This window comes from Orbus sasakiae (assembly GCF_039542345.1).
Taxonomy (GTDB): domain Bacteria; phylum Pseudomonadota; class Gammaproteobacteria; order Enterobacterales; family Orbaceae; genus Orbus; species Orbus sasakiae.
In genome coordinates this window covers 1-51,062 of record NZ_BAABHY010000002.1, presented here as the reverse complement: position 1 = coordinate 51,062, position 51,062 = coordinate 1, and the positions used below count along the sequence as shown (strand labels likewise).

General features: G+C 36.1%; 42 protein-coding genes, 5 tRNA genes and 1 pseudogene. 40 read left to right on the top strand and 8 right to left on the bottom strand.

Annotated elements, in window-relative coordinates:
• The first annotated feature begins 349 nt into the window (after positions 1 to 349).
• The 18 genes from rppH to ABEA36_RS08520 all read left to right on the top strand — a co-directional run bounded on the left by rppH (position 350) and on the right by ABEA36_RS08520 (position 21,194).
• On the top strand, positions 350 to 952 hold the full coding sequence (gene rppH, locus ABEA36_RS08605) for an RNA pyrophosphohydrolase (protein WP_345491103.1): 603 nt from the start codon (positions 350 to 352) through the stop codon (positions 950 to 952).
• A complete protein-coding gene (lgt, locus tag ABEA36_RS08600; RefSeq protein WP_345491101.1) occupies positions 949 to 1,836 on the top strand; it encodes a prolipoprotein diacylglyceryl transferase in 888 nt (295 codons plus the stop codon). Before rppH ends, lgt begins: the two co-directional genes overlap by 4 nt.
• Positions 1,837 to 1,858: 22 nt before the next feature.
• Positions 1,859 to 2,653: a thymidylate synthase gene (gene thyA / locus ABEA36_RS08595; protein WP_345491099.1), complete on the top strand. Its 795-nt coding sequence runs from the start codon at positions 1,859 to 1,861 to the stop codon at positions 2,651 to 2,653.
• Positions 2,654 to 2,724: 71 nt separating this feature from the next.
• On the top strand, positions 2,725 to 3,825 hold the full coding sequence (rlmM, locus tag ABEA36_RS08590; protein WP_345491097.1) for a 23S rRNA (cytidine(2498)-2'-O)-methyltransferase RlmM: 1,101 nt from the start codon (positions 2,725 to 2,727) through the stop codon (positions 3,823 to 3,825).
• A 126-nt stretch (positions 3,826 to 3,951) separates the two neighbouring features.
• Positions 3,952 to 5,952 carry a penicillin-binding protein activator gene (locus tag ABEA36_RS08585; protein ID WP_345491095.1) on the top strand — a complete coding sequence of 667 codons (2,001 nt, stop codon included), beginning with the start codon at positions 3,952 to 3,954 and terminating at the stop codon, positions 5,950 to 5,952.
• On the top strand, positions 5,952 to 6,305 hold the full coding sequence (locus tag ABEA36_RS08580) for a YraN family protein (RefSeq protein ID WP_345491093.1): 354 nt from the start codon (positions 5,952 to 5,954) through the stop codon (positions 6,303 to 6,305). Before ABEA36_RS08585 ends, ABEA36_RS08580 begins: the two co-directional genes overlap by 1 nt.
• Positions 6,306 to 6,343: 38 nt before the next feature.
• Entirely contained in the window at positions 6,344 to 6,940 is a 597-nt protein-coding gene (locus ABEA36_RS08575) for a D-sedoheptulose-7-phosphate isomerase (RefSeq protein ID WP_345491091.1), read from the top strand.
• Between the two features lie 42 nt (positions 6,941 to 6,982).
• Positions 6,983 to 7,558, top strand: a complete 576-nt coding sequence (gene dolP / locus ABEA36_RS08570; RefSeq protein ID WP_345491089.1) for a division/outer membrane stress-associated lipid-binding lipoprotein — start codon at positions 6,983 to 6,985, stop codon at positions 7,556 to 7,558.
• Between the two features lie 240 nt (positions 7,559 to 7,798).
• Entirely contained in the window at positions 7,799 to 8,320 is a 522-nt protein-coding gene (gene yceD / locus ABEA36_RS08565) for a 23S rRNA accumulation protein YceD (RefSeq protein WP_345491087.1), read from the top strand.
• Between the two features lie 15 nt (positions 8,321 to 8,335).
• Positions 8,336 to 8,503: a 50S ribosomal protein L32 gene (gene rpmF / locus ABEA36_RS08560; RefSeq protein ID WP_345491085.1), complete on the top strand. Its 168-nt coding sequence runs from the start codon at positions 8,336 to 8,338 to the stop codon at positions 8,501 to 8,503.
• Positions 8,504 to 8,526: 23 nt separating this feature from the next.
• Entirely contained in the window at positions 8,527 to 9,549 is a 1,023-nt protein-coding gene (plsX, locus tag ABEA36_RS08555; RefSeq protein WP_345491082.1) for a phosphate acyltransferase PlsX, read from the top strand.
• The gene (locus ABEA36_RS08550; RefSeq protein ID WP_345491080.1) at positions 9,549 to 10,502 is read left to right on the top strand and encodes a beta-ketoacyl-ACP synthase III; all 954 of its coding nucleotides are present in this window, start codon (positions 9,549 to 9,551) and stop codon (positions 10,500 to 10,502) included. Before plsX ends, ABEA36_RS08550 begins: the two co-directional genes overlap by 1 nt.
• Positions 10,503 to 10,549: 47 nt before the next feature.
• On the top strand, positions 10,550 to 11,485 hold the full coding sequence (gene fabD, locus ABEA36_RS08545; RefSeq protein ID WP_345491078.1) for an ACP S-malonyltransferase: 936 nt from the start codon (positions 10,550 to 10,552) through the stop codon (positions 11,483 to 11,485).
• A 14-nt stretch (positions 11,486 to 11,499) separates the two neighbouring features.
• Positions 11,500 to 12,234 carry a 3-oxoacyl-ACP reductase FabG gene (gene fabG / locus ABEA36_RS08540; RefSeq protein WP_345491076.1) on the top strand — a complete coding sequence of 245 codons (735 nt, stop codon included), beginning with the start codon at positions 11,500 to 11,502 and terminating at the stop codon, positions 12,232 to 12,234.
• Positions 12,235 to 12,384: 150 nt separating this feature from the next.
• Positions 12,385 to 12,618 carry an acyl carrier protein gene (gene acpP / locus ABEA36_RS08535; RefSeq protein WP_025316503.1) on the top strand — a complete coding sequence of 78 codons (234 nt, stop codon included), beginning with the start codon at positions 12,385 to 12,387 and terminating at the stop codon, positions 12,616 to 12,618.
• Positions 12,619 to 12,743: 125 nt separating this feature from the next.
• A complete protein-coding gene (fabF, locus tag ABEA36_RS08530) occupies positions 12,744 to 13,988 on the top strand; it encodes a beta-ketoacyl-ACP synthase II (RefSeq protein WP_345491025.1) in 1,245 nt (414 codons plus the stop codon).
• Between the two features lie 210 nt (positions 13,989 to 14,198).
• Positions 14,199 to 15,860: a ShlB/FhaC/HecB family hemolysin secretion/activation protein gene (locus ABEA36_RS08525; protein ID WP_345491023.1), complete on the top strand. Its 1,662-nt coding sequence runs from the start codon at positions 14,199 to 14,201 to the stop codon at positions 15,858 to 15,860.
• Between the two features lie 27 nt (positions 15,861 to 15,887).
• On the top strand, positions 15,888 to 21,194 hold the full coding sequence (locus tag ABEA36_RS08520; RefSeq protein ID WP_345491021.1) for a two-partner secretion domain-containing protein: 5,307 nt from the start codon (positions 15,888 to 15,890) through the stop codon (positions 21,192 to 21,194).
• Positions 21,195 to 21,554: 360 nt separating this feature from the next.
• Here the strand turns inward: ABEA36_RS08520 and ABEA36_RS08515 are convergent, their stop codons facing one another.
• Positions 21,555 to 21,662, bottom strand: a complete 108-nt coding sequence (locus ABEA36_RS08515) for a SymE family type I addiction module toxin (RefSeq protein WP_345491019.1) — start codon at positions 21,660 to 21,662, stop codon at positions 21,555 to 21,557.
• Positions 21,663 to 21,903: 241 nt separating this feature from the next.
• Positions 21,904 to 22,207: pseudogene (locus ABEA36_RS08510) on the bottom strand (helix-turn-helix domain-containing protein); the annotation flags it as partial.
• 341 nt (positions 22,208 to 22,548) lie between these two features.
• On the opposite strand from ABEA36_RS08510, the gene ABEA36_RS08505 reads away from it, so the two are divergent.
• Positions 22,549 to 22,743, top strand: a complete 195-nt coding sequence (locus ABEA36_RS08505) for a hypothetical protein (RefSeq protein WP_425571899.1) — start codon at positions 22,549 to 22,551, stop codon at positions 22,741 to 22,743.
• A 243-nt stretch (positions 22,744 to 22,986) separates the two neighbouring features.
• Here the strand turns inward: ABEA36_RS08505 and ABEA36_RS08500 are convergent, their stop codons facing one another.
• Positions 22,987 to 23,904 carry a siderophore ABC transporter substrate-binding protein gene (locus ABEA36_RS08500; RefSeq protein WP_345491016.1) on the bottom strand — a complete coding sequence of 306 codons (918 nt, stop codon included), beginning with the start codon at positions 23,902 to 23,904 and terminating at the stop codon, positions 22,987 to 22,989.
• A gap of 166 nt (positions 23,905 to 24,070) precedes the next feature.
• Here ABEA36_RS08500 and ABEA36_RS08495 point away from each other — a divergent pair, with 166 nt between their 5' ends.
• From ABEA36_RS08495 to ABEA36_RS08400, 20 genes are all read left to right on the top strand, one after another.
• The gene (locus tag ABEA36_RS08495; protein WP_345491014.1) at positions 24,071 to 26,044 is read left to right on the top strand and encodes a TonB-dependent receptor domain-containing protein; all 1,974 of its coding nucleotides are present in this window, start codon (positions 24,071 to 24,073) and stop codon (positions 26,042 to 26,044) included.
• Positions 26,045 to 26,271: 227 nt separating this feature from the next.
• On the top strand, positions 26,272 to 27,138 hold the full coding sequence (locus ABEA36_RS13315; RefSeq protein WP_345491012.1) for a TonB-dependent receptor plug domain-containing protein: 867 nt from the start codon (positions 26,272 to 26,274) through the stop codon (positions 27,136 to 27,138).
• On the top strand, positions 27,116 to 28,477 hold the full coding sequence (locus ABEA36_RS13310) for a TonB-dependent receptor domain-containing protein (RefSeq protein ID WP_345491010.1): 1,362 nt from the start codon (positions 27,116 to 27,118) through the stop codon (positions 28,475 to 28,477). The genes ABEA36_RS13315 and ABEA36_RS13310 overlap by 23 nt, the downstream gene beginning before the upstream one ends.
• 199 nt (positions 28,478 to 28,676) lie before the next feature.
• Positions 28,677 to 31,991, top strand: a complete 3,315-nt coding sequence (gene recC / locus ABEA36_RS08480) for an exodeoxyribonuclease V subunit gamma (protein WP_345491008.1) — start codon at positions 28,677 to 28,679, stop codon at positions 31,989 to 31,991.
• Positions 31,981 to 32,763, top strand: coding sequence for a TatD family hydrolase (locus tag ABEA36_RS08475; protein ID WP_345491006.1), 783 nt, complete (start codon positions 31,981 to 31,983; stop codon positions 32,761 to 32,763). Before recC ends, ABEA36_RS08475 begins: the two co-directional genes overlap by 11 nt.
• A gap of 137 nt (positions 32,764 to 32,900) precedes the next feature.
• On the top strand, positions 32,901 to 33,866 hold the full coding sequence (gene panS / locus ABEA36_RS08470) for a ketopantoate/pantoate/pantothenate transporter PanS (protein ID WP_345491004.1): 966 nt from the start codon (positions 32,901 to 32,903) through the stop codon (positions 33,864 to 33,866).
• A 165-nt stretch (positions 33,867 to 34,031) separates the two neighbouring features.
• Complete coding sequence (locus tag ABEA36_RS08465; protein WP_345491002.1) at positions 34,032 to 35,435, top strand: DHA2 family efflux MFS transporter permease subunit; 1,404 nt, start codon at positions 34,032 to 34,034, stop codon at positions 35,433 to 35,435.
• A 29-nt stretch (positions 35,436 to 35,464) separates the two neighbouring features.
• Complete coding sequence (locus tag ABEA36_RS08460; RefSeq protein ID WP_345491000.1) at positions 35,465 to 36,094, top strand: MBL fold metallo-hydrolase; 630 nt, start codon at positions 35,465 to 35,467, stop codon at positions 36,092 to 36,094.
• A 55-nt stretch (positions 36,095 to 36,149) separates the two neighbouring features.
• Positions 36,150 to 36,225: transfer RNA gene (locus tag ABEA36_RS08455), tRNA-Asn, on the top strand.
• A gap of 217 nt (positions 36,226 to 36,442) precedes the next feature.
• Positions 36,443 to 37,486 carry a recombinase RecA gene (gene recA, locus ABEA36_RS08450; RefSeq protein WP_345490998.1) on the top strand — a complete coding sequence of 348 codons (1,044 nt, stop codon included), beginning with the start codon at positions 36,443 to 36,445 and terminating at the stop codon, positions 37,484 to 37,486.
• The gene (locus ABEA36_RS08445) at positions 37,452 to 37,967 is read left to right on the top strand and encodes a regulatory protein RecX (protein WP_345490996.1); all 516 of its coding nucleotides are present in this window, start codon (positions 37,452 to 37,454) and stop codon (positions 37,965 to 37,967) included. Before recA ends, ABEA36_RS08445 begins: the two co-directional genes overlap by 35 nt.
• Before the next feature lie 288 nt (positions 37,968 to 38,255).
• Positions 38,256 to 40,889 (top strand): alanine--tRNA ligase, encoded by a 2,634-nt coding sequence (gene alaS / locus ABEA36_RS08440; RefSeq protein WP_345490994.1) that lies wholly within the window; start codon positions 38,256 to 38,258, stop codon positions 40,887 to 40,889.
• A 28-nt stretch (positions 40,890 to 40,917) separates the two neighbouring features.
• Positions 40,918 to 41,124 carry a carbon storage regulator CsrA gene (gene csrA, locus ABEA36_RS08435; RefSeq protein ID WP_345490992.1) on the top strand — a complete coding sequence of 69 codons (207 nt, stop codon included), beginning with the start codon at positions 40,918 to 40,920 and terminating at the stop codon, positions 41,122 to 41,124.
• Positions 41,125 to 41,229: 105 nt separating this feature from the next.
• Positions 41,230 to 41,322 (top strand) — tRNA-Ser (locus tag ABEA36_RS08430).
• A 15-nt stretch (positions 41,323 to 41,337) separates the two neighbouring features.
• A tRNA-Arg gene (locus tag ABEA36_RS08425) sits at positions 41,338 to 41,414 on the top strand.
• A 15-nt stretch (positions 41,415 to 41,429) separates the two neighbouring features.
• A tRNA-Arg gene (locus ABEA36_RS08420) sits at positions 41,430 to 41,506 on the top strand.
• Positions 41,507 to 41,522: 16 nt separating this feature from the next.
• Positions 41,523 to 41,599, top strand: a tRNA-Arg gene (locus ABEA36_RS08415).
• A gap of 120 nt (positions 41,600 to 41,719) precedes the next feature.
• A complete protein-coding gene (locus ABEA36_RS08410; protein ID WP_345490990.1) occupies positions 41,720 to 42,886 on the top strand; it encodes a polysaccharide export protein in 1,167 nt (388 codons plus the stop codon).
• A 17-nt stretch (positions 42,887 to 42,903) separates the two neighbouring features.
• The gene (locus tag ABEA36_RS08405; protein ID WP_345490988.1) at positions 42,904 to 43,335 is read left to right on the top strand and encodes an arsenate reductase/protein-tyrosine-phosphatase family protein; all 432 of its coding nucleotides are present in this window, start codon (positions 42,904 to 42,906) and stop codon (positions 43,333 to 43,335) included.
• 21 nt (positions 43,336 to 43,356) lie between these two features.
• Positions 43,357 to 45,507 carry a polysaccharide biosynthesis tyrosine autokinase gene (locus tag ABEA36_RS08400; protein WP_345490986.1) on the top strand — a complete coding sequence of 717 codons (2,151 nt, stop codon included), beginning with the start codon at positions 43,357 to 43,359 and terminating at the stop codon, positions 45,505 to 45,507.
• 50 nt (positions 45,508 to 45,557) lie between these two features.
• Here ABEA36_RS08400 and gorA read toward each other — a convergent pair whose 3' ends face one another.
• The 4 genes from gorA to metK form a co-directional block, all read right to left on the bottom strand.
• Positions 45,558 to 46,913, bottom strand: coding sequence for a glutathione-disulfide reductase (gorA, locus tag ABEA36_RS08395; RefSeq protein WP_345490984.1), 1,356 nt, complete (start codon positions 46,911 to 46,913; stop codon positions 45,558 to 45,560).
• A gap of 134 nt (positions 46,914 to 47,047) precedes the next feature.
• Entirely contained in the window at positions 47,048 to 47,890 is an 843-nt protein-coding gene (locus ABEA36_RS08390) for a 23S rRNA (adenine(2030)-N(6))-methyltransferase RlmJ (RefSeq protein WP_345490982.1), read from the bottom strand.
• 142 nt (positions 47,891 to 48,032) lie between these two features.
• Complete coding sequence (locus ABEA36_RS08385) at positions 48,033 to 48,539, bottom strand: SprT family zinc-dependent metalloprotease (RefSeq protein WP_345490980.1); 507 nt, start codon at positions 48,537 to 48,539, stop codon at positions 48,033 to 48,035.
• 50 nt (positions 48,540 to 48,589) lie between these two features.
• Positions 48,590 to 49,744 carry a methionine adenosyltransferase gene (metK, locus tag ABEA36_RS08380; RefSeq protein ID WP_345490977.1) on the bottom strand — a complete coding sequence of 385 codons (1,155 nt, stop codon included), beginning with the start codon at positions 49,742 to 49,744 and terminating at the stop codon, positions 48,590 to 48,592.
• Positions 49,745 to 50,005: 261 nt separating this feature from the next.
• On the opposite strand from metK, the gene murI reads away from it, so the two are divergent.
• The gene (murI, locus tag ABEA36_RS08375) at positions 50,006 to 50,815 is read left to right on the top strand and encodes a glutamate racemase (RefSeq protein WP_345490975.1); all 810 of its coding nucleotides are present in this window, start codon (positions 50,006 to 50,008) and stop codon (positions 50,813 to 50,815) included.
• A gap of 49 nt (positions 50,816 to 50,864) precedes the next feature.
• Here the strand turns inward: murI and ABEA36_RS08370 are convergent.
• Positions 50,865 to 51,062 (bottom strand): hypothetical protein (locus ABEA36_RS08370; protein ID WP_345490973.1); only part of this gene is annotated, 198 nt, incomplete at its 5' end.

The window sequence follows — 51,062 nt, the reverse complement described above, 5'->3', positions numbered from 1 at the left end:
GGAGCCGATGGTAGTGTGGGGGTCTCCCCATGTGAGAGTAGGTCACCGCCAGACTATATATTATAAAGAAGCCTGCTGATGCAGGCTTTTTGCTTTTTAGCGGTTTAGATTTTACGATTGCAGTTAGCATCTCACCGAGTTGACCAAATTGAACCCCTATCATACGATAGGGGTTTTTTATTATCTTAACTATACGAAAGAGTTTATTTGATAATATACAAATAGTTGGATATAAATTTAATTTTTTTATTTTCTAATTAATTGCATTTTTCTTTATCAATTTGTTTACCTTGCTAAGGTTATATGTAACAATCTTAGCTAAGTAAAAGTTTATTTTTTGAGGTAGTCAGTGATCGATAACGATGGCTACCGTCCAAATGTAGGAATTATTATTTGCAATCGGCATGGCCAGGTATTGTGGGCTCGTCGTTTTGGGCAAAATTCTTGGCAGTTTCCTCAGGGCGGAATTAATAATAACGAAACAGCTGAACAGGCGATGTTTCGAGAGTTAAATGAAGAAGTAGGATTATCACCAAAAGACGTTAAAATACTTTCAGTGACTAACGGGTGGCTACGTTATAAATTGCCAAAACGCATGGTTCGCTGGGAAAATGAACCTGTTTGTATTGGACAGAAACAAAAATGGTTTTTGTTAGAACTGATTTCAGATGTTTCTGCTATTAACTTATCATTGACACAAACACCAGAGTTTGATGATTGGAAGTGGGTCAGTTATTGGTATCCAATACGACAAGTGATTACTTTTAAACGCGATGTATATCGCAAAGCAATGAAAGAATTTTCATCTTTGGTATTCTCTTTGCAAAATATAAACGATATATCATCAGTTTCACATGATGACATTAGCCAACCTAAGAGTAGGCAAGAACGGAAAAAACGCTTTAGTTTTTTTGCTCATAAACGTAAAAATAAGCAACGTGTAAAAAAATGAAACAATATCTTAATTTCCCTGACTTTGATCCCATATTATTTTCAATCGGCCCGATATCATTACACTGGTATGGGGCGATGTATTTATTTGGTGTAATCGGCGCCTTTTTATTGGCTAATTGGCGAATTAAACAGCCTAATAGTGGTTGGACTAAATCTCAAGTTGAAAATTTACTCTTTTGGGGATTTGTTGGTTTATTTCTTGGGGGGCGACTTGGTTACACCTTTTTCTATAATTTTCCTGTTTTTTTATCTGATCCATTTGTCTTATTTAGAGTTTGGGAAGGGGGAATGTCCTTTCACGGTGGTCTTATTGGTGCAATAGTCGTAATTGCCATTTTTGCCATTAAAACACATAAATTATTTTTTCAAGTCGCTGATTTTGTCGCGCCGTTAATTCCTATTGGGCTTATGTTTGGCCGTTTAGGTAATTTTATTAATGGTGAATTATGGGGACGCGTTACCGATTCATCGATTGGAATGCGTTTTCCAAGTGCTGAAATGGCTGATCTCGCTTATGTTAAAGCTAATCCACAATGGATCGAGCTATTTAATCAAGGAAATGGCTTATTACCACGGCATCCATCACAACTTTATGAGATGGTGTTTGAAGGCATAGTCTTATTTATCATATTGAATGTGTTTGTGCGTAAACACAGACCAATTGGTAGTGTATCTGGATTATTCTTGTTAGGTTATGGCCTATTTAGATTTATTATTGAGTATTTTAGACAACCAGATGAGCAACTTGGATTGTTTTTTAATAGCATTAGTATGGGGCAAATATTATGCCTTCCGATGATTATTTTTGGTGCAGTTTTTGTTTATTACGCTTATAAGTTACCAGGTGGTTTAAAAATTAGAATTGGCTCCAATTATTATTGAAACGTGTTTATAGGATTATCAAATGAAACAATATTTAGCGCTTATGCAAAAAATTTTAGATGAAGGTACCCAAAAATCTGATCGTACAGGTACTGGTACATTGTCTATTTTTGGTCATCAGATGCGTTTTAACTTACAAGAAGGCTTTCCTTTAGTTACGACTAAAAAGTGTCACTTAAGATCAATCATTCATGAGTTGCTTTGGTTTTTAAAAGGCGATACAAATATTGCTTATTTAAAAGATAATAAAGTCACTATTTGGGATGAATGGGCTGATGAAAATGGCGATCTTGGTCCAGTTTATGGTAAACAATGGCGTTCATGGGGAGCGACAGATGGTCGTCAGATTGATCAAATTTCTCAATTAATAGAACAAATCAAAACAACGCCTGACTCTCGACGTATGATTGTTTCAGCGTGGAATGTGGGTGAGCTTGATAAAATGGCTTTAGCACCGTGCCATGCCTTTTTCCAATTTTATGTTGCAGATAACAAACTTTCATGCCAACTCTATCAACGGTCTTGCGATGTGTTTTTAGGGTTACCATTTAATATAGCAAGTTATTCATTACTCGTTCATATGATTGCACAGCAATGTGATTTAGAAGTGGGTGATTTTGTATGGACCGGTGGTGATACACATCTTTATTCTAATCATATGGAACAGACACATTTACAACTTAGTCGACAGCCAAGGACATTACCTAAATTGATCATAAAACGTAAACCACCAACAATTTTTGATTACGTTTTTGAAGATTTTGAGATTGAAGGTTATGATCCTTATCCGGCTATAAAAGCCCCTGTAGCAATCTAACTCTGTTCTTTAAGTATATAGGTTTATCCTATATACTTAATCCCATTAAAATAATCACAGCAACATAACAAATGCAAACACTTAATCGTATAATCTTATATTGCCGCTCCGGTTTTGAAAAAGAGTGCGCTGCGGAGATCACAGATAAAGCTGCGGCACTATCTATTTTTGGTTTTGCCAAAGTAAAAGAGCAAAGCAGTTTTATTGAATTCGAATGCTATCAGCCTGGTGAAGCAGAGAAGCTGATCACATCACTGGATTTTAAAACATTGATATTTGCAAGGCAAATGTTTATTACAGGGCCTCTATTAACTCATTTACCACAAGAAAATCGAATTTCGCCAATTATTGAGGCTATCGATGGCTGTATTTCAAAAGCAGGTTCACTACGAGTAGAAGTTGCAGATACAAATGAAGGTAAAGAACTGGCGAATTTTTGCCGTAAATTTACAGTGCCACTAAGGCAAGCGCTTAGAGAAAAACGTATTTTATTAAAAGTGGAGAATCCACTTAAACCCGTTATTCATCTTTTATTTATTAATAGCACATCTTGTTTTGTTGGGTATTCCTATAGCAACAATAATTCACCTTTTTATATGGGAATACCGCGTTTAAAATTTCCATCTGATGCGCCGAGCCGCTCAACTTTAAAGCTGGAAGAAGCATTTCATATTTTTATTCCCTATGAAGAATGGGATGAAAGATTAAAAGGTGGCCTGAATGCGGTTGATCTTGGTGCGTGCCCTGGTGGTTGGACTTATCAATTAGTCAAACGAAGTATGATGGTTTATGCCGTTGATAATGGTTTGATGGATCCGCGATTAATGGACAGCGGACAAGTTAAACATTTTCAAGAAGACGGTTTCAAATTTCAGCCTAAAAAGAATAATATCTACTGGTTAGTGTGTGATATGGTCGAAAAACCGGCTAAGGTTACACAGTTAGTGAGTCAGTGGCTAACCAATGGTTGGTGTCGAGAAGCAATATTTAATTTAAAATTGCCGATGAAACGTCGTTACGAAGAAGTTAAACAGAATATCGCAATGCTTGAGGATGAATTACACGCAAATCAAATTAATGTCCAAATCCAAGCTAAGCAGCTGTACCACGATCGAGAAGAAGTCACGGTTCATGTACAACGTATTTGGGGACACGCCAATATAGATAGATAACTGAACCTATTGTAGATTGTTGTTTTACATATTTAATATAGTACTAAGCACTAATTCAACCTTGTCTGATAAGTGACTTAAGCTATAATCATTATAAAAATAGACTATTATGGATGAATTTATATTATGGCTAAATTAAACGCTTTATGTCGTTTTTCCTGTTCTTGGTATGCTTTTTTTAAAATAGCAATTATTTCGCTGCTTGTAGGGCTTTTGATTGGCTGTCCTGCTAATGTATCAAAGCAGCTCGATTTTGATGAGGCAAAAAGTTCACAATATTATTTATCTCAATATACCGCCGCTTCAGGTAACCAAAAAATTGATTGGCAACTTTTGGCAATTCGTTCTTTGATTATTGAAGGCAATACACAGCAAGCTCGTCAATTGATCAATCAGTTACCCTCTGATCTGAATAAAACACAGCAGAAAGAATCATTGCTGTTACAAGGTGAGTTAGCGGTCAAAAATAAACTCAATTTTGATATTAATCAGTTAACGTTTGCAGATCTTACTGAAGGTCAGAAAATTCGTTATTACACGATTAAAATTGGTCTGGATGGTCAAAAAGGTGATGTTAATAGCCAAATTCGTGATTATATTGAACTCGAAAAATATGGTACTACAGAACAACGCCATCAGGCCATTAATGATACGTGGAATTTCCTTAGCACGTTAGATGATAGTTCGATAAGCAGTGTATTGGTTTATGCAAATGAATCTGTACTGCAAGGGTGGATTGATTTGGCCTATTCGTACCATAATAATTCTAATGTTTATGCAATTGAAGACGGCGATGATGCAGAGGCTATAGCAAAAAAAGAAGAATCGAGTCTTAATTTAATTAAAAATGCAGTAAAAGAGTGGCAAATGCAATATTCTACTCATCCTGCCGCGCTATATTTACCGAGAAATATTTACGGTGAAAAGTATCGTTTGCCAGATGATGCGAGTCAAAAGACCATCGCACTTTTGCTCCCCTTAAGTGGCCCATCAAAAGTATTTGGTGATGCAATTCGACTCGGTTATTCCGATGCTGCTCGATTTTATTCACAAGAATTACAGCAAAATCTTTATGTATATGATACGAATAGTAATTCTTTAGACGTATTAGTAAAACAAGCACAACAACAAGGTGCAGAGCTGATTGTTGGGCCTTTGTTAAAACAAGATGTATTAACCATAATGAAACTTGCTCCTTCAATGCCTGTATTAGCACTTAATAAGATTGATAGCACCGATTTTACAGGAAATTACCCTGAACAGATCTGTTTCTTTGCTTTATCACCAGAAAACGAAGCCATGGATGCTGCCAATCATATCTATAGCCAACGTAAAAAAATACCATTACTTATTGTGCCTAAAAGTGATTTAGGTGATCGTATTGTAAATAGCTTTGCTGCGCAATGGCGTTCAATTGACCCTGCGTCTAATGGTGTATATGTACAATATTTTGATTCTGAAAATGCACTAAGTACCAAGATGAATTCAGGAATTGGTATCGAATTAGAAGGTTCTCTTATCGCCGATTCCAAATTTAGTAGTAATGAATCCACATCATCAAATCATTTTTTAACCGATTTTTCAGCATCCGATTCGATGATGACAGCACAATCTGATACCGAAACGCCTCAATTTGATTCGATTTATATTTATGCCTCTCACAGTGAATTAACATTAATAAAGTCGATGCTTGAAATGGCTTCGAATAAAGTTGAAGTAGATGAAAATGGTCAAGAGGTCGTTGATAAAAAAGGTAACAAGGTTGCGATTAAAAAAATCATTCCAGCCCTTTATTCCAGTTCACGAAGTCATATTGCAGATACGACGCAAGATTTTCGTTATGATATGGATCGTATGCAATTTAGTGATATTCCATTAATTGTTAATCAAAATCAGCTTGTCGAAGAATTACCAAGCTATATTAAAAATGATTACTCTTTAGTTCGCTTATATGCAATGGGTGTTGATGCTTGGCGCTTGGCTAATCGTTTTAGTCAACTAAAACCATACCAAATCGATGTGCTAGATGGGATGACGGGTCAATTATCTGTCGCTCAGCAATGTGAAGTTACTCGAACGTTTACATGGTTACAATATCGAAATGGTGAAGATACAGTAGTGCAATAATGCTTAATAAACAGCAATTAGGTCGACACTATGAAAAACAAGCTTGCCTTTTTCTACAAGCAAACGGATTAAGGCTGATTGCTCAGAATCATTCCTCACGACTTGGTGAGCTTGATTTAATCATGCAAGATGACCAGTGCTTAGTGTTTATCGAAGTACGTTATCGTCAAAATGTACTTTATGGTGATGCGATATCAAGCATTACGAAGAATAAGCAAGAGAAAGTGATAAAAGCGGCCTATAATTGGATGCAGCAGCAAAATATTGATATCGAGAAAGTCGAGTTCAGATTTGATGTGTTCGCCATTACAGGTCAAGATCAGTTGTGGTTAAAAAATGCATTTAGCGCTTAAAATATAATAGATATTGTCACCATTGATTAGGGATTAAAATGCAAAGTGCAATAAAAAATTATTTTACGGAAAGTATTCAAACTCAAATAGTTATGACAGAGGCTCTCAGTGAACCTATTGAGCAAGCAGCAAGTATTATTATAAATGCATTGCTAAATGACAATAAAATATTGACATGCGGTAACAGTATTTCAGCAGCAAATGCGCAAAACTTTACTGCACAATTAGTTAGTGGGATTGATATTGAAAGACCCAATCTTCCTGCTATAGCATTAGTCGCTGATAATATTTTAATAAGTTCAATTGCCAACCATTATAATCAGTTTAACGATATATACGCAAAACAGATCCAAGCGATAGGTAAACAAGGCGATATATTGATTGTTTTATCACCAACAGGCAATGAGAAATCAATTATTCGAGCTGTTCAAGAGTCTGTTATTAAAGATATGACAATTATATCGTTAACAGGTGGTGATGGTGGTGATGTAGTCGGATTACTTGGGCAAAATGACATTGAAATTCGGATACCCTCCTACAAAGAACGAACGATATGTGAAATGCAGTTGATGGTTTTAAACTGTCTTTGTCAATTAATTGAAAATACTCTTTTTATTCATAAAGAAGCTCATTAATATAACGAAAGCGAATAAAAACTTAAAATAGGGGATGATTTGATGAAAAAATTTGCTGTTATTGCGATGTTAATATCGAGTACGCTCATGTTACAAGGTTGTGTAGCCGCTGTTGTTGGCCTCGGTGCAGGCACCGCTAAAGTTGCGACAGATCCACGTACAACAGGGACTCAAGTTGATGACACCACACTTGACTCAAAAGTTGGTATGAAGATTAAAGATGAACGTGACTTTTTTAGTGGCTCACGTATTGTTCCATCGGCTTATGATGGTAATGTTTTGTTACTTGGCCAAGCAAAATCACAAGTGGTTATTAATCGAGCAGTGGAATTAGCGCAAAGTGTTGAAGGTGTTAAAAAAGTCTATAATCAAGTCCGTATCGGGGATATGGTCAGTGCTGGAACGATGGCGACAGATACTTGGATAACAACTAAAGTAAAATCATCATTAATTGCAAATAAAGAGACCAAAGCACGTGATATCAAAGTTATTACAGAAGATGGTGAAGTCTTCCTCATTGGTATTGTTTCTCGTGAAGAAGGTCGTTTAGCATCAGAGATTGCCAGTAAAGTATCTGGTGTTAAATTAGTTACAACAATTTTTACATACAGCGATTAATATTTTTAAGCATAAAAAAACAAGTTTTACTGGCTATATTTCATTGATTGCTGCTTTGCTCTCTATTTAAAGACTAGGCCGTATAGTAACGAATCGTTATTTATTGATGCACTAGTTTTATATAGTGAGTTAAAAAGCGCCAATCAAATATGATGGTAATATAATTTGACTTGATTGAAATAGAATAAATAGTAATATTTCATTGACGAAAATAGGATTTAACGGTAAGATGCGCGCCTTATGCAAAATAGATTGCCTTTAACCATTGACCCGATTAAAGCGGCACAAAAACGATTGGATTATACGGGAGCGTATCCCGCCAAAAATGCAAATCGCTTAACCGAGTCAGTAGAAAACGTAAATAGTGATATTAAATGTGCTTTGTCATTTGGTATTGATGAACAACGCCTTTGTGTTATCTCGATTGATGCCGAAGTGTCTGTTACATTAATGTGCCAACGTTGTCAGCAGCCTTTTGATATGGTTATTCACGTTAAAAATAAGTTTAGCCCTGTCAAGAGCGATGCTCAGGCAGAGGCATTACCGGAGCATTATGAGCCAGCTTTAGTTAATGAGTTTGGTGAAGTGGATATGCTTGCATTAATTGAGGATGAACTCATTCTCAGTCTACCAATTGCCCCGGTACATGATAGTCAGCACTGTGAAGTGTCGGAAGCAAATTTTGTGTTTGGTGAGATTCCGCTTGAGGATGAAAAACCAAATCCATTTGCTATTTTAGCCAGTTTGAAAAATAAGCCTTAAGAGAGGAGTTAGTCCATGGCCGTTCAACAGAATCGAAAAACTCGAGCAAAACGTGGTATGCGTCGTGCTCATGATGCATTAACTGTCGCAAATATTTCAGTTGATGAATCAGGAAAAACCCATTTACGTCATCATGTAACCGAAGATGGTTATTATCGCGGTCGTAAGGTTATTAATAAGTAATTTATTAATATCTAGGTGATATTTTGGACAATCTAACCGTTGCGTTAGATGCTATGAGCGGGGACTTTGGTCCTCGCGTTGTTGTTCCTGCTGCTTTGCAAGCATTAAATTGTCATCCTGAACTTCATCTTATTTTAGTTGGTGAACCAACTGAAATAATCCCCTTATTACCTAAAAAATACCAGCGCTTAACTATTGTCGAGTCAACTTCTGTTATTGCCAACGATATGAAACCTTCTATTGCTATAAGGCATAGTCAAGGTTCGTCAATGCGTATTGCATTGGAATTAGTTAAACAGCATCGGGCATTAGCATGCGTCAGTGCTGGTAATACGGGTGCATTAATGGGATTATCTAAGTTATTACTTCACTCAATTGAAGGTATTGAACGCCCGGCATTAGTAGCGGTGTTACCCGCACTTAATAATCGTAATACAGTGGTATTGGATTTAGGTGCTAATGCCGAATGTAATAGCGATATGCTAGTGCAATTTGCATTAATGGGCGTAATTCTAGCCCGTTCAACGCTAAATATTGATAATCCAAGGGTGGCATTACTTAATATCGGCGAGGAAGATATTAAAGGTCTTGATCGTATTCGCGCTGCAGCGAGTATTTTAAAATCAGACAAAAACATTAATTTTATTGGTTACTTAGAAGGTAATGAATTATTGACGGGTAAAACAGATGTTTTAGTTTGTGATGGTTTTGTCGGTAATGTTACTCTAAAAACAGTGGAAGGTTTGATTAAGATTTTTTTATCATCAACACAGTTAATGACAAAACGTAATTCATTAATTATGAAGCTAGCCGGTCATTGGTTGCAAAAAAAGATGACAAAAAATTTTGGTCATTTGGATCCCAACCATTATAATGGGGCATGTTTGCTTGGATTACAACGTATTGTAATTAAAAGTCATGGTAGCGCCAACCAAAAATCATTTTTGGCTGCTATCGAGCAAGCAATACTCGCGATTAAGAATAATATACCTGAAAGAATTGCAACAAGCCTTTCTTCGGCGTTAGCTAAGAGTGAAAATAATTGATGTATACAAAAATTTTAGGCACAGGAAGTTACCTTCCTAAACAAATCAGAACCAATGCTGATCTTGAAAAAATGGTTGATACGAGCGATGAATGGATAACCACTCGTACTGGCATCAAAGAAAGGCACATTGCTGCAGCCGATGAAACAGTCACATCAATGGCTTACCAAGCAGCGATTCAAGCGATTGATATGGCTATGGTTGATAAAAATGAAATTGGTTTAATCATCGTTGCAACTGCAACTTCAGCTAATGCTTTTCCAAGTAGTGCAACAGAATTACAAGCAAAATTAGATTTGCCTGATTTAATTGCATTTGATGTATCAGCGGCATGTTCGGGGTTTATTTATGCACTTGATATTGCTGATAAGTATATTAAAACTGGCGCAGTTAAATATGCGCTAGTTATTGGCGCTGACATGCTAACCCGCGGATTAGATCCGAATGATCGTGGTACTGTTGTCATTTTTGGTGACGGCGCGGGCGCTGTTTTAATTGGCGCATCAGAAGAAAAAGGTATCATAGCAACCCGTCTACATGCAGATGGTCGTTATGGTGAATTATTAAAGTATCCTTATGTCGATCGTCGTGAACTTGATAATCCCGTGTATATGACGATGCAAGGGAATGACGTATTTAAAATTGCTGTACGTGAATTATCTAATTTAGTTGATGAAATGTTAACTGATAACGGTATTGATAAAACTGAACTAGATTGGTTAGTACCACATCAAGCTAATTTGCGCATTATTTCTGCGACGGCGAAACGTTTAGATATGGATATGAGTAAAGTGATAGTGACCTTGGATAAACAAGGTAACACGTCAGCAGCATCAGTGCCTTGTGCTTTAGATATCGGTGTTCGTGATGGGCGTATCAAACGCGGGCAACTATTATTGTTAGAAGCGTTTGGCGGTGGTTTTGTTTGGGGATCAATTTTAGTTCGATTCTAAAATAAGTAAACGTTTATTGATAACAAATAAAAATAAAAGGTATGCTAATGACTAAGTTCGCAATGGTATTCCCTGGTCAGGGTTCACAAACAGTAGGAATGCTCAAAGAATTGAGTGAGCAAAACGCAATTGTTAAAGAAACATTTGCACAAGCTTCTTCAGTGTTAGGTTACGATCTTTGGCAGGTTGTGCAAGATGGTCCTGCAGAAGAGTTAAATAAAACGTGGATTACTCAACCTGCATTATTAGCTGCATCCGTCGCAATTTTCCGCGTTTGGGGGGCTCAAGATGGTGCTAAACCTGAGTTTATGGCAGGTCATAGTCTTGGTGAATATTCAGCCTTAGTTTGTGCAGGTGTCATTGATTTTCAAGATGCCATAAAATTGGTTGAATTACGGGGTAAATTAATGCAAGAAGCTGTTCCTGCGGGGACCGGCGCAATGTATGCAATTATTGGGTTGGATAATGATGCCATCGCTAAAGCCTGTGAACAAGCAGCTCAAGGGCAAGTTGTCTCGCCAGTTAATTTTAATTCACCCGGACAAGTTGTGATTGCGGGTAATAAAGATGCAGTTGAAAGAGCTGGTGTGTTATGTAAAGAAGCTGGTGCAAAACGCGCATTACCTTTGGCGGTAAGTGTTCCATCACATTGTGCTTTAATGAAACCTGCGGCAGACAAATTAGCGGAAGCACTCGATAAACTCACATTTAATCAACCGCTTTATCCGGTGATTAATAATGTAAATGTTACAATTGAAAATAATGCGCAAGCGATTAAACAAGCCTTGGTTGCACAACTATATAGCCCTGTACGCTGGACTGAAACCGTTGAGTATATGGCGAATAATGATACGACGGTATTAATTGAAGTCGGTCCAGGTAAAGTATTAACGGGATTAACTAAACGCATTGTCGATTCACTTTCAGGTATTGCGGTTAATGATACTAATTCATTGTTAACTGGTTTAGAAAGTGTTAAATAATTAAAGGAGTTCATATGAATTTATCAGGAAAAATTGCCTTAGTAACAGGCGCTAGCCGTGGCATTGGTCGAGCGATTGCTGAAAAATTGGTTGCTAATGGTGCTACTGTTATTGGTACTGCTACGACCGAAAATGGTGCACAAGCCATTAGCCAGTACTTAGGTTCACATGGTAAAGGTTTTGCCTTAAATGTGACTGATGAAAAATCTATTGAATCTGTAATTGAATCGGTTAAGGCGCAATACGGTGATATTGATATTTTAGTTAACAATGCCGGCATTACACGTGATAATTTATTAATGCGTATGAAAGATGATGAATGGCAAGATATTATTGATACAAACTTAACATCAGTGTTCCGTTTATCAAAAGCATTAATGCGCACCATGATGAAAAAACGTTATGGGCGTATTGTTACAATTGGTTCAGTGGTTGGGACAATGGGAAATGCGGGTCAGACAAATTACGCGACAGCAAAAGCTGGCCTAATTGGTTTTAGTAAATCATTAGCGCGTGAAGTTGCTTCTCGTGGTATCACTGTTAATGTTGTTGCACCTGGTTTCATTGATACGGATATGACAAAAGCACTGACTGATGAGCAGCGTAAAGCGATTTCATCTCAAGTCCCAGCAAATCGTTTAGGTGATCCGAAAGATATTGCAAATGCTGTTGCATTCTTGGTATCAGACGATGCTGCCTATATAACGGGTGAAACTTTACATGTCAATGGTGGCATGTATATGGTTTAATCTGTTAAAATAGTATAGAATAAGCGTAATTTTTGGAAGAACGAACAAAAAGTAATCAGTTGAGTTGAAAAATTTGGTTGCAACTTTTTCAACATTTTATAAACTTACAATCACCGCCGCTTTTGGCGATATTTATAGGAAAAAAAGAGTATGAGCACTATTGAAGAGCGAGTTAAGAAAATTATTGTTGAGCAACTAGGCGTTAAAGAAGACGAAGTTAAAAACGAATCTTCTTTTGTTGAAGATCTAGGTGCTGACTCTCTTGATACAGTTGAATTAGTTATGGCTTTAGAAGAAGAATTCGATACTGAGATTCCTGATGAAGAAGCTGAAAAAATCACAACTGTTCAATCAGCAATTGATTATATTACTGCAAATCAATAAGGTTTGGCAGAATTTGAAAAAAACAGGCGATCCGTTGATCGCCTCGTTTTTGTTTAAATATCACTATCGCTTGATTATGAATAATAAGCGTAATTCTTATTTTAATCCTTTTCAGGAGGAACAACGTGTCTAAACGCAGAGTTGTTGTTACTGGAATGGGGCTAATATCTCCCGTTGGTAATACCGTAGAATCTACTTGGCAAGCCTTATTAGCAGGGCAAAGCGGTGTAGAATTTATCGAACATTTTGATACAACCCCTTTCGCAACACGCTTCGCCGCTATGGTAAAAGACTTTAATGGTGAAGACTATAATATTACCCGCAAAGATGCTCGTAAAATGGATTATTTTATCCAATATGGTATTGCCGCTGGTGTTCAAGCTATGCAAGATGCAGGAATTGAGATCACAGAACAAAATGCACCTCGAATTGGTTGTGCAATAGGTTCAGGCATTGGTGGACTTGGTTTAATTGAAGAAAATCATAGCGCTTTAATGAATGGTGGACCACGCAAAATTAGCCCATTTTTTGTGCCATCAACGATTGTAAATATGATCGCAGGTCATTTATCAATTATCTATGGCTTACGCGGACCTAGCATTACAATTGCAACTGCGTGTTCATCGGGTGTTCACAATATAGGTCATGCTGCACGAATGATTGCTTACGGTGATGCTGATGCGATGCTTGCTGGTGGTGGTGAAAAAGCCAGTACACCATTAGGAATTGGTGGTTTTGGTGCTGCAAGGGCTCTATCGACAAATAATGATAATCCCAAAGCGGCTAGCCGACCATGGGATAAAGATCGTGACGGGTTTGTGCTCGGTGATGGCGCAGGCATTATGTTCTTGGAAGAATATGAGCATGCCAAAAAACGTGGTGCTAAGATCTATGCAGAAGTCGTTGGTTTTGGGATGAGTGGTGACGCTTATCATATGACATCCCCACCAGAAGATGGCAGTGGTGCTGCTCTTGCTATGGAATGTGCGATTCGTGATGCAGGGATTACACCTGAGCAAGTCGGTTACATTAATGCACACGGAACATCAACGCCTGCTGGTGATAAAGCTGAAACTCAAGCCGTAAAATCAATTTTTAAAGAAAACAGTAATAAAGTGATGGTCAGCTCAACGAAGTCAATGATTGGACATTTACTTGGTGCAGCTGGTGCGGTTGAGTCAATCTTTACTGTACTTGCCTTACGTGATCAAGCGATTCCCCCAACAATTAATCTAGATAATCCAGATGAAGGTTGTGATCTTGATTATGTTCCACATACTGCCCGTCAAGTCAAAAATATGGAATATGCTTTGTGTAATTCATTTGGCTTTGGTGGTACAAACGGTTCCGTTTTATTTAAAAAAATATAACTTACTGTATTGCTCTATATTCCGCTGATTCCAGCGGAATATCTTATCCCCTGAAATAGACTTCTCTTGTTACAATCTAACTTACGCATTTCACTTAGTTTATTTTTTGTGTTTACAATTAATTAACACTTGATTGATATTATTTTTACATTTATTATTTAATTGAAAATGATAATCGTTATCATATTTATTAAAAGTGTAAATGATAAAATGAAATTGTATACTGTATTAGTGATAAGTTTAATATTAAGCACAAAAGCTTGGTGTGGATTGAATCCAGCTGAGCAAAGCATAGTTCAAGAACAACAAAAACTTATTTTAGAAGATGCACAAAAACAACGTGAGTCTTTACAAAAATCATTTAATATTCATCCTGAAATATTGGATATGCCAGTAGAACAATCCAATTTATGCTTTCCAATCAATGAAATAAGATTTAAAGATGCGAACCACCTTTCACTTAAGATTAAGCAGAATTTGACGTATGAATATCTCAATAATTGCCTTACGATAGAGCAAATACAATTTTTAGTGAAATCAATTACTAATTACTATATTGGAGAAGGCTTTATCACGACTAGGGCCTATTTAGAAGAACAAGATATCTCCAGCGGAATATTAGTTATTTCTGTTATCGAAGGAAAAATTGAAGCGATATCTTTAGATGGATTATCACCGACTATTTTAAATATGGTTTTTCCAAATATGAAAAATAGTGTTTTAAATCTTCGTGATATTGAGCAAGGTCTTGAACAATTAAATCGTTTACGTTCACAAAAAATAAGTATTAATATTTTACCATCAGAAATTGCTGGTTATTCTCTTGTTGAACTTAAAAGCAATAAAGTCAGAATTTTGCCTATTTTTTTAGAAACAGGTATCAATAATAGTGGACAAAAATCTACAGGTATAGGGCAAAATACCCTAAGTATAACGGTCGAAAATCCATTGCAGATTGCTGATATTTGGTCAATATCAGCTAGCATAAACAATGATTTCCGTAATCAGCATACCAGTCGTAATCTATCTACCCAGCTATCAATTCCTTTAGGTTATTGGACGATAGATTATTTATATTCAGGTAATTATTTTTACTATGATATACCACTTGTTTTTGATAAATGGCGCTATAAAGGAAAGAGTGATCAACATCGTTTAATGCTCAATAAAGTCGTATATCGTGATAACCAAACAAAATTTTCATTTACCACACATTATTCACATAAAACCGTTAATAATACATTTGCTAACGAAAAATTGATAATTAGTAGTCCGACGTTAAATACTATTACTTTAGGACTAAACTATAGTACGGTATTGAAAAATGGCTATTTCACATTTAATCCAACGGTAGTTCAAGGATTGCATCTTTTTGATAGCACAACAGATAAACTTAAGATCAATGGTTCGCCTAAAAGTCAGTTTACTAAATTAACGGTCAGTAGTAGTTACTACAAACCGTTAAGTTCTTCCTCGCATTATCTCACCTCTTTATATGCTCAATGGTCAAAGCAAAATCTTTATTCAACAGAAAGAATATCAATCGGTGGAGAATATTCTGTCCGGGGATTTAAAGAATCCTCATTAACCGGGAATCAAGGTTTTTATTGGCGTAATGAACTAACTTATCAAGCGTCAGTTAATTCATTTATTCGATCTATATCTCTAACGGGAGCCATTGATAGCGGATGGATTAAACATAAAAATAATCAAATTGATGGCGGTAATATGACAGGAATCGCCTTTGGAATAAGTTTATCTGATAATAATTATTACAACGCTTCGTTGAGCATTGGAAAGCCTTTGTTTTATCCAGCAATGATAAATCCCGATCACTGGGTTAGTTATTTTCAATTATCACTGAATTTTTAGTGAGATATGAATAAAAAGGAAAACAATATGAATATCGAAAAGAAAGTTAATAGGTGCATTGGTTATGGTCTGGTAGCCTTAACCCTGATGCATCCTTTTCAACCGCTAATGGCTGCTGCAATTACTGTTAAAAACAATGATACTCAAATACATAATACAAGTAATGTTCCTATTATTAATATTGCAAAACCGAACCAAGCTGGGATTTCACACAATCAGTTTGTTGATTTTAATGTTACAGAAAAAGGTGCTGTACTTAATAATTCAACCAAAGCCGGCCAGTCTCAATTGGCGGGACAAATAAGTGCTAATAGTAACTTAAATGGTACTCATGCAAAATTAATTATTAATGAAGTTGTTGGTAATGGTCGTTCAGAGCTAAAAGGTAAAACCGAAATATTTGGGCAGCAAGGAGATATACTTATTGCCAACCCTAATGGCATTACATGTGATGGTTGTGGATTTATTAACACAAAGGGTATTACTTTAACGACAGGAACACCGACGTTCGATAAAAATGGTGCAATTGAAGCTTTAACAACAACCCAAGGGATGATTGTTATCGGTCCTAAAGGAATGGATGTCTCCAATGTTGATTATACTGATATTATTAGCCGTACTGTAGAACTCAATGGTCAAGTTAATGCACAAAATTTAAATGTGATACAAGGTAGCAATAAGATTGATTATGCTACCGGGAGTGTAACTACTGCTAATGTGCAAGGTATTAAACCGGTTGTATCGATTGATACAAAGGCGCTAGGTGGTATGTATGCGAATAAAATTCATTTAGTTTCGACAGAAAATGGTGTCGGAGTAAATTTAAATAATATTGTATCGACCAAGAATAACATTATTCTTGCAGCCGATGGTAAAATCCAGCTTGGAAACGTTACCGCAAAAACAAATTTAAATATTAAAGCCACGACACTGGATATCACAAATAACAAAAAGGTTACTAGTGGTGGCAACATAACAATTAATGCAGATACAGTTAAAAATACTCAAAGTCAGATTATATCTAACAAAGATATGAGGATTTATGCGGATAATATTATTAATACTAATGCCGTTATTGAGGCTAATGATAATCTTTGGATTCAAAAAGATGTTAACGATACGCGTAGTCATTCATTAAAAAATATTTCTGGTACCATAAAAACAAATAACGGTGATTTACTGATTCGAGCGGATAGTGTTGAGAATATCTCATCAGCTCTTTTCACTTTAAAATCAGTAGAACCTGATTCAACCCAATTTAATTCGATTGTTGAGCTGGGGGGGTGGTTTGATGACAATGAAAACGTATGGGTATCCATCGAGTCGCATGCTAAACTTGAGGGATTCTTACAAAAAAAATGGTTTGATGAAATAGACTTAAAAAGAAGTAACTATATTAATATTGCACGAAATATCATTAGTTACTCCTCGCCTTCTATAAGTGAAATTAGTTCTGGTCGCAATCTGTATATTAATAGTAATACATTGGATAACGTTTATGGTCATTTAATATCAGATAATGATATGTTTTTAACTGGTGGTAAATTATCCCTTCAACATGGTTTATCCGGTGAGGAAAATGTCTATTTAAGTTATTTGTCACCAAATGGAGTAAGGTATTTACCATATAAATATCTATACCAAAAAGTAAATCGAGGCTCTAATGATTGGTATTATTTTGAGACAATCTATCGAAATATTAACTTTAAAAAAAATAATGAAGAATTAGTTTTTAATTCAAAACAAGATGTAATATCACCGATTGTAGCTAAGGGAAATCTCATTGCTGATTATAAAAATGATATTATCTTTTCTTCAAAAGATATAGATAAGTATCATCATATAACTAACAGTGCACAGAGAGAGCCAATCATCTCTGCTGGAAAAGATATTGTTTTAAATGCAAAAAATATCAAAGGTTATGGTGTTATACAATCGACTGGCTCTACATCATTTTTAGCTAGTGACACCATAGATCTCGAAAATAATCATTTTATCAGTCAGCAAGATCTTTCTTTGATTGCTGTTAATGATATTAAGGTTAGCCAATCTCATTTTTCAGCAGATAATGTGACAATTCTCAGCCGTGTTGGAAACTTAAAAGCAATTACATCTGATAAAAAACATTATTTAGACTCGACTGGTGAGCAAATATTTGGTACATGGAATATAAAAAATAAATTAGATATTGACGTGGGTAAATCAATTACATTATCAGATCAAATTATTAGTGTGGGAAAAAACATCAGTTTAAATGCTGGAGAATCTCTTACCATATTTAATTCAAATGCACTACTTGATCAGGCCATTTATCCTACACAAAAAAAATCTATTATTACGGATGAAGACAATCAGAATGTTTTTTTTAATAATGTCTTTAACAAAACTAGCAATATTAATATAGCTGGTAGTGCGACAATTCGTTCGGGTAATAATGTCAATATTGATGGGGTCAAACTTAAAACGGGTCAAGAAGTAAATATCATAGCTGGGAATGACATAATTTTAGCTCCGCGGATATTAGATGCTGATCTAAGAAAATTTTTTTTCCCGGCAGAAAAAGAACCTGAGCTTAGTAGTGTAATCGATTCCGTTGGTAACGTTATGATTACAGCGGGCCGTGATATTTATTCAAAAGCAGCAACGATCGAGAGTGGAAAAAATATCGATCTGATTGCTGGTCGTGATTTTTTATTGCCGGCTGTTACTTATACTATCTCTAAACCAAACAAACTAGATATTCAACATGTCGTTACAGATATTAAAGCGGGAAAAAAACTCACGGTAGCTGTAAATGGTGATTTAATTGCTAATGGGGCGAGCTTTGATGCTGGAGAGGATATGTATTTAAGTGCTCATGGTAAGATGGAGTTTAATTCAGTCGTTAATAGTAATGAGACTCAACTAGGTAATACAAAAACAGCGAGTACAACACAACAAAATGTCGTGTTAAGTAGTGGCGGTAATTTAAATATTTTATCAGATAGTAGTATTTTATTACAAGCAACTGATTTAGATGCAGATAAATCTATTACTGCAGCGGCTAAGGGGGGATTTTTATTTGCCCAAGCGATGCAAGAGACTAGTTTTTATGAATCTAAAAACACAAAGCGCAAATGGTATGGTAAAAAGAAAACGACGATAAAAACCTCTCATAATGTGGTAAATAAAGTTGTTGATTTTACGGCTAACGATAATATTACCTTAACCAGTGCTGGTGATAGCACTTATCAAGCGAGCCAAATTAAAGCAGGGAAAGATATCAAGCTTGCAAGTACGAATGGCAAGGTTATTTTTGAAGGTGTTAAAGATACTGAATTTAATCAAAAGATTGTATTATCAAAAGGTTTCTTTATTAAATACAGTGATCAAGGTTATGAAAAAGAAACCTGGAAACTACCTGTCATTCAAGCCGGAGGGGCGTTTACAGTTGACGCAGCAAAAGGTATATCTGCTGATATTGTGGCTCAAAAGAGTCAATCATTACAAAACGCACTAACATTACTCAGTAATAGTGACGGTACGAAATGGTTAAAAGACTTAGATAAAAAAGGTGATGTTGAGTGGAGTAAAGTTCAAGATGCATATAGTAGCTGGGATTACGAAACGCAATCACTCAATCCAGTTGTTGCCGCAGTAATTGCAATCGCTGTTGCAATCGCCACATCAGGTGTTGGTTTAGCGGCAGGGGGAACAGTAGCGACGTCTGTTGGCGCGACAGGTATGGCCGAAACGGTTGTCATTAATAGCGTGGCAGCGGGAATATCTTCATTAAGTTCAAAAGCAGCCGTTAGCTTGGTTGAAAATAAAGGTAATGTATCTAAAACATTACATGATTTAGCCAGTAAAGACTCAGTAAAATCGATTGCGACATCAATGATTATTGGTGGTGCAATGGCTGGATTTGATGACGCGTTTAATTTGACCCAAAATGCGAATCCTAACGCCAATATTAGTGCCCTTACCGGTTCAGAAAAACTTACATTGATTTCAAATGGGGATTGGGGGAAAGTTGCACAAAGTGTTGTCGGGCATTCGGTAATTGATGCTGGAATAAATACTGCAATTAGTGGCGGTAGCTTTAAAGATCGTTTTTCTACGGCATTACTCAGTAATGTTGGTAATCAACTTAATGCTGAAGCCGCAAATTTTATTGGTCATAGTGGTTATTTTAATAGTCAAGCAAGCAAACTGATTCCTCATGCTGTCACTTCAGCCATCGCGGCTGAAATTGGTGGAGGAAGTGGTAAAGGGGCTGCTGCTGGTGCATTTGCAGCAGAACTTGCAGCAATGGTACTTGGATCTAACTTTGAAAGTAACAGTTCTAGTTATAATGATTATTATCAAAAAATGCTAAAATTGGGTCGATTGACGGGAGCGGTAGCTGGTGCAATCATTGCTCGTTCCCCAGAAGGCGTTTATAGCGGTGCTAATGCTGGATATTTAGTCATTGAGAATAACTATTTGAGTGGTGATGAAATGTTATCCCTTGATAAAGAATTTGCCGCATGTAAAGCCTCTGGTGGTAATTGTGATAAAGTCATACAAAAGTACATCGATATTAGCAATGAAAATAGTAAAATGATTCAAGAAAATTGTGCGAATGGAGGTGTGGTTTGCGTTACTTATGAAGAATTAGTCCAAGCTAACTTCGATTTTTCAAAAGGACCTGCTGATGGGCAATTTTATTTTGGTGAGATAATGACGGATGAACATGCTAAAGCCTTAGCTCAAATTCTAAATGGGGCGGATTTAAAATTCCTACAAGATAATATATCAACAACAGATCGCACAATTGCTATTGTCACTGATCCTACCTCATGGCCATTTATGGTATTTGCAGGAAGAAATATATTAATAAATAGTTTTACAAAATCAAAGGAAACATTAATTGCTGCTGGTGTGTCTAGTGGATTTAATGCTGCTATTCAATATGGAACAACTGGAGAGGTTAGGTTATCTGATGTAATTGGTTCAGGAGTTGTAGGCTCAATTACAGCAGGAAAAGGTTACAATCCAACAGTAACATGGAATGCTATTGGTGGCTATTATACTGCGGAATTAAAAGGCGAAGATCCATTTATGGGGGCTATATTAAGTAAAACAGGAAGCGGTATTGGCTATGCATCAGGTAGCATAATCAAAATACCTTTTACTAAGGTTTTCAACTCAGCATCTCAAAAATATGAGATGCGCCCAACTGGTGTTTGGACTATAACCAAACCAGTTCCTGAACATAATTTGCCTCCTATTATAGGGAATATTTTTGATTCAGGTAGCGGGGAGGTTAGTGAGAAGATCTTAGGTGATAAAATAAACGATAAGCAAAAATAAATATGAAAGTAATTAAGCATATATTAGTACTAATCAAGGTATTTTTACTTCTTGAGTTTGCTGTAGTATCAGGCATGACTGTGATATGGGGATTTTTTTCATTATTAGCTTGGATTAAATATTGGAAAATTGACTTAGACTTTTTATTCCGATTATTAAAAGGAGTTACATTAGGTTGTATTTTTGCAAGTCTAGTATTTTGGTTTGCTTATTATTTATGGCCTAGATTTAAAAATAGAAATACATTTTAATGAATATTATGACGAAGCCATAATAAAAAATCCCAGCCTAAAAACTGGGATTTTTTATATCAGTGCTCTCTATCACAGAACTGGACTAATTGTTTTTTCATTATTCGATTTACTTCGCAATTTCTACAATCAATTTCCCTTTTTTAGCTGTGAGCGTCACTGGTTGGCTGGTGGTAAAGCTGACTTGCTCAAGCCAATTGCCTTTAAGATGCAGCACAGGGGGGGGCTGTAGTGGGTACGAGCCTGTGCGGCTTTGGGTTCATGGCGAACGCTGATGTAGCCAACAGTGTAATGACGTTGTGACGTCTCTCGCTGGGGTTTACCGGTGGTTTTAGTTTTAGCTGTTTTTGCCGTAGAATGGGTGTTAGTCATGATAATTAATCCTTAGTTGCTAGTTGTTGTGATTAGCAGGCTTGTTGTGGTCGCACACAACTAGTCTGCGTTTAGTTTACTTATTATTACTTATCAACAGGCAGCAATGCCGATTCTACCCGATTTTTAACAATCACCGCATTAATTAATTTAATGACAGTCTCTTGCTCTTCTTGTGGACAGTTGGTTAATGCCTTAAATTGTTCAAATAACCGCGTATTACTCATTGTTGAATGTTCGTCATAAGCGCCCCTATTAATAAATAATCAATGGATGTAGTAAAGAGTTCGGCAAGCAATATCAGTTTATCCGCAGGCGGAATATGCATACCTACTCATACTTGTTGTACTGTGAAAGCTGTAATCCCAGTTTAGATGCTACTTCTTTTTGGATTAGTGCCAGTAGTAACCTCTAACCTAATTCCTAAAGGCAACTCAACAGGAGCAACGTGAAGTGTCATTTTAGATAAAGGCACTCAAATTGAACTTGCGCCAGGCAGTAATTCAATTGGTAATATTAACGCGGGTAAAACTAGAACAGTGATCTTTGAACAAGGTTCAACACCAAATGCTAATGAGATGAGAGCTGGTAGTGGCTTTTTAAACTTAGGTTATGATGTTGTTGGCATAAAATAAGTCAATCAAAATAAAGTTAAGACCCAAGATCTCTATGTAGATGGGATTGGTAAAGTTGACGTTTATACTCCTAATGTTAGAGGAGTTAATAAAATTTTGGCAGTAATAGAGAAGAAAAACCAACAAACAACCTCTGTACTTACTCAAGCTGATTTATCTAAAAATCAAATGACAGAAATAGCTAATAGTGCTTGGGGAATAAATAGTGGAAACAATATAAACACTCTATTCTTACAAGATTCTAAAGGTCAAATTACTCGTTATGCTCGGCCTACTAGAGGCGCTAAATAAATGTCTTAAATGTTCATGTAATTGTATTATGGAAGAAGATTTCTTTTACGATCTTATTCCTATTAGGGGGTTAATGGAAATTATTCTTAAGTGGAATAAAATAAGAGATAATATACATCCAGACTCATTTTATTCATATTTATAATCAATATTCTCAGGAAGTTTATATTTATCCTTCATGTGTAATGAATTACCTAAAACAAAAAGCCCTGGATAAGGGCTTTTATTATAATAAGTACAATATTATTTTAACCCACTAACCACTTCATCAATTTGACGGTCCAGACTTTCAGCTCCGCCACCGGATAAATACCAGATATCAGCTGTTAAATAAATGATTTTAGTGCCCGATTTTGTCAATGTGTTTTTATTGAAAAAATCTTTTTCGATCGCTTTATTGCCAATGGCTTTGCTCCGATCAACCAGATAGATTATGTCTGGTTTATTGGTTGCAATATAGTGGTTGTCAATCAATGTCGGCTGTTGTTTTTCAGTTGGATTAATCACTTGCTCAGTGACTGGAACCGCACGTTTGACTTGTAATACATCATGAATTAACGTCGGTCTTGCTCCATTATTGGTTAAAAACACTTTTCCATCATTGTGGATTGCAACAAGTGCTTTTTTATGACTATTTTGCGCTATTTTTTGTGCATGAGTGATTTTGCTGTCTAATGAGGCGATATAATTCTCAGCTAATGAATCCGTACCCGTGATTTTGCCTAATAAAAGGATGTGATTTTTGGTTGATTCAAGGTAATTAGTTGCATCAACATCTAAGTTAACGACCGGGGCAATTTTCGATAGTTCATCAGTTTGACCGGCTTGCCGTCTATCAATGATAATTAAATCTGGCGCAATTTGTTTAATAACATCAAAATTAGGTTCCTTCATTCTGCCTGTATCAATAACGTTACCATTTTTATATTGCTGTAAATATTGAGGAATTGCCGGTAAAGAGGTACCGACAACGAGCATGCCTTTACCTAGCGCATCTAAGGTATCAAGCGCCCCATAATTCATGACAACAATTTTTTGCGGTGATTTGGGAATTACAATTGTTTGATTATTTTCAGTTACTTTAATCGTGTTATTTGATTGACAACCGGTGATACCTAAAATAATTGCAGCAAGACTGCTTAAGATAAGCTTTTTCTTCATTATGCTATTCCCTTTTAATAAAAATGATAATTATTATCATTTAAAGAGTAGTTATTGTCTAGCGATAAATAATTTTTCGAAAAGATATTGATAATTATTCTCAATTATTGTAATTTTTGCGTCTTACTTATGTAAATGATAATTATTATTGATTGAGGGACAAAAAATGAGAAAAATAATCAATGTGAAAAGGATTTCATATGCAGTTAAAACAAGTTTGTTAATTTCTGTATCATCATTTGCAATCGCTGAAAATAGCTCAAATATGGATACGATGGTCATCACTGCTTCAGGTTTTGAGCAGCAAATTAAAGATGCACCGGCAACAATATCAGTTATCACGAAAGAAGAAATCAGTACAAAACCTTATCGAGATATTACTGATGCGATAAAAGATCTCCCCGGTGTCAATATAACGGGGAGTGGTGATGCAACTGATATTAGTATTCGAGGAATGGATGGTAAGTACACATTAATTTTGGTTGATGGAAAAAAAATCAATACCCGGGAAACGAGACCAAATAGTGATGGTCCAGGTTTTGAACAAGGATGGCTACCACCATTATCTGTTATTGAACGAATCGAAGTGATTCGCGGCCCAATGTCATCTTTATATGGTTCTGATGCAATGGGTGGTGTTGTCAATGTTATCACTAAAAAAGTGACTGATAATTGGACGGGGGGGATACGCTTAGAGGCGACAGTACCTGACAATTCAAAAGCAAAAAATTATTACAATAGCTCGTTTGCTGTAACCGGTCCATTAATCACAGAGGTGCTTGGTATTCAACTGTATGGACAATATTCTGACCGCAGTGAAGACAAGTATTTAAACGGGCATGCAGGACAAAAATTAAATAGTTTAAATGGAAAAATCACCTTAAATGCAACAGAGAAACAGACATTTGAATTAGATTTTGGACACTCAAAGCAGACTAGTTCTGCAATACGAGGCAATAGCCGTTCGGTTACAAGAAAAACCGATTACATGAGAGACGATCGCCGCAATGCATTTGCGTTATCTCATACTGGACGTTGGGATAGTTTTTCCTCGACAACATTTGTTACTCATGAAGATAATAATAACGTTGAACGTGAAATGCGTATTAAAAATAGTAACGTTGATACTCAATTTTTAATTCCTTTAGCCAATAATATGCTAACCGTCGGTGGAAACTATTCTTATCAAGAGCTAAGCGACAATAATAATAAATTAAAAAGCAGCGTAACAAGCATAGATCGCTGGAACTACTCACTTTTTATGGAAGATGAAATTCGATTACATCATCAGTTTGCTATTACAACTGGCTTACGTTTTAACAAAGATGAAAACTACGGTAGCCAATGGAATCCAAAAATTTATGCAGTTTGGAATATCAATGACAACTACACCTTAAAAGGTGGTTATACAACGGGCTATACGACGCCATCACTAAGAACTGCGGTTGCTGATTGGGGGCAAGGAACGGGTGGATCAAATTATAATGGCGTCATTGTTGGAAATCCTAATTTAAAACCTGAAAAATCTAAAACCATTGACATAGGTTTAAACTATGATAACCAAGAGGGTTTACTAGCAACTGCAACGATTTTTTATACTAAGTTTAAAAATAAAATTCAATCATATTACATCTGTGATGGCCGACCGACTAACACGAAATGTTCAATAAATGGGGTATCTGGGTTTGATTTTACAAAAAGTAGTGTCAATGTGGATAAAGCTGATTTGTATGGTTTAGAATTATCGTTAAAAGCTCCATTATTTAATCACTTTTTGCTGAGTTCAAATTATACTTGGACGAAAACAGAACAAAAATCAGGTGCAAATAAAGGCCATGCTTTAAATCGTACACCACGTCAAAAATTGAATACGCAGTTGGATTGGATGCCTGATGAGCAATGGGATCTATGGGCTAAAGTAGCTTATTATGGACAAGAACCCTATATTAATAGCAAAAACAAAGCTGCAAAATATCCAGGGTATACATTCTGGGATATAGGTGCATCTTTTGCCGTTAATAAACAAGCCAAAGTTTATGTAGGTATCTATAATCTGTTTGATAAAAAAGTTGAAGATGCTGATTTTGGTAAGACCTTAGACGGCAGACGCTATTGGTTAGGTACTGAAATTAACTTTTAATGTTATTCGATAAGTGAAGGATTAATTTTACTTTATCTATCTTTTTTTCAGCCGATTATTTTCACCTTAGATTAGCCATCAAAGAATTTTGATGGTTTTTCACGATTAAATTTAATTACCAATAAATAGATAAAATCGAAAAGATATTGATAATTATTCTCAATTATTGTAATTTCTCTGTCCTTATTTTGTAAATAATTATCATTATTAATTATAGGGTTAAAAACATGGCAAAGCGGACAAAACTTAAGCTAATCGCATATACAATAAAATCCACCTTGATACTTTCATTCTCGTCATTTTTAATGGCTAATACTCATTCTGGCACCGATACAATTGTTGTTACTGCCTCAGGATTTGAGCAACAACTGAAAAATGCACCCGCCACTATTTCCGTGATAACCAAAGAGCAGCTGGAAGATAAGCAAGTTAATGATTTAGCTGAAGCATTGGAAAATGTTGAAGGCGTTGATGTCCGTGCGTCTACCGGTAAAACGGGAGGAATGGACATTAGCATTCGTGGTATGCCAAGTGAATATACTTTAGTTTTGATTGATGGCCGTCGTCAAAATGATAGCAGTGATATCACGCCGAATGGTTTTGGTTCGATGCAAACCAATTTTATTCCACCCATTTCGGCAATTGAACGCATTGAGGTAATAAAAGGACCGATGTCTACCCTTTATGGATCTGATGCGATGGGTGGTGTTATCAACATCATTACTAAAAAAGTGAGTAATGAGTGGTCTGGTTCTGCAAAATTTGACTATACCTTAATGAAAGATAATAAAGCCGGTGATAAACGTAACATCAGTTTATATACTAGTGGGCCATTGATTGAGGATAAAGTTGGCTTAGCTTTACGAGGTAGTTTATATAAACGAGATGAATCTTTGAGAACGGCTGATGATGGAACCATTTTAAATAAACGATATAACAATCCAGTGGAAGCAACAATTTATAATCTTGGCGGGCGAATTAATTATTCACCTTCAAATCAGCATGATTTTTGGTTAGATATGGAAACCGCTCGTCAAACATTTGATAACTCAGAAGCACAATTAGGCACAATTGGAATCACGAGGATATCGTGATACTCTGCACTTTAATCGTGATCAAATCGCTATTGGTTATACTGGAATTTTTGATTTAGGGACTTGGGAATCGAGTCTTATGTATAAGCAAACTGAAAATAAAGGGCGAGTTTTACCTGAGGCTGTTAATTATGCTGGGAGTGATAGAACGTTAAAGGCTGATAACATTATTTTTGATACTAAATTTGTATCATCTATTGCTGATGTTCATCAACTTACAATAGGTGGGCAATGGTGGGATGCAAAAATGGAAGATGGCATTATCACAAAAGGCAAAAATGGCGAAAAATTTAAACAAACTACCTATGCTACTTTTATTGAGGATGAGTGGATGATTACTGATTCCTTAGCATTAACTGGTGGAATGCGATATGATCATCATGAAGCATTTGGTAGCCACTATAGCCCAAGAGCCTATTTAGTTTGGAATACAACAAATCAAATTACGATTAAAGGGGGGATTAGTAAAGGTTATAAAGCTCCTACTTTAGCTGATTTACATGATGGTATCAATGGTGTTACTTATCAAGGTAAATGGTTAACTATCGGTAACCCGGATTTAACACCTGAAAAAAGTACTAATTATGAATTAGGTTTTCTTTATGATAACAACGAAAACATTAATTTCAATATCACTGCATTTTATAATCGATTTAAAGATAAAATTGCTCAAGGAGATGATATTGATAACTGCGCAGTTAATCAAACTTCAAATTGTATTACGGTACCAGGAACAATCAATAGTGGGGAAGATGTACAAACAAAATTCTCTAGGCAAATTAATATTGATAAAGTCGACATATATGGTTTAGAAATTGGTGGAAAATATCAATTTTTACCACAATTAGCATTAAATATAAAATATACTTATACAAATAGTGAGCAAAAGAGTGGTGATAACCAAGGTAAATCATTAACTTATACTCCTAAACATGTCGCGAGTGCTAAACTTGATTGGCATATTAATCAAGAGTTTTCCACATGGTTTGAAGTCTTATATCGAGGCAAAGCTGATCGGTTTAATTCTAAGTATGAGAATTTAAGCCCAGCACAGCAATCACAGTATGATACATTAGGTGATCTACATGCGTATACTTTGTTGAATTTAAGTGGTCGTTATAAAATAAATAAGCAAATAACCTTATCTGCGACGATTTATAATTTACTTGATAAAGATTTTACTAAAGGAAAAAATTATTTCTACCTAACGAAAGATAAAAAAGGTAATCCTATTACTGCAAGTGGCTATGCCAGCTATTATGCTAGTAACGATAACAGTGGTATTGGTTCCGTGTTAGAAGGTCGCCGCTTATGGTTATCTGCAAATATTGATTTTTAATTTATTGATATAAGATATGTTATTGGCTTTCTGCTCTATGGAAAGCCAATAGTGAATTCTTTTTATTTGTGATTTCACAGGCTTAACTTCATTTTAAATTCTTGTTTTATCATCTACAGCATATTGTTTTACGATCTCTAATAGGCAATTCAATATTAATCCTCTATAATTTAATTAATTTTATTTTAAATGGTTTTTTATGTTTACAATTTACCATTCCAACCAATTAGATTTACTAAAATCACTCACTGCACAGTTAATCAAGCGCCAACCGCTCACGTCGGTGTTTGAAAATGAAGTCATTTTAGTTCAAAGTCAAGGAATGGGGCAGTGGCTACAAATTCAACTAGCGCAAGAGTTGGGCATTTCTGCTAATATTGATTACCCATTCCCAACCCAGTTTGTATGGGACATTTATCGTATTTTTTATCCAGAATTACCGAAAGAAAATACTTTCAGCGCCGATTTTATGGTGTGGGTATTATTAGTGATTTTGCCTGATTTAATTAACACTTCAGGTTTTGAAGCATTAAAGCATTATATTGATGATAATAATGAACAAAAATACTATCAATTAGCAAGTAGTATTGCGGACTTGTTTGATCAGTATTTAGTTTATAGACCAGACTGGATTCAAGCTTGGCAAGAAAATGAATATATTACGGAGCTAGGTGAGGACCAACAATGGCAGGCTATTTTATGGCGTCAATTAGTTAAATATAGTCAAAATTTATCTGCATTATCATCCCATCGAGCTGAAATTCATCGCGCGGTTGTTAGTATTTTGAATCAAAAAAAAGTGAGCAGAGCGCAAAAAAAACAGTTACCTAAGCGTATTTTTATTTTTGGTATCGTTTCACTACCACCACTCTATTTGGAATTATTTAATGCGCTAAGTCTGCATATGGATGTCCATTTTATGTTTATGAATCCATGCCGACAATATTGGGGGGATATCGTCGATCAGTCGTTTGTGAATAAATATATCGCGAATGAGGAATTAGCTAATATGATGTTACAAGATTCCCACCCTTTATTAGCATCATGGGGTAAACTAGGGCGAGATCATTTAGCATTACTCCAACACTATCATAAACAAGATGTCGATGCATTTTTTGATTATGAAGTGCCAACATTATTAAGTCACGTACAACAATCAATTTTAGATATGCAGTATGTCACCCCTAATGCAAATGCGAATATAATTAATTCTAGTGAACAAAAACAATCTATTAAGTTTGATGATGATTCGATTAGTTTACATGCGTGTCATAGTGAACAACGTGAAGTAGAAGTCTTATATGATTATTTATTATCAATATTAGATAACAACCCAAATATTGCATTAAACGACTGTGTTGTTATGGTGGCTGATATTGATCATTATGCCCCATATATTCAAGCAGTTTTTGATAATGCACCGCAAAATCGATTTTTACCTTATACAATTTCAGATCAAAAATTTCGTTATATTGACCCTATTATTCAAGGGTTTTTCTCATTATTGGACTTGCCTCAGAGTAGACTAGAAATCGAATATATTTTTGACTTACTAGAAATCCCTGCCATAGCGAAGCGATTTCATCTTAATGAAGATAATTTAAAGCAATTACAGCGTTGGATTGTTGATTCGGGTATTCGTTTCGGTTTGGCGTCAAGTGTAGATGAGCCGCATAGTTGGTTAGTTGGTCTTAATCGAATGTTGCTTGGTTATATTATGGATAGCGAGCTCGATAGTTGGCAAGATGTATTGCCATATGATGGCACAACGGGTCTTGAAGCTGAGCTGGTGGGGTATTTGTCTGATTTCATTATGACAATTGCAAAGTGGCGTGAAATACTTGAGCAACATCACGATGTTTCAAGATGGCAAGATTTATGTAATGAGTTACTAACTGCTTTTTTTGTATTTGACATTGACAGTGAACCACTATTATTAATGATTCAAGAACAGTGGCAATCGATTATTAAACAAGCCATGTTATCACATTACCAAGCGGATATTAGTATCCGTGTCTTAAGCGATTTTTTACAATCTAAATTTGAACGCCATGCAATATCACATCGTTTTTTAATCGGTAAAATTAATTTTTGCACGATGATGCCAATGCGATCTGTACCGTTTAAAATCGTATGTTTATTGGGAATGAACGATGGTATATATCCAAGAACAATTTTACCATTAGGTTTTGACCTCATTCACCGCCATCCACGCATTGGTGATCGAAGCCGTCGCAATGATGATCGTTATCTTTTTTTAGAGGCTTTATTATCTGCCGAACAGAAACTATATATCAGCTATATTGGTTATGATATACAGACTAATGATCAACGTTATCCTTCAATTTTGGTTGATGAACTCCTAGAATATTTAAAACAGACGTATATCTTAGAGGGCGATCAATCACTCGATGCTGAACAAAGTGCCATTCATCTGCAACACCATCTAATTGAAACGCATTGTCGAACCCCTTTTAGTCAGCATAATTATTCGTGTAAAACGTCTAAAATTGTAAGTTATGCAGATGAATGGCTTCCAGCTGCTCAAAAAAAGGGGCTGTCTATTGAGTTTATTTCTAAATTAGCCCAGCAATCTACAGCGATAATTAGTTTAGATGATTTGAAACGTTTCTTCATACACCCTATTCGAGAACTCGCTAAATATCGGTTAGGCTATTTAATTAACTATGTTGATGAACAACTCCCAAATACTGAAAATTTTAACCTTAACAGTTTAGAACGCTATGGTATTAATAATCAGATCATCGATGTATTGCTACCGTTAGCATTTAAAGATGAAGTGATGATTAATAAGCTGTATAAGAAAATGCTGCGGAGTAATCAATTACCATACGGTGCTTTTGGGCAACTATTGTTTAGTGAACAGGCCGAATTAATGCAACCACTAATTGCGACTGTGCATGCACAAAAACAAGGTGATTTTTCGGTATTGGATGTCAATTGTCTGGTACGCGATTGTCATATTATTGGACGAATAAAAAATATTCAAAGTGATGGTATTTTACAATGGCGAAGTTCAAAACTGACGATTAAAGATGGCATCATGTTATGGATTGAACATTTACTTTATTGTTTATCTTATCCATCGCCCAATGTTCATAACAGAATTTATGGACGAGACAATACTCAATGGCAATTTAAGCCAGTATCTAAAGAACTCGCGAAAACATTGTTAGAACAACTTGTTGATGGGTATCTAAACGGCATTAACCAACCGCTATTTATGCCATTACGAAGTTGCTGGCATTGGTTAGAGGTCGCTTATGATTATCAGACAGGGCTTATTAGTGAGGATGTTAGTGTATTAGCAAAAGCTCGTCATCAATTTATCACGTCTTGGCAAGGTAATATGGTCATTACTGCTGAATGTGATGATTATTATTTAAGGTTATACCCAGATTTAACAGATGAATTAATGAATGCTGCAATAAAATCAACGATTGATTATTTATTACCAATCATAACCTACCGAGACACAGAAAATGCTCATTGATACACACTGTCACTTTGATTTTCCGCCTTTTATCGATGACGTAGCATCAAGTGTTAAGCGGTTTAAACAAGCAGGGATCGACAGTATTATTGTTCCGGCTGTTTCACAAGCTAGATTTAATAATGTATTGGCCTTAGCAAATCAGCAGCAACCGATTTATTGTGCACTCGGTTTACATCCCATTTATCACCATAAAAATGATGATTTAGATTTATTAGCAGCTCAGTTAGATCAGCATAATAACAAAATTGTGGCAATCGGAGAGGTTGGGCTAGATAGCTATATTGTTAATACTGATCTGGAACGACAAATTTATTTGCTATCAGCTCAACTCGGTTTCGCTAAAGAATATCATTTGCCTGTCATTTTACATTCTCGTAAAACACATCCTGTGTTATATCGGTTACTTAAACAAGTAAAGCTTCCCGATTCAGGCGTTATTCATGGTTTTTCAGGAAGCTACGAAGAAGCATTGCAATTTATTCGTTTAGGCTATTCGATTGGGGTAGGAGGGGTAATCAGTTATCCCCGTGCAAACAAAACGCGTAATGCAATCAGCCGTATTCCCTTATCTTCTATTGTGTTAGAGACTGATGCGCCAGATATGCCACTTTGTGGCTTACAAGGTCAACCTAATCGACCAGAAAATATTACCAAAATCTTTGAAATACTAACCACTTTGCGAATCGAACCGCCATCACAAATTCTTAACACGATATTAACGAATACCTTGACGCTGTTTTGTAGAATCAATACAATGAAAATCACTTGATATATTATCAATATAATCAAGCTACTTAACTGACCAATCAAAAATAATTAATGTTGACTCGTTTACTGACGTTAATTTTGACTACGACGATGAGCTGTTATGACTAGCGATGATTTATTTCAAATGTGAGCGTTATTATGTCGAAGCGATTTAGCCAACTATTTATTCAGACCATTATTAGCTTAACAAGAATGTTTCCATTGTGGGCTATCTTGTGTGCCGTCTTTGCTTATTTTTTGCCTGGTACCTTTTCACCATTAAAGTCTTATACCTCTGAATTACTAATGTTTGTTATGTTCACGATGGGCGTTACATTGAGTATCAATGATTTTAAACGCGTCATTACTAGACCAAAAGCAGTGATCGTCTGTACATTATTACATTACATTGTTATGCCAATAACTGCGCTGATTCTTGCTCACGTATTTACGATGAGAATTGAGTTGTTAGTTGGGATGGTACTGGTGGGCAGCGTAGCAAGCGGTACGGCATCAAATGTGATGATCTACTTGGCAAAAGGTGATGTGGCTTTATCTGTTACCATTTCTTCTGTTTCGACATTAGTTGGTATTATTGTAACACCATTATTAACATTAGCATTAGTTGGGACAAGCATTGAAGTTCCCTTTATGAGTATGTTATTACACATTGTCAAAATTGTTTTTATCCCAATTGTGGCCGGCTTAATTGTACATCACTTATTTTTTGGTTTAGTGAAAAAATGTGAACGGTTTTTCCCTGTATTATCTATGATCTGTATTCTAATTATTTTGGGCATTGTTGTTGCAGGTAGCCGTGACCAAATCGCACAAGTTGGATTCACCGTAATTTGTGCTGTAGTATTACATAATGGATTAGGTTTACTTGGCGGTTATTGGGGCGGACGCTTACTTGGGTTTGATGAAGCAACATGCCGCACGATGTCTCTTGAAGTCGGAATGCAAAATTCTGCTTTAGCCGCGACACTGGGTACGACCTATTTCTCTGCCTTGTCAGCGCTTCCTGCGGCAGTATTCTCGGTTTGGCATAATATTTCAGGGTCATTACTTGCCGGTTATTGGCAAGGTAAGCCGGTAAAAAATAAAAAAATCGAAAAGAAATAAATCTTTGATGACGGTTATTAGCCGATAATTTTTCGGCTAATGACGCCATAATAAATAGTCTTTTGTTAGAAATCGAACCGATTTTATCTATCACAAATCAATAATTTCATTTTAGCGAGAACAAAAATATAATAGTGATACCTATTATATGATTGAAGTAAAATCATGACCGATAATCAATCTATTTCACCATTAATGTATAAAATGATGCCATGGATAGCGGCAATGGCGTTTTTTATGCAAACACTCGATACGTCGATTTTAAATACGGCATTACCTTCTATTGCTAGCGAACTTAATGAATCACCATTAAATATGCAATCGGCAGTTATTAGTTATGCCCTTGCTGTGGCTTTATTTATCCCTGTTAGTGGTTTTTTTTCAGATCGTTTTGGGACACGTAATGTTTTTATGGCGGCAGTATTGTTATTTTCCATTGGCTCACTACTTTGCGCATTATCATCATCATTAATTATGCTTGATATATCACGCGTTATTCAGGGGATTGGTGGGGCAATGATGGTGCCAGTCTCTCGACTTGCACTCATAAAATCATTTAAACGCAGTGATTTCTTAGCCGCATTAAATGCATCAACCATTCCAGGGCTAATTGGGCCCGTGATTGGACCTGTGCTCGGTGGATATCTGGTTCAAGTCGCATCTTGGCATTGGATTTTTTTGATTAATATTCCAATCGGCCTGATGGGGATTGTCGCAGGTTGGAAATTTATGCCGAATATTAAAGGAGCACGTTCTCGATTTGATGGAGTTGGTGTTTTATGTATATCCATTGCAATGATTAGTGCAACACTTGCACTCGAATTTATTAATGAGGGGATGAATATTTATTATTCACTCATTTTATTCATCGGTTGTTTGGTATTATTAATACTCTATGTCGGTCATGCTAAACGAGTCTCATCTCCCATTTTTCCAATTGTTTTATTTAATATTCATACATTTAGAATTGGCATTATTGGTAATTTAATTAGCCGATTAGGTATTTCAGCTGCACCATTTTTAATGCCATTGTTATTACAAGTTGCCTTTGGATATTCAGCTATCCATGCTGGATTGATGCTAATGCCAATGGCCATTGCATCATTAGTGATGAAAACGTTTGTACAACCGATTTTACGTTATTTTGGATATCGTCATGTGCTAATGATTAACACATTAATTGTGGGCGTCATCATCACAATGATGTCACTATTGAATAAAGATTCACCGATTATACTTTTTGCTGGATTGCTATTTTGCCTTGGTGCAACGAATTCCTTACAATTTACGTCAATGAACAGTATCACTTTAGCTGATTTACCACCTGATTTAACAAGTAGTGGTAATAGTTTAATGGCTGTTAATCAACAACTTGCGATTAGTTTTGGTATTGCTTGTGGTGCCGTGTTAGTTCGTTTATTTAGTTACCAAAGTGAAATGATTAACCATGATATTGCAAATGCGTTTAAAATGAGTTTCTTGGTACTCGGTATTATTACGTGCTTATCGAGCTTGATTTTTAGACGGTTATACCCACAAGATGGTAAGAACTTAACAGCTAAAGAATAACCAGATTCAGAGAACAAAGGGATGTTATTATGCAATACCAAATCATACCTGTTACCCCATTTCAAGAGAATTGCTCGATTGTTTGGTGTAATATAACTAAAGAAGCTGCGATTATTGATCCTGGTGGAGAGCCAGATTTACTCAAAAAAACAGTTGAAAAATTAGCTGTTAACGTGGGTAAGATCCTTTTAACGCATGGTCATTTAGATCATGTCGGAGCAGCTAAAGAATTAGCGGATTATTACGACATAGACATTTATGGTCCTCAACGAGAAGACCAATTTTTGCTAGATAATTTACCTCATCAATGTGTGCAATTCGGTTTTCCTTTTTGTGCCGCGTTCGAGCCTGATTTTTGGTTAAACGAAGGGCAAACCGTTCAAGTCGGACAGATATCTTTTGATATACTTTATTGCCCAGGTCATACTCCGGGTCATATCGTTTTTATCAATCAAAAGGACAGGTTGGCTTTTGTGGGTGATGTGCTGTTTAATAATAGTATTGGCCGGACTGATTTTCCGCGTGGGAATTACGCTGATTTGATTGCCTCAATTAAAAATAAGCTTTTACCATTAGGTGATGATATCACTTTTGTTCCAGGTCACGGGCCAATATCAACATTTGGTCGTGAACGAATTAATAATCCGTTTTTAGTTTAATTTAGTTATTGACAGCGAGCTGATAAATCTATAATATGCGCGCTACCTTTTCGGTTCCTCCATAGTTCAGTCGGTAGAACGGCGGACTGTTAATCCGTATGTCACAGGTTCAAGTCCTGTTGGGGGAGCCAACTTCTAAAAATATCAGCTAAATGCTGATTTTTTTATACCTAAAATGAATCTAACAGCCGGATTTAATCATTTGCTATTTCTCTCACATAATAATAAATAACGGTCACCTTATCTGATTTTTTTGCGTATTATTAAAATATCACTTGATACTGTATTATTATACAGTATAATGTTCTTTATTATCTATCACGACTAATCTTTATTGGAACCTAATTTATGAATGAAAATAAGCAACGTGCTCTGACAGCAGCCTTAAGTCAAATTGAAAAACAATTTGGTAAAGGATCTATCATGCGTTTGGGGGATACTCAAACTCTTGATGTCGACGCTATATCAACAGGTTCGTTAGGACTTGATATTGCACTCGGTATTGGTGGTTTACCGATGGGTCGAATTGTTGAAATATTTGGGCCAGAATCATCAGGTAAAACAACATTAACTTTATCCGTGATTGCTCAGGCACAAAAAGAAGGCAAAACATGTGCTTTTATCGATGCTGAACATGCACTCGACCCAATTTATGCTGCAAAATTAGGTGTACATGTTGATGATTTGTTAGTCTCACAACCGGATACTGGTGAACAAGCGCTTGAAATTTGTGATGCATTAGTTCGCTCAGGCGCCGTTGATGTGGTGATTGTTGACTCCGTTGCGGCATTAACGCCTCGCGCAGAAATTGAAGGCGAAATGGGTGACTCTCATATGGGGCTACAAGCTCGTTTAATGTCACAAGCCTTACGTAAATTGACCGCGAATATCAAAAATGCCAATTGCCTGGTAGTATTCATTAACCAGATTCGTATGAAAATTGGTGTTATGTTTGGTAACCCAGAAACAACAACAGGTGGTAATGCGCTTAAGTTTTATGCCTCGGTTCGTTTAGATATTCGTCGTATTGGTGCAGTCAAAGAAGGTGAGGATGTTATTGGTAGTGAAACTCGCGTTAAAGTTGTAAAAAACAAAGTTGCAGCCCCATTTAGACAAGCGGAATTCCAAATTTTATACGGTTGCGGAATTTCAAAATATGGTGAACTTATTGATTTAGGTGTTAAACATAAACTTGTTGACAAAGCTGGCGCATGGTATAGCTATAATGGCGAAAAAATTGGTCAAGGTAAAGCTAATTCAATTAAGTTTTTACAAGAACATGAAGCCATTTCAAATGAGTTAGAAGCTAAATTACGAGAATTATTATTAAGCAATCCAGCAAGCTTTAGTGGAGAAGATGATAATTCTGCAACTGATGATGATGGAATCTAAGCCTTTATATCAAACCTTTCTGAATAAAGCTGTGCAATTACTTGCACAGCGAAATCACTCATCTACCGAATTAAAACAAAAACTCTCTATTTTTTATTTAAAAAAATTATCCACTGATGTTGAGTCATCAGCTCAAAGTATCAATGCGCATATTGATGCCGTGATTGCGCATTGTCTATCCCATCATTGGTTAGATGATAAACAATATATTGAGCAGTACATTAACATGCGCTCACGTAAAGGGTATGGACAAAATCGTATTTTGATGGAACTAAAACAACGGGGTTTACCCCGCTCATTAATTCAATATCAACTTCAGCAAAGTGAGATAGATTGGATTGAAGTCGGTTTAATACAAACCCAAAAAAAATTTCGTGTTTCTGATAAAAAAGATCTTCAACAAAAGATTAAGATATTTCAATTTTTAACTTATCGAGGCTTTCAGCAAGACGAAATTAAACAAATATATTCTCTTTTTTGAATGTTATTATTTTTTAAAAACTATTTATAAACAATTTCAAACGAGTATACTAAGTAACGTCGTATATTCATTTAGTATCTTCTGCCAAAACACGTCAAGATACCGCTTCAATGTTTATCGTTAGTGTTGCATTAGATTGCATAATTTCAATGCAATATTTACCCAATTACACACGATTCAATCAGCAATCCAATAATTAAAGCGCTGATTTCAATAGTGATAGGTATTGAATGTGAATGGTAATATACAGTATATTAACTAAATTATGGATAATAACCGGAAGTATACATGAAAAGCACTGCAGAAATTCGCCAAACATTTCTTGATTTTTTTCGTGGTAAAGGCCACGAAATTGTCGAAAGTAGTTCACTTGTTCCTCATAATGACCCAACATTGTTATTTACCAATGCGGGTATGAATCAATTCAAAGATGTATTTTTGGGTATGGACAAACGTACCTACACACGTGCTACAACTGCTCAACGTTGTGTGCGAGCAGGGGGGAAACATAACGACCTTGATAATGTCGGCTATACAGCCCGTCACCATACTTTTTTTGAAATGTTAGGTAACTTTAGCTTTGGTGATTATTTTAAACGTGATGCCATTCATTTTGCTTGGGAATTATTGACGGGGCAAGGCTGGTACAATTTACCAAAAGAAAGATTGCTAGTTACAGTTTATGAAACGGATGATGAAGCATTTGATATTTGGGCTAACGAAATAGGTATTCCTAAAGAACGTATTGTTCGCATTGGTGATAATAAGGGTGCGCCTTATGCATCAGATAACTTTTGGCAAATGGGCGATACGGGGCCTTGTGGTCCTTGCAGTGAGATTTTTTATGACCATGGTGACCACATTTGGGGCGGCCCTCCTGGTAGTCCTGAGGAAGATGGCGATCGTTTCATCGAAATTTGGAATATCGTTTTTATGCAATTTAACCGTTTACCTAATGGCACAATGGAAAAATTACCTAAACCGTCTGTTGATACAGGGATGGGCCTAGAACGTATTTCTGCTGTGCTACAGCATGTTAATTCGAACTATGATATCGACGTATTTAAAAGATTAATCAAAGACACTGCTCAAATTATTGGTGTGACTGATCTTGAAAACAAATCATTACGGGTCATTGCAGACCATATTCGGTCATGCGCATTTTTGATTGCTGATGGTGTTGTGCCCTCAAATGAAGGCCGTGGATATGTATTACGACGCATTATTCGACGAGCAGTGCGCCATGGGCATATGCTTGGTGCTAAAGATATTTTCTTTTATAAATTGGTGTCTTCTTTAGTCGATGTTATGGAAAGTGCAGCAAGCCAGTTAGCTAAAAGTCAAAAATTAGTTGAAGAAACATTAAAATTAGAAGAAGAGCAATTTCTAAAAACATTAGAAAGAGGTCTATTACTACTTGATCAAGAATTAAGTAAAGTAGTCAACAATCAGCTACCTGGTGATGTCGCATTTAAATTATATGATACTTATGGTTTTCCATTAGACTTAACTGCGGATGTATGTCGTGAAAAAAATATTGTTGTTGATGAAGTCGGCTTTAATCAATGTATGGAAATTCAGCGGCAGCGATCACGAGAGTCGGATAGCTTTAGCATCGATTATAGTAGCGCAATTAAGCTTGATGGTAAAACAGAGTTTTTGGGGTATAACACGATTGAATCAAGTGCAACGATTGTGGCTATTTTCCAAAATGGTCAGCGTGTCGATGATGTTAACCAAGGTGATGAAGCCGTCATTGTTTTAGATAAAACGCCATTTTATGGTGAATCAGGTGGACAAGTTGGTGATAAAGGTCGCCTAACGTCACCTGACAACGCATTTGATGTAAAAGATAGTCAAAAGTATGGACAAAGTATTGGTCATGTCGGTTATTTATCAAAAGGCTCATTAAAAGTTGGTGATAAAATTACAGCGGCAGTTGATCGCGAATTGCGTGAGCGAATTCGCCGTAACCATTCAGCAACCCACCTTTTGCAAGCCGCATTACAACAAATTTTAGGTGAACATGTTGCCCAAAAAGGTTCATTGGTTAATGACAGTTACCTGCGCTTTGACTTTTCACATATGCAGTCAATTACCACTGAGCAAATTCAAAACATTGAGAATCTAGTCAATCAACAGATTCGTCGTAATCTCGAGGTTTCAGTCGAGCTGATGCCAATTGATGAAGCCAAGGGCAAAGGTGCCATGGCACTATTTGGTGAAAAGTATGATGATATTGTGCGGGTGTTAACGATGGGCGATTTTTCAATTGAACTTTGTGGTGGGACGCATGTTAACCGAACGGGTGATATTGGATTGTTTAAAATCATGTCTGAATCGAGTATTGCATCAGGCGTTCGTCGTATAGAAGCAACGACAGGTCAAATGGCGATAGATTTAGTTCATAGTGATGACAAGCGCCTTAATGAGATGATGGCTTTGCTTAAAGTTGATAAACTGAATATGGTGCCTCGTCTATCTCAACTTGTAGAACAGACTAAACAACTTGAAAAAGTGATTGAGCAGCTAAAATCAGTTCAAGCTGCTCAAGAAAGTGCACAATTAGTGAATCAAGTTGAAACCATTAATAATGTCAAATTATTGGTTGCAAAAGTAGACAACACTGAAGCAAAAGTATTGCGTGAAATGATTGATGATTTAAAAAATCAGTTAAAATCAGGTGTTATAGTGTTAGCAACAGTGAATGATGATAAAATTAGTCTGGCTGTTGGTGTGACCAAAGATTTGACAGCGCAAATTAAAGCTGGCATTTTAGTTTCGCAGTTGGCTGAAAAGGTAGGTGGTAAAGGTGGTGGACGACCTGACTTTGCCCAAGCAGGAGGCAGCAACATATCTGCATTACCTGACGCATTATTATCTATTAAGAAAGAGTTAGCGGACGGTTTGAAAGCAATATAAGCTGAATCATATAAGAATAGGAGGTCTAATGTTAATTTTAACTCGGAGAGTAGGTGAAACGCTGATTATTGGTGATGATGTTGTCATTACTGTACTGGGTGTTAAAGGAAATCAAGTCAGGATCGGAATTAACGCACCAAAAGATGTTTCTATTCATCGTGAGGAAATTTATAATCGGATTCATCAGAATCAAGATGAGCAAATGTCGACCACTGACAAGCCTGAAAAGGGCTAATTGGGCAGTAAATACACAACTAAACGTGTTGAGTGAAAAAAATATTTGACATATTCTCTGTAAAACGTAATATGTGCGCCACACATTGTGTATTTATAAAGAAACGGTGAGATGGCCGAGAGGCTGAAGGCGCTCCCCTGCTAAGGGAGTATAGGGTCAAAAGCTCTATCGAGGGTTCGAATCCCTCTCTCACCGCCATTTTTAAGTTTAAGTGCATCCGTAGCTCAGCTGGATAGAGTACCCGGCTACGAACCGGGCGGTCAGGGGTTCGAATCCCTTCGGATGCACCATTTTCTTTTTTTAGTGCATCCGTAGCTCAGCTGGATAGAGTACCCGGCTACGAACCGGGCGGTCAGGGGTTCGAATCCCTTCGGATGCACCACTTTCATTTTATACCTGCATCCGTAGCTCAGCTGGATAGAGCACTCGGCTTCGAACCGAGCGGTCAGGGGTTCGAATCCCTTCGGGTGCACCATCTTTTATTTAATTCACCCATCTGTTTTATTATAAACCACTTAAATTTACTATTTCTCGATTTTTGAAATGAGTGCTATTATAACCATAATTTTAGGCCTTAATTTATGGTTGTAATTAAATGATAATAAACAAAATTACTGAAAGTCGATTTAATAAAATTGTGATGTCTGTCAGCCTTGCATTGATTATGAGTGGCTGTACGCTAACCGGGTCTGATATTTCAACGGCAAACAAAAATGTGGTTAAGCAAGAAGACCATAATTTTGATATTAACAAATTGGTTGATGTATATCCTGTTACACCGATGTTAATTCGTTATTTGTACCAATCACCTGTCGTGGCTAAAAATAACCCAACTTTAGATAATGAACTCAAAAAATATCAATATCGAATTGGTGTTGGTGACATCATTAATGTGACTGTTTGGGATCACCCAGAATTGACAATTCCGGCAGGTTCTTATCGTAGCGCAAGCGAAGCTGGTAACTGGGTACATGCTGATGGTACGATTTACTATCCGTATGTCGGTAAATTGAAAGTTGAAGGTAAAACCCTCGAAGAAGTTCGTAATACAATCTCATCAAAACTTGCTACGTATATTGAAAGTCCACAAGTGGATGTCAATATTTCTGGATTTAATTCTCAAAAAGCTTATGTCACCGGTGAAGTCGTTAAATCGGGTAAACAACCCATTACAAATATTCCATTAACGTTGTTGGATGCAATTAATAATGCTGGTGGGATGACAGAAAAAGCAGACTGGCGTAACGCGGTATTAACACATAATGGCGTAAAACAACAAGTTTCTCTACAGTCTTTAATGCAATATGGTGACTTAACGCAAAATCGTATGTTATCGGGTGGTGATATTTTATATGTACCGACAAACGATACATTAAAAGTATTTGTCATGGGCGAAGTGGAAAAACAATCAACATTACTGATGGATAAATCAGGCATGACACTTGCTGAAGCGCTTGGTAATGCATCAGGTATTAATCAACGAACTAGTGATACTTCAGGTGTATTTGTTATCCGTTCGACAAAAGAAGGGAGTAACGCATTTAGCGATGGTAAAATTGCTAACGTTTATCAACTTAATTTGAAAGATGCCACTGCGATGGTATTAGCAACGAACTTTCAGCTAGAACCGTATGATGTTGTTTATGTGACGACAGCACCAATAGAAAAATGGAATCGTACAATTATGCAAATATTACCGACAATCCAAAGTGCTAATAGTATGACTGAAACCATTAAATGGATTCGTAACTGGCCAAATTAATAAGGTAGTATTGCAAGATGTTTAATTCGATTTGTGTAGTCTGTATAGGTAATATTTGTCGTTCTCCCATTGGAGAACGGCTATTAAAACAGGCTTTTCCTGATAAAGTAGTGACGTCAGCAGGAATTGCGGCTGAAGTCGGTGATGCGGCTTATTCAAAGTCTGTGACTGTTGCTAATAAGCACCATTTATCATTGGACGGTCATGTCGCGAGGCAATTGACTCCAGCGATTTGTGCGCAGCAAGATTTGATTTTGGTAATGGAAAAATACCACATTGATGCAGTGTGCAAGATTGCACCAGAAGTTAGAGGCAAAGTTATGTTATATGGTCATTGGTTAAATGAAATGGAAATCACTGACCCATATGGGCATGATCTTGAATTTTTTGAAAGAACATATGATTTATTGGATAAATCTGCACAGGCTTGGACAAGTAAATTAAAATAAATAGTAAGGTTAAATAAATTAATGGCAACAAAAGAAGCAAAAAGCTTGTCAAAAGAAAGTGATGAAATCGATTTATTAAGTCTATTTTATGCTTTACTTGATAAATGGAAAATTATTGTTGGATTCACCTGTATCACAACCTTTGTTGGCTTGATATATGCAATTTTTGCTACACCAATATATAAAGCCGATGCTTTAGTACAAGTGGAACAAAAAGTGGGTAATGCATTATTTAATGATTTTGCCAGTACGCTGTCCGGTTCTAAACCACTGTCTACGACTGAAATTGAACTAATTCGTTCTCGGATGATACTCGGCAAAACAATTAAAGACTTATCACTTGATATTGATATTAAAGAGTCTTTCTTTCCTGTATTTGGTAAAGGGTTTGCAAGGTTGACTGATGACAACCATAATGCTATCGCACTCTCTCGTTATGATGTACCGCGTAGCTGGTATGACGAACCATTAAAATTAAAAGTTATTGATGATGAAAATTACACACTTTCTAAAGATGGTAAGGAGATACTGTCAGGCAAAGTAGGTGAATATCATTCTAATGAGACCATTTCACTACTTGTGAGTCAAATTCAAGCCGAACCCGGTACCATATTTTTAGTCACCAAACGTTCAGAACTGCAAGTTATTAATGATATTTTAGATAATTTATCGATTGCAGATAAAGGCAAAGATACCGGAATGCTTGAGTTAAATCTACAAGGTGAAAATCCAATTTTAATTCAACGCATTTTAGATCAAATTAGTAAAAACTATTTAGCTCAAAATGTTGAACGTAAATCAGAAGAAGCCGGTAAAAGTTTGGCATTTTTGAAAGAACAATTACCTCGAATCAGATCTGAGCTCGATGAATCAGAAAATAAGCTTAATAAGTTCAGACAGCAAAACGATTCCGTTGATCTTTCGCTCGAAGCAAAAGCCGTATTGGATTCATCTGTACAATTAGAAGCACAGCTCAATGAACTAACATTTAAAGAGGCGGAAGTTTCTAAATTATATACTAAAGAGCATCCCGCTTATCGAGCATTACTTGAAAAACGCCAAACATTACTTGATGAACGTACAAAGCTAGGCGATAAAATTAGCTTTTTACCACAAACTCAGCAAGAAATTTTACGTTTAACGCGTGATGTTAAAGCGAATAATGAAGTTTACATGCAGCTGCTTAATAAGCAACAAGAGTTGAATATATCTCAAGCAAGTACAGTGGGTAATGTACGTATTATTGATACGGCATTAACACAACTTAAACCTGTCAAGCCTAAGAAAGCATTGATTGTGGGTATTTCATTTTTACTCGGATTAATTTTATCTTCAGGCGCTATTATTGTGATGATTGCGCTACGTCGTACAATTGAAAGTGTAGAGCAGCTTGAAGATCTAGGCTTAAATGTTTATGCCAATGTGCCATTATCAGATTGGCAAAATAAACAAAACCAGATTTTAAAACGAGTTTTAAAAGGGCATAAGCGTAAAAATGTTAAAGCAAAACAACTCGTCGCAATTGGGGCTCCGAATGATCTTTCAGTTGAAGCGCTACGCAGTTTACGTACAAGTCTACACTTTGCAATGATGGAGGCTAAGAATAATATTCTCTCTATTTCAGGCTGTAGTCCAGGGATCGGTAAAACATTTATTACCACTAACTTAGCGGTTGTGATTGCGGATTTAGGCAAAAAAATATTACTGATTGATGCTGATATGCGTAAAGGGTATTTGCATGAATTAATGAATATTGAAATGAAACACGGTTTATCGGAATATTTATCAGGTCAAGATGATATTAAATCAGTCATTCATAAAACAGAGATAAATGAATTTTTAGATTTTATTCCGCGGGGAATTATTCCACCTAATCCATCTGAATTATTAATGCATCCAAGATTGTCTGAGTTACTTGAATGGGCAAGTAAAGAGTATGATATGGTGCTTATTGACACACCACCGGTACTTGCGGTAACGGATGCATGTATTCTGAGTCAATATGCTGGTACGGTAATGGTCGTTGTACGCTATGGTCAAAATACGGTCAAAGAAGTAGAGTTAGGTTTACAACGTTTTGAGCAAAATAATATTAATGTTAAGGGTGTAATATTTAATGGTATTGCTCGTAAGGCCGGTAGTTATTATCAGTATGGTTATAGTTATAAATAAACGGTGATTAAAAATAAAAACCCCATTTGTATGGGGTTTTTATTGTCAAATTATCGCATTGTTACAAACTCTTCCGCAGCAGTCGGATGAATAGCAATGGTATTGTCAAAGTCTTTCTTTGTCGCACCCATTTTCAATGCAACGGCAAATCCTTGTAAAATTTCATCCATACCATAGCCTATTCCATGTATTCCAACTATTTTCTCTTCTTTACCAACGCAAACTAACTTCATACGACAAGGCTGACGGTGTTGAGTTACAGCGGTATACATTGCTGTAAATGAAGAGCGGTATACTTTAACATTATTTTCACCATGTGCTTCAATAGCTTGAGGTTCAGTTAAACCAACGGTACCAATCGGTGGATGGGTAAAGATAACTGTTGGAATATTATCATAATCGAGATGCGCGTCAGGTTTATTATTAAACAATCGTTCAGATAAACGACGTCCAGCTGCTACCGCGACAGGTGTTAAAGCGACAGCTTCAGTATCATCGCCAACAGAATAAATTCCAGCAATATTGGTATTTTGATATTTATCGACTTCAATGAAACCCCATTGATTAAGTTTTAACCCTGTTACTTCAATGTTCATTCTATCGGTCGCAGGTTTACGTCCAACTGCCCAAATTAGGCAATCTACCTCATATGTTTCATCATTTTCTAAAGTCAGAGTTAAAGAACCATCATTGTTTTTATCAACTTGCTTTGGAATTGAATAAGGATGTAAGTGCTGACCTTCTTCTTTAATGACTTCCATTAAGGTATTAATTAACATCGGATCAAATGAACGTAATGGTGTATCTTGTCTAACGAATTGGTGAACTTCGCTTCCTAACGCATGCAATACACCTGCAATTTCACACGCAACATAACCAGCTCCGACGACAGCCACACGTTTTGGTTGTTCAGTTAATGCAAAAAAACCATCTGAAGTGATACCATATTGTGCGCCAGGAATAGCTGGAATTAGTGGTTCACCACCGACTGCAATTAAAATATGATCTGCGCTATATCGTTGACCATTAACCTCAATGGTTTTTTGATCGATAAATTTTGCATATCCTCTAATTACGTCGACATTATTATTGGTTAATACGCGATCATACGACTGATGAATTCTATCAATATAGGCGGTTCGACTCTCGATCAATTTTGACCAGCTAAATTGATTAATTGTCGTATCAAAACCATAATCAGGTCCATAATGCTTAATAGCTTCAGCAATTTGAGCGCCATACCACATCACTTTTTTGGGGACACATCCAACATTAACACATGTACCACCAAGCTCTTTTGCTTCAATGATGGCACATTTTTTACCGTAAGATGCTGCTCTATTGGCTGAGGCTATGCCACCACTACCACCACCAATTGCGATATAGTCATAATGTTTTATCGTCATTTATCGTTATTCCTTAGAATTATCATCATTTGTATCAGCTTGCCATAAAATGAGATATAAAAAAAGTCATAATCTGACAATAAAACAATAGTTATAACCTATCAAAGCGTGATGCTGAATGGCGGCGTTTGACATTACTCGGGTACAAGCTCATTTAAAATGATATGCCCCATATCCTGAGGATCAAGCATTTGTTTTAACCAAGGTAGAAGCACTTGCATTTGTTGATAGAGTTTCCACGGCGGATTTACAACAATCATACCAGTAGCCGTCATTCCTTTTTGGTTATTGTCTGGTTTGATTGCAAGCTCAATTTGTAAGATACGCTTAATGCCAGTATTGATAATTCCATCGATCATATTTTGTGTTTGTTTACGATTAACAACAGGATACCAAATAAGATAAATGCCAGTTGCAAAACGTTTATATCCTTCATGTAAAGCAAATGGGATTCTTTGGTAATCATCCTTCATTTCATATGACGGATCGATAAGAATTAATCCACGACGGCTTTCCGGTGGTAATTTCGATTTTAATTGTAAAAAACCATCTTCTCTAGCAACTTGTGCACGACTATCTTTACTAAATTCTTGTCTCAACAATGGGTAATCTGAAGAGTGAATTTCGGTTAAAAACAATTTATCCTGTTTTCGTAAAAGCTGTTTAGCAATGAGTGGTGAACCAGGATAATATTTTAATGTTGGTGTTCTATTATAATATTTTAATACAGATAGATAGGGTTCTAATTCAGCTGGAATAGTATTTTGTTGCCAGATAGGTGCAATACCTGATAAATATTCTGCAGTTTTTTCCGCATGCTCGCTTTGTAATAAATAGCGTCCTGCGCCAGAATGGGTATCAAGGTAGATAAACGGTTTATCTTTTTCTTTTAATGATTCAAGGCAAAGTGTGAGTACGGTGTGTTTTAATACATCGGCATAATTGCCGGCATGATAACTGTGTCGGTAACTTAACATTTTAATCTCTAGTTATGATCTGTTTTGTTCAGTATATACCTGTGCTGATTGAAGATGCAATTTTTCGCTACAGGATGTATGATGATTTTGTGGTAAATAGGAACAAGATAATATTAATAATATGCTGCTTTGCTATTAAGTACTAGTTATCTTTAGGTAATAAGATGCAACCACAACGTTTACAATAGTATTGCGTTTGTTGTTGTTGAATTTTTTTATGACGGATATTTGTTAATCGATGTTCTTGGCATTGGCACGCATAGCGATGACGATTTTGGATCGTATTATCGGGGATACTGAAAGTATGGGTTCGATTTGCTGAACATCCAAAAACTGTTTCCATCACCGCTTGCCACTCTTTTCCATGCGGCTTTACGCGACCAAATTTTTTATAGACGATAAGGTGAGCAAGTTCATGTGGAATGACCTCTTGAATAAATTTATCTCTATTTTCCAATAACATCGCTAAATTAAGCTGAATATGCCATCTATCAAGAAAAGCGCTACCAGCAATACTACCTTTTTGGCGATATATAATTTGCGGTTCATCAAAAGAAATATTAAAAAAGTGTTGAGCTTTAACTAAACATTGCCTTAAACAAGTTATAACATTGTTGTGAAGTTGAATCGGGACGCGTAATTTATTCATGAATATAATGGAAGAGGTCGTTCACGGCATTGCTGCCGTGAATCAATAGATTATTTTAGATTTGCGGCATCACGTAATTGTTCTGCTTTATCTGTTTTTTCCCATGGGAAAATGTCGCGACCAAAATGGCCATAAGTTGCCGTTTGTTGATAAATCGGTTGAATGAGATCAAGCATTTTAATTAGTCCATAAGGACGTAAATCAAAAAACTCTTTCACTAAAGCGATGATTTTATCATGTGGTACTTTTTCTGTGCCAAATGTGTTGATATAAATAGAAGTGGGTTCTGCAACACCAATTGCATAAGATAATTGCAACTCACATTTATCAGCAAGTCCTGCTGCGACGATGTTTTTGGCAACATACCTTGCTGCATAAGCGGCAGAACGATCAACTTTAGAAGGGTCTTTACCTGAGAATGCACCGCCACCATGATGAGCAGCGCCACCGTAAGTATCAACAATAATCTTTCGACCAGTTAAACCACAATCACCCATTGGTCCTCCGATCACGAAACGGCCTGTTGGATTAATGAAGTATTTAGTGCGAGATGTTAACCATTGCGAAGGTAAGATTGGTTTGATGATTTCTTCCATGACAGCTTCTTGTAATGAAGATAAACTGATCTCTTCAGAATGCTGAGTTGATAATACAACAGCATCAATTCCTTTTATCTTATTATCTTCATAGATCAGTGTCACTTGGCTTTTAGCATCAGGACGTAACCATGGTAACGTGCCATTTTTTCTGACTTCTGCTTGTCTTTTCATTAACTCATGCGCATAGGTAATTGCCGCAGGCATTAAGTTAACCATTTCGTTGGTAGCATAGCCAAACATAATACCTTGATCGCCAGCGCCTTGTTCATAAGGGTCGCCTCGATCAACACCTTGATTAATATCAGAGGATTGTTTGCCTATCGCATTTAATACTGCACAGGAATTTGCATCAAAGCCCATTTCAGAGCTTGTATAACCAATATTTTTGATGGTTTGTCGGGTTAAATCCTCGATATCAACCCATGCGGATGTTGTAATTTCACCTCCGACTAATGCCATTCCTGTTTTTACATAAGTCTCACAAGCAACGCGTGCTTTCGGATCTTGTTTTAAAATTGCATCAAGAACTGCATCCGATATTTGATCGGCGATTTTATCTGGATGACCTTCTGAAACGGATTCAGAGGTGAATAAAAATTCTGACATGGTATACCTTCTTAATTCTAAAATACTAAGCGAGATAGATGCTATCTTATCTATCTGGCTGTTTGACCATCTAGACGGCTATATTAATCAATAAAATGATAAAAAGCTAGTTATAAGCAAAGATAAATATATTTCTCTCTATTTTTCATTAGATTAAGTTAATTAGTTGAAATGCAATACATAAAGTCATATTGTATAAACTGAAAATTATCATAGTATAGATATCAACATTCTTATGTTGATTAATAAAATGGCATTGTCATGGATAATATACCTAATATATTCGTTTTTGATTCTGGCATTGGTGGAATGTCTGTATACAATGAGATAAGACAAAAAATTCCCAATGCAAATTATATTTATTTATTTGATAATCAAGCTTTCCCTTATGGTGATAAATCAAATGAATTTTTGATTGAGCGCGTTAATAAGATTATTGAGAAAGTCATATCAATACATTCTATAGATATTGTTGTGATTGCTTGTAATACTGCAAGTACAATTTGTTTACCCTCATTGAGAACAGCATTTTCCATACCTATAGTTGGTGTTGTACCAGCCATAAAGCCAGCAACAAAAGTAACCAAAAATAAATGTATTGGATTGCTAGCGACTAAAGCAACCGTACAAAGGGAGTATACCCGCAATTTAATCAATGAATTTGCCCAAGGCTATCATATCGAATTGTTGGGACTGTCTGAATTAGCTCTTATTGCCGAAAGAAAATTACAGGGGATACCTGTTGACATGAGTGAATTGAAGTCACTGATGACTCCCTGGTTAAATTTAGCCGTCATTCCCGATACTATCGTGCTAGGCTGCACGCATTATCCTTTTATACGTGATGAACTAAAAATTGTGTTCCCGTCAGCCGCATTTATTGATTCTGGTTATGCAATTGCATCAAGAGTTCATGATTTGTTAAAAGAAAATTTTAACTTAAATCGTGACGATCATGGACAAAAAACCGTAAGTTTGATTATGAGCACACAGTATAATCAGCAAGTTAATAAAATAATTGAAACGTTCCAAAAATATAATATCGAAAAATATCAATGCATTAATATTTAACTTGCTCAAAGGTTATGCAGTTGGTTCGTTTTTTTTATTTTTTGCTTGATCAAACCAATAAGATCTCTATAATGCGCTTCCACTGACTTACGGCAAGTAGAAAAATAGAGCCTGTTATTAAGTTGGGTAACATGATGAAAAAAGTTGAGACGAAGTTAAAAAATAAATAAAAATAATCTTGACGAACAAAAAAGGATAGCGTAGTATACGCAACCCTTGAGACAGCAAAACGAAACGCTGTCAGCTC

What these genes read in the sequence shown, in the direction of transcription:
- lgt (WP_345491101.1), top strand. Translation starts at nt 949, where the DNA reads ATGAAACAATATCTTAATTTCCCTGACTTTGATCCCATATTATTTTCA.
- thyA (WP_345491099.1), top strand. Translation starts at nt 1,859, where the DNA reads ATGAAACAATATTTAGCGCTTATGCAAAAAATTTTAGATGAAGGTACC.
- rlmM (WP_345491097.1), top strand. Translation starts at nt 2,725, where the DNA reads ATGCAAACACTTAATCGTATAATCTTATATTGCCGCTCCGGTTTTGAA.
- ABEA36_RS08585 (WP_345491095.1), top strand. Translation starts at nt 3,952, where the DNA reads ATGGCTAAATTAAACGCTTTATGTCGTTTTTCCTGTTCTTGGTATGCT.
- ABEA36_RS08580 (WP_345491093.1), top strand. Translation starts at nt 5,952, where the DNA reads ATGCTTAATAAACAGCAATTAGGTCGACACTATGAAAAACAAGCTTGC.
- ABEA36_RS08575 (WP_345491091.1), top strand. Translation starts at nt 6,344, where the DNA reads ATGCAAAGTGCAATAAAAAATTATTTTACGGAAAGTATTCAAACTCAA.
- dolP (WP_345491089.1), top strand. Translation starts at nt 6,983, where the DNA reads ATGAAAAAATTTGCTGTTATTGCGATGTTAATATCGAGTACGCTCATG.
- yceD (WP_345491087.1), top strand. Translation starts at nt 7,799, where the DNA reads ATGCAAAATAGATTGCCTTTAACCATTGACCCGATTAAAGCGGCACAA.
- rpmF (WP_345491085.1), top strand. Translation starts at nt 8,336, where the DNA reads ATGGCCGTTCAACAGAATCGAAAAACTCGAGCAAAACGTGGTATGCGT.
- ABEA36_RS08550 (WP_345491080.1), top strand. Translation starts at nt 9,549, where the DNA reads ATGTATACAAAAATTTTAGGCACAGGAAGTTACCTTCCTAAACAAATC.
- fabD (WP_345491078.1), top strand. Translation starts at nt 10,550, where the DNA reads ATGACTAAGTTCGCAATGGTATTCCCTGGTCAGGGTTCACAAACAGTA.
- fabG (WP_345491076.1), top strand. Translation starts at nt 11,500, where the DNA reads ATGAATTTATCAGGAAAAATTGCCTTAGTAACAGGCGCTAGCCGTGGC.
- acpP (WP_025316503.1), top strand. Translation starts at nt 12,385, where the DNA reads ATGAGCACTATTGAAGAGCGAGTTAAGAAAATTATTGTTGAGCAACTA.
- ABEA36_RS08525 (WP_345491023.1), top strand. Translation starts at nt 14,199, where the DNA reads ATGAAATTGTATACTGTATTAGTGATAAGTTTAATATTAAGCACAAAA.
- ABEA36_RS08520 (WP_345491021.1), top strand. Translation starts at nt 15,888, where the DNA reads ATGAATATCGAAAAGAAAGTTAATAGGTGCATTGGTTATGGTCTGGTA.
- ABEA36_RS08500 (WP_345491016.1), bottom strand. Translation starts at nt 23,904, where the DNA reads ATGAAGAAAAAGCTTATCTTAAGCAGTCTTGCTGCAATTATTTTAGGT.
- ABEA36_RS08495 (WP_345491014.1), top strand. Translation starts at nt 24,071, where the DNA reads ATGAGAAAAATAATCAATGTGAAAAGGATTTCATATGCAGTTAAAACA.
- ABEA36_RS13315 (WP_345491012.1), top strand. Translation starts at nt 26,272, where the DNA reads ATGGCAAAGCGGACAAAACTTAAGCTAATCGCATATACAATAAAATCC.
- recC (WP_345491008.1), top strand. Translation starts at nt 28,677, where the DNA reads ATGTTTACAATTTACCATTCCAACCAATTAGATTTACTAAAATCACTC.
- ABEA36_RS08475 (WP_345491006.1), top strand. Translation starts at nt 31,981, where the DNA reads ATGCTCATTGATACACACTGTCACTTTGATTTTCCGCCTTTTATCGAT.
- panS (WP_345491004.1), top strand. Translation starts at nt 32,901, where the DNA reads ATGTCGAAGCGATTTAGCCAACTATTTATTCAGACCATTATTAGCTTA.
- ABEA36_RS08465 (WP_345491002.1), top strand. Translation starts at nt 34,032, where the DNA reads ATGACCGATAATCAATCTATTTCACCATTAATGTATAAAATGATGCCA.
- ABEA36_RS08460 (WP_345491000.1), top strand. Translation starts at nt 35,465, where the DNA reads ATGCAATACCAAATCATACCTGTTACCCCATTTCAAGAGAATTGCTCG.
- recA (WP_345490998.1), top strand. Translation starts at nt 36,443, where the DNA reads ATGAATGAAAATAAGCAACGTGCTCTGACAGCAGCCTTAAGTCAAATT.
- ABEA36_RS08445 (WP_345490996.1), top strand. Translation starts at nt 37,452, where the DNA reads ATGATAATTCTGCAACTGATGATGATGGAATCTAAGCCTTTATATCAA.
- alaS (WP_345490994.1), top strand. Translation starts at nt 38,256, where the DNA reads ATGAAAAGCACTGCAGAAATTCGCCAAACATTTCTTGATTTTTTTCGT.
- csrA (WP_345490992.1), top strand. Translation starts at nt 40,918, where the DNA reads ATGTTAATTTTAACTCGGAGAGTAGGTGAAACGCTGATTATTGGTGAT.
- ABEA36_RS08410 (WP_345490990.1), top strand. Translation starts at nt 41,720, where the DNA reads ATGATAATAAACAAAATTACTGAAAGTCGATTTAATAAAATTGTGATG.
- ABEA36_RS08405 (WP_345490988.1), top strand. Translation starts at nt 42,904, where the DNA reads ATGTTTAATTCGATTTGTGTAGTCTGTATAGGTAATATTTGTCGTTCT.
- ABEA36_RS08400 (WP_345490986.1), top strand. Translation starts at nt 43,357, where the DNA reads ATGGCAACAAAAGAAGCAAAAAGCTTGTCAAAAGAAAGTGATGAAATC.
- gorA (WP_345490984.1), bottom strand. Translation starts at nt 46,913, where the DNA reads ATGACGATAAAACATTATGACTATATCGCAATTGGTGGTGGTAGTGGT.
- ABEA36_RS08390 (WP_345490982.1), bottom strand. Translation starts at nt 47,890, where the DNA reads ATGTTAAGTTACCGACACAGTTATCATGCCGGCAATTATGCCGATGTA.
- ABEA36_RS08385 (WP_345490980.1), bottom strand. Translation starts at nt 48,539, where the DNA reads ATGAATAAATTACGCGTCCCGATTCAACTTCACAACAATGTTATAACT.
- metK (WP_345490977.1), bottom strand. Translation starts at nt 49,744, where the DNA reads ATGTCAGAATTTTTATTCACCTCTGAATCCGTTTCAGAAGGTCATCCA.
- murI (WP_345490975.1), top strand. Translation starts at nt 50,006, where the DNA reads ATGGATAATATACCTAATATATTCGTTTTTGATTCTGGCATTGGTGGA.